Origin of the sequence: Streptomyces sp. NPDC050988, assembly GCF_044456225.1 — a bacterium.
Taxonomy (GTDB): domain Bacteria; phylum Actinomycetota; class Actinomycetes; order Streptomycetales; family Streptomycetaceae; genus Streptomyces.
In genome coordinates this window covers 115,344-169,175 of sequence record NZ_JBITFQ010000020.1, presented here as the reverse complement: position 1 = coordinate 169,175, position 53,832 = coordinate 115,344, and the positions used below count along the sequence as shown (strand labels likewise).

General features: G+C 68.5%; 39 protein-coding genes and 2 pseudogenes (1 of these 41 cut by a window edge). 26 read left to right on the top strand and 15 right to left on the bottom strand.

Annotated elements, in window-relative coordinates:
* Nucleotides 1–149: 149 nt before the first annotated feature.
* From ACIBEI_RS33305 to ACIBEI_RS33290, 4 genes are all read right to left on the bottom strand, one after another.
* Nucleotides 150–1,511 carry a carotenoid oxygenase family protein gene (locus tag ACIBEI_RS33305; protein WP_398893918.1) on the bottom strand — a complete coding sequence of 454 codons (1,362 nt, stop codon included), beginning with the start codon at nucleotides 1,509–1,511 and terminating at the stop codon, nucleotides 150–152.
* A 186-nt stretch (nucleotides 1,512–1,697) separates the two neighbouring features.
* Nucleotides 1,698–2,210: an SRPBCC family protein gene (locus ACIBEI_RS33300; RefSeq protein ID WP_398893916.1), complete on the bottom strand. Its 513-nt coding sequence runs from the start codon at nucleotides 2,208–2,210 to the stop codon at nucleotides 1,698–1,700.
* Nucleotides 2,211–2,244: 34 nt separating this feature from the next.
* On the bottom strand, nucleotides 2,245–3,711 hold the full coding sequence (locus ACIBEI_RS33295) for an MFS transporter (protein ID WP_398893915.1): 1,467 nt from the start codon (nucleotides 3,709–3,711) through the stop codon (nucleotides 2,245–2,247).
* Between the two features lie 159 nt (nucleotides 3,712–3,870).
* Entirely contained in the window at nucleotides 3,871–4,437 is a 567-nt protein-coding gene (locus ACIBEI_RS33290) for a TetR/AcrR family transcriptional regulator (RefSeq protein WP_398893913.1), read from the bottom strand.
* 196 nt (nucleotides 4,438–4,633) lie between these two features.
* Between ACIBEI_RS33290 and ACIBEI_RS33285 the strand changes: the two genes are divergently transcribed.
* The 7 genes from ACIBEI_RS33285 to ACIBEI_RS33255 all read left to right on the top strand — a co-directional run bounded on the left by ACIBEI_RS33285 (nucleotide 4,634) and on the right by ACIBEI_RS33255 (nucleotide 12,343).
* Nucleotides 4,634–5,527, top strand: coding sequence for a peptidoglycan-binding protein (locus ACIBEI_RS33285; protein WP_398893912.1), 894 nt, complete (start codon nucleotides 4,634–4,636; stop codon nucleotides 5,525–5,527).
* 197 nt (nucleotides 5,528–5,724) lie between these two features.
* Nucleotides 5,725–6,951 carry an alginate lyase family protein gene (locus tag ACIBEI_RS33280; RefSeq protein ID WP_398893911.1) on the top strand — a complete coding sequence of 409 codons (1,227 nt, stop codon included), beginning with the start codon at nucleotides 5,725–5,727 and terminating at the stop codon, nucleotides 6,949–6,951.
* 59 nt (nucleotides 6,952–7,010) lie between these two features.
* Nucleotides 7,011–7,703 carry an ABC transporter ATP-binding protein gene (locus ACIBEI_RS33275; protein ID WP_055615456.1) on the top strand — a complete coding sequence of 231 codons (693 nt, stop codon included), beginning with the start codon at nucleotides 7,011–7,013 and terminating at the stop codon, nucleotides 7,701–7,703.
* 199 nt (nucleotides 7,704–7,902) lie between these two features.
* Nucleotides 7,903–10,461, top strand: coding sequence for a DUF4118 domain-containing protein (locus tag ACIBEI_RS33270; RefSeq protein WP_398893909.1), 2,559 nt, complete (start codon nucleotides 7,903–7,905; stop codon nucleotides 10,459–10,461).
* A complete protein-coding gene (locus tag ACIBEI_RS33265; RefSeq protein ID WP_269650785.1) occupies nucleotides 10,458–11,141 on the top strand; it encodes a response regulator in 684 nt (227 codons plus the stop codon). Before ACIBEI_RS33270 ends, ACIBEI_RS33265 begins: the two co-directional genes overlap by 4 nt.
* 80 nt (nucleotides 11,142–11,221) lie before the next feature.
* Complete coding sequence (locus ACIBEI_RS33260; protein WP_359943564.1) at nucleotides 11,222–11,620, top strand: OB-fold nucleic acid binding domain-containing protein; 399 nt, start codon at nucleotides 11,222–11,224, stop codon at nucleotides 11,618–11,620.
* A 3-nt stretch (nucleotides 11,621–11,623) separates the two neighbouring features.
* The gene (locus tag ACIBEI_RS33255; protein WP_055615459.1) at nucleotides 11,624–12,343 is read left to right on the top strand and encodes a DUF3159 domain-containing protein; all 720 of its coding nucleotides are present in this window, start codon (nucleotides 11,624–11,626) and stop codon (nucleotides 12,341–12,343) included.
* Nucleotides 12,344–12,488: 145 nt separating this feature from the next.
* On the opposite strand, the gene ACIBEI_RS33250 is transcribed toward ACIBEI_RS33255, so the two are convergent.
* Both ACIBEI_RS33250 and ACIBEI_RS33245 read right to left on the bottom strand, forming a co-directional pair.
* The gene (locus ACIBEI_RS33250) at nucleotides 12,489–13,166 is read right to left on the bottom strand and encodes a TrkA family potassium uptake protein (protein WP_189841148.1); all 678 of its coding nucleotides are present in this window, start codon (nucleotides 13,164–13,166) and stop codon (nucleotides 12,489–12,491) included.
* On the bottom strand, nucleotides 13,166–13,837 hold the full coding sequence (locus ACIBEI_RS33245) for a TrkA family potassium uptake protein (protein WP_055615461.1): 672 nt from the start codon (nucleotides 13,835–13,837) through the stop codon (nucleotides 13,166–13,168). The genes ACIBEI_RS33250 and ACIBEI_RS33245 overlap by 1 nt, the downstream gene beginning before the upstream one ends.
* 437 nt (nucleotides 13,838–14,274) lie before the next feature.
* On the opposite strand from ACIBEI_RS33245, the gene ACIBEI_RS33240 reads away from it, so the two are divergent.
* From ACIBEI_RS33240 to ACIBEI_RS33220, 5 genes are all read left to right on the top strand, one after another.
* On the top strand, nucleotides 14,275–16,326 hold the full coding sequence (locus tag ACIBEI_RS33240; RefSeq protein ID WP_398893907.1) for an APC family permease: 2,052 nt from the start codon (nucleotides 14,275–14,277) through the stop codon (nucleotides 16,324–16,326).
* A 121-nt stretch (nucleotides 16,327–16,447) separates the two neighbouring features.
* A complete protein-coding gene (locus ACIBEI_RS33235; RefSeq protein ID WP_398893906.1) occupies nucleotides 16,448–17,779 on the top strand; it encodes a class I SAM-dependent RNA methyltransferase in 1,332 nt (443 codons plus the stop codon).
* Between the two features lie 298 nt (nucleotides 17,780–18,077).
* Entirely contained in the window at nucleotides 18,078–18,302 is a 225-nt protein-coding gene (locus ACIBEI_RS33230) for a hypothetical protein (protein ID WP_398893904.1), read from the top strand.
* Nucleotides 18,303–18,657: 355 nt separating this feature from the next.
* Nucleotides 18,658–22,983: a LamG-like jellyroll fold domain-containing protein gene (locus ACIBEI_RS33225; RefSeq protein WP_398893902.1), complete on the top strand. Its 4,326-nt coding sequence runs from the start codon at nucleotides 18,658–18,660 to the stop codon at nucleotides 22,981–22,983.
* A gap of 111 nt (nucleotides 22,984–23,094) precedes the next feature.
* Nucleotides 23,095–29,919 (top strand): ricin-type beta-trefoil lectin domain protein, encoded by a 6,825-nt coding sequence (locus ACIBEI_RS33220; RefSeq protein ID WP_398893901.1) that lies wholly within the window; start codon nucleotides 23,095–23,097, stop codon nucleotides 29,917–29,919.
* 1,182 nt (nucleotides 29,920–31,101) lie between these two features.
* On the opposite strand, the gene ACIBEI_RS33215 is transcribed toward ACIBEI_RS33220, so the two are convergent.
* Entirely contained in the window at nucleotides 31,102–31,362 is a 261-nt protein-coding gene (locus ACIBEI_RS33215; protein ID WP_398893900.1) for a hypothetical protein, read from the bottom strand.
* Nucleotides 31,363–32,501: 1,139 nt separating this feature from the next.
* On the opposite strand from ACIBEI_RS33215, the gene ACIBEI_RS33210 reads away from it, so the two are divergent.
* Nucleotides 32,502–32,675 carry a hypothetical protein gene (locus ACIBEI_RS33210; RefSeq protein WP_398893899.1) on the top strand — a complete coding sequence of 58 codons (174 nt, stop codon included), beginning with the start codon at nucleotides 32,502–32,504 and terminating at the stop codon, nucleotides 32,673–32,675.
* A gap of 192 nt (nucleotides 32,676–32,867) precedes the next feature.
* On the opposite strand, the gene ACIBEI_RS33205 is transcribed toward ACIBEI_RS33210, so the two are convergent.
* Nucleotides 32,868–33,050, bottom strand: a complete 183-nt coding sequence (locus ACIBEI_RS33205; RefSeq protein WP_398893898.1) for a hypothetical protein — start codon at nucleotides 33,048–33,050, stop codon at nucleotides 32,868–32,870.
* Between the two features lie 301 nt (nucleotides 33,051–33,351).
* Between ACIBEI_RS33205 and ACIBEI_RS33200 the strand changes: the two genes are divergently transcribed.
* The 10 genes from ACIBEI_RS33200 to ACIBEI_RS33155 all read left to right on the top strand — a co-directional run bounded on the left by ACIBEI_RS33200 (nucleotide 33,352) and on the right by ACIBEI_RS33155 (nucleotide 43,933).
* The gene (locus tag ACIBEI_RS33200; protein WP_398893897.1) at nucleotides 33,352–34,131 is read left to right on the top strand and encodes a LamB/YcsF family protein; all 780 of its coding nucleotides are present in this window, start codon (nucleotides 33,352–33,354) and stop codon (nucleotides 34,129–34,131) included.
* Nucleotides 34,128–34,871, top strand: coding sequence for an allophanate hydrolase subunit 1 (locus ACIBEI_RS33195; protein WP_398893896.1), 744 nt, complete (start codon nucleotides 34,128–34,130; stop codon nucleotides 34,869–34,871). The genes ACIBEI_RS33200 and ACIBEI_RS33195 overlap by 4 nt, the downstream gene beginning before the upstream one ends.
* On the top strand, nucleotides 34,864–35,835 hold the full coding sequence (locus tag ACIBEI_RS33190; RefSeq protein ID WP_398893895.1) for a biotin-dependent carboxyltransferase family protein: 972 nt from the start codon (nucleotides 34,864–34,866) through the stop codon (nucleotides 35,833–35,835). The genes ACIBEI_RS33195 and ACIBEI_RS33190 overlap by 8 nt, the downstream gene beginning before the upstream one ends.
* A gap of 88 nt (nucleotides 35,836–35,923) precedes the next feature.
* Nucleotides 35,924–37,153, top strand: a complete 1,230-nt coding sequence (locus ACIBEI_RS33185; protein WP_398893894.1) for an aminotransferase class I/II-fold pyridoxal phosphate-dependent enzyme — start codon at nucleotides 35,924–35,926, stop codon at nucleotides 37,151–37,153.
* A 209-nt stretch (nucleotides 37,154–37,362) separates the two neighbouring features.
* Complete coding sequence (locus tag ACIBEI_RS33180) at nucleotides 37,363–38,688, top strand: MFS transporter (RefSeq protein ID WP_398893893.1); 1,326 nt, start codon at nucleotides 37,363–37,365, stop codon at nucleotides 38,686–38,688.
* Between the two features lie 60 nt (nucleotides 38,689–38,748).
* The gene (locus ACIBEI_RS33175) at nucleotides 38,749–39,801 is read left to right on the top strand and encodes a M24 family metallopeptidase (RefSeq protein ID WP_398893892.1); all 1,053 of its coding nucleotides are present in this window, start codon (nucleotides 38,749–38,751) and stop codon (nucleotides 39,799–39,801) included.
* Between the two features lie 137 nt (nucleotides 39,802–39,938).
* Nucleotides 39,939–40,751, top strand: a complete 813-nt coding sequence (locus tag ACIBEI_RS33170) for an aldo/keto reductase (RefSeq protein WP_398893891.1) — start codon at nucleotides 39,939–39,941, stop codon at nucleotides 40,749–40,751.
* A gap of 96 nt (nucleotides 40,752–40,847) precedes the next feature.
* On the top strand, nucleotides 40,848–41,867 hold the full coding sequence (locus tag ACIBEI_RS33165) for a 2-hydroxyacid dehydrogenase (RefSeq protein WP_398893890.1): 1,020 nt from the start codon (nucleotides 40,848–40,850) through the stop codon (nucleotides 41,865–41,867).
* 41 nt (nucleotides 41,868–41,908) lie between these two features.
* Entirely contained in the window at nucleotides 41,909–42,586 is a 678-nt protein-coding gene (locus tag ACIBEI_RS33160) for a 4-carboxy-4-hydroxy-2-oxoadipate aldolase/oxaloacetate decarboxylase (RefSeq protein WP_398893889.1), read from the top strand.
* A 432-nt stretch (nucleotides 42,587–43,018) separates the two neighbouring features.
* Nucleotides 43,019–43,933: a LysR substrate-binding domain-containing protein gene (locus ACIBEI_RS33155; protein ID WP_398893888.1), complete on the top strand. Its 915-nt coding sequence runs from the start codon at nucleotides 43,019–43,021 to the stop codon at nucleotides 43,931–43,933.
* Nucleotides 43,934–44,216: 283 nt separating this feature from the next.
* Here the strand turns inward: ACIBEI_RS33155 and ACIBEI_RS33150 are convergent, their stop codons facing one another.
* The 5 genes and pseudogenes from ACIBEI_RS33150 to ACIBEI_RS33130 all read right to left on the bottom strand — a co-directional run.
* Complete coding sequence (locus ACIBEI_RS33150) at nucleotides 44,217–45,524, bottom strand: peptide synthetase (protein WP_398893887.1); 1,308 nt, start codon at nucleotides 45,522–45,524, stop codon at nucleotides 44,217–44,219.
* A gap of 46 nt (nucleotides 45,525–45,570) precedes the next feature.
* Nucleotides 45,571–47,238 (bottom strand): annotated as a pseudogene (locus ACIBEI_RS33145) (CocE/NonD family hydrolase).
* Nucleotides 47,239–47,394: 156 nt separating this feature from the next.
* Nucleotides 47,395–48,114: an ABC transporter permease gene (locus ACIBEI_RS33140; protein ID WP_398893886.1), complete on the bottom strand. Its 720-nt coding sequence runs from the start codon at nucleotides 48,112–48,114 to the stop codon at nucleotides 47,395–47,397.
* A gap of 77 nt (nucleotides 48,115–48,191) precedes the next feature.
* Complete coding sequence (locus ACIBEI_RS33135; protein ID WP_398893934.1) at nucleotides 48,192–48,641, bottom strand: hypothetical protein; 450 nt, start codon at nucleotides 48,639–48,641, stop codon at nucleotides 48,192–48,194.
* Between the two features lie 15 nt (nucleotides 48,642–48,656).
* Nucleotides 48,657–49,077, bottom strand: a pseudogene (locus tag ACIBEI_RS33130) (ATP-binding cassette domain-containing protein); the annotation flags it as partial.
* A gap of 297 nt (nucleotides 49,078–49,374) precedes the next feature.
* Here ACIBEI_RS33130 and ACIBEI_RS33125 point away from each other — a divergent pair.
* Both ACIBEI_RS33125 and ACIBEI_RS33120 read left to right on the top strand, forming a co-directional pair.
* Nucleotides 49,375–50,517, top strand: a complete 1,143-nt coding sequence (locus ACIBEI_RS33125; RefSeq protein ID WP_398893885.1) for a sensor histidine kinase — start codon at nucleotides 49,375–49,377, stop codon at nucleotides 50,515–50,517.
* Nucleotides 50,514–51,116 (top strand): DNA-binding response regulator, encoded by a 603-nt coding sequence (locus tag ACIBEI_RS33120; protein WP_398893884.1) that lies wholly within the window; start codon nucleotides 50,514–50,516, stop codon nucleotides 51,114–51,116. The genes ACIBEI_RS33125 and ACIBEI_RS33120 overlap by 4 nt, the downstream gene beginning before the upstream one ends.
* Before the next feature lie 55 nt (nucleotides 51,117–51,171).
* Here ACIBEI_RS33120 and ACIBEI_RS33115 read toward each other — a convergent pair whose 3' ends face one another.
* Together ACIBEI_RS33115 and ACIBEI_RS33110 are read right to left on the bottom strand one after the other, a co-directional pair.
* On the bottom strand, nucleotides 51,172–51,621 hold the full coding sequence (locus ACIBEI_RS33115; RefSeq protein WP_398893932.1) for an NPP1 family protein: 450 nt from the start codon (nucleotides 51,619–51,621) through the stop codon (nucleotides 51,172–51,174).
* 192 nt (nucleotides 51,622–51,813) lie between these two features.
* Nucleotides 51,814–52,269 carry a MarR family winged helix-turn-helix transcriptional regulator gene (locus ACIBEI_RS33110; RefSeq protein WP_398893883.1) on the bottom strand — a complete coding sequence of 152 codons (456 nt, stop codon included), beginning with the start codon at nucleotides 52,267–52,269 and terminating at the stop codon, nucleotides 51,814–51,816.
* A gap of 199 nt (nucleotides 52,270–52,468) precedes the next feature.
* Here ACIBEI_RS33110 and ACIBEI_RS33105 point away from each other — a divergent pair, with 199 nt between their 5' ends.
* Nucleotides 52,469–53,832, top strand: partial view of an MFS transporter gene (locus ACIBEI_RS33105; protein ID WP_398893882.1) — the 5' portion only. Its footprint extends 181 nt past the window's final position; the window shows 1,364 of its 1,545 coding nt (coding positions 1–1,364); the start codon lies at nucleotides 52,469–52,471; its stop codon lies off the right edge, out of view.

Here is a 53,832-nt window from a genome sequence, read left to right as displayed (position 1 = left end):
GCCCCCTGCCGCCCGGGAGGGGTCCGCCGGGCGGCGGAGCGGTCCACCCCGGCGGGGGGGGGCCCCCCCCCCGGGGGGGGGGGGGGGGCCCCCCCCCCCGGGGGGGGGGGGCCCCCCCACCGCCGTTTCGCCGTTTCCGGGACTTCCCGTCAGACGGCGTCCGGGATCCACGAGCCGTGGATCATCGCCGGTACGCGGCGCGGCAGATGGACCGTCGCGACCGGCGGCAGGGACAGGTCCGAGGCGTCCAGGACGAGCAGCCTGGAGGCGTTGGCGTTCAGATCGCTGACGACGGTGAGCAGATACCCGGCGTCCTCGCCGGAGGAGTCGGTGGTGGCGTCCGCCGGGACGAACACGGCCTCACTGGGCAGTTGGCCGTTGCCGAACGGCAGCAGCTGGCGGGTGCCGTCCCGGCGGTCGTACTTGACCAGCGTGTGGTTGCCGATGCCCAGGTCGTCCGGGAACGACAGCGCGTACTGGTAGCGGTGCTCGCGGCCGGTGAAGGCGTCGTTGATGGTGGGGAACTCGACGGTGAGGTCGTCGGTCTGCTCCTCCTTCACGCGGCCCGCCGCGAGGTCGACGGTCCAGCGTTTCGTCCTGGAACCGGAGTTGGGCTCCGCGCCGCGGTCCGGGGCGCCGACCCACCAGTTCCAGGAGCGCTGCCAGCCGGTACGGCCCACCGTCGGGCCCTCGACGACGATCCGGCCGTACGCGTCCTCGTAGGCATTGGCGAAGTGCATCCCGTACCCCTGGTCGACCTCGAACCAGCGGATGTGGGCCGCGCCTCCCGCGCCGCGCGGCATGACCCCGATACGGGACCGCTGGGCGTCGCTCCAGCCGTACGGGATGCCGGAGTGCTCGGCCGGGTCGAAGGTGACCGAGCCCTCCAGGAAGACGACGTGGTGCTCGGTGATGGCGAAGTCGTGCTTGAGCGCGGCGCTCGCGTCCGGGACCTCCTGGGTGTCGAGGACCTGGCCGTCGGGCGAGGCCACGTGGTGGATCAGATAGGGCGGGAACGGGGACGAGGAGAAGAAGTGCAGTTCGCCGGTGGCCGGGTCCTCCTTGGGGTGCGCGGTCATCGCCGAGGTCAGCTTGCCGCCGAAGTCGTACGCGCCCACGGTCTCCAGGTCGGCGGTCAGCTCGAAGGGGAGGTTCGCCTCGCAGAGCGCGAGGAGCCGTCCGCCGTGCTCGATGACGTGGGTGCCCGCGGTGCTGGCGGTCAGGTCGGGGCCCCGCTCGGTCATATAGGGGGCGCCTTCGAGCGCCGGGGTGTGCACCCAGCGGTTGCGGTACCACTCCGCGCGCCCCTCGCGCAGCCGTACGCCGTGCACCATGCCGCTGCCCTTGAACCAGTGGGTGGGGGTGATGCCGGGCTTCGGGTTGTGGCTGTTGCGGATCAGCCGGCCGGTCAGCTCGGGCGGCAGCGTCCCCTCGACGGTGAGTGTGGTGGCGGTGATCTCGTCGGTGACGGGGGTGTAGTGGCCGGTCAGATAGGGCTTCTCGACGCTCATGACGGTGACCTTTCTGGTGGGTTGTCGCTCGTGGATGGGAGCTTGTGGAGTGGCTTCTCGTGGAGTGGAGTGGAGTGGAGTGGAGTGGAGTGGAGGGGAGTGGAGTCGAGGGAGAGGGGGCGGGTGGCACCGGCGTACGCGGGCACCTCGCGTGCCGTACGGCGGCCGTACGGCGGCTGTACGGCCTCAGCCGCGGCGCTCGGCCTCGGACCGCAGGCGGTTCAGCCAGCTCTCCAGGGACTGGCGCAGCGCCTCGCGCATTTCCTCGGGGTGTTCCTCGACCGGGGCTCCGGCCCAGGACTCCTCGGTGCGGACCGTCACGGTCCGCACGCCGGTCGTCTCGCCGGACTCCTCGAAGGTCCAGACGTGGACGCCCTCGATGCCGTGTGCCGGGCCGCCCCAGACGATCCGCTCGCCTGGCACGACCTCGCGGACCGTGGATGTGATGTCGAGGCCGTGGGTGAGCCACCGGAAGGAGGCGCCCGGGGCGAGCGGGCCGTCGAAGTCGACCCTCTCGATGTCCGTGTTCCAGTCGGCCCACGACCCGATGTCCGTGTGCAGGGCCCATACGGCCGCCAGCGGGGCGTCAACGGTGATCGAGAGGCGTACGACGACGGGGGCGTCCTCGTCGACGGAGTGGCCGGGTGTGCTCTCGGCACTCATGGCGTGTTCGGCGTGTTCGGCGTGTCCGGCGTTCATGGCGGGATCTCCTTCTGTGGCGTCGGACGGGGGTTCAGCGGGTGGGGGCGGTGGCCGGGGCCTGCTCGGTCTGCGGCTGTGCCGCGAGGCGGCGGGACAGGAGGGGAGTCAGTGCGGCGCCGACGGCGAGTACGGCCGCCGAGACGAGGAAGGCGAGCCGGTAGCCCTCGGTGAGTGCCGCCGCGGGGGAGTGGTGGTGTGCGGCGGCGGCCGTACGGGAGGCGGCGAGCGTGCCGAGGACGGCCAGGCCCACGGCTCCGCCGATCTGCCGGGTGGTGTTGACCAGGCCGCTGGCCAGGCCCGAGTCGGCGGGCCGTACGCCGGTCACGGCGGCCCCGGTGAGCTGGACGAACGCGGTGCCGAGGCCGAGGCCGATCACGAGGATCGGGCCCAGCAGGTCGGCCGGGTAGCTGCCGTCCGCCGTGATCCGGGACAGCCACAGCAGTCCGGCGGCCTGGGTGAGCAGGCCCGCGGCGAGCGTGATGTGCGGGCCGAGCCGGCGGGCGAGCCGCGGGGCGAACCAGGAGCCGAGCATGTTCGCCGCCGCCAGGGGGAGTTGGGAGAGCCCCGTCTCCAACGGCCCCGCGCCGAGGACCTGTTGCTGATAGAGCGGCAGGAAGAAGAACAGGCCGACCCAGACGGCGCCGAGCAGCGTCATGACGAGGTTGGCCGGGGCGACCAGCCCCTCCGTCCACAGGCGCGGCGGCAGCAGCGGAGCGGGGTGGCGCCGCTCGACCAGGAGGAACAGCGCGAGCAGCACGGCCGCCGTGCCCAGGGAGCCGAGCACCCAGGGGTCGGTCCAGCCGGAGCGTCCGGCCGACGTGAGCCCGTACACCAGCGCGACCAGTCCGGCCGTGACCGTGAGGGTGCCGACGAGGTCGAGCCGGCTGGGAGCGCCGTCGTCGGGCGGTGAGGCGGGGACCAGCACCACGGTGCCGACGAGCACGACGGCCGCGCCGAGTCCGGACACGTGGAAGACCCACGGCCAGCCCAGGCCCTCGGTGAGCACCCCGCCGAGCAGGACTCCGGCGGCTCCGCCGGCGCCGGACACCGCGCCCCAGACCCCGATCGCCTTGGCGCGTCCGGGGCCCGGCGGGAAGAGCCGCATGACCAGGGAGAGCGCGGCGGGTGCCACGGCGGCTGCTCCGACGCCCTGTGCGGTGCGGGCGGTGATCAGCGCCCACGGGCCGGTGGCGAGGCCCGCGGCGACCGAGGCGGCGGCGAACAGCGCGAGGCCTGCGAGGAGGACGCGGCGCCGGCCGACGAGGTCGGCGGTCCGTCCGCCCAGCAGGAGCAGCGCTCCGAAGGCGAGGCCGTAGGAGTTCACGACCCAGGACATGCCGGTGTCCGAAAGACCGACGCCGTCACGGACCGAGGGCAGGGCGACGTTGACGATCGACGTGCTGAGCGCGACGGCGAACTGGGCGGCGGCGAGGACCGCGAGGGCGGCGCCGGGGCGGACCGCCCTTGCTCCCTTTGCGCCCTTTCGCGTGCTGGACATCGGGTTCCCTTTCTCGGGTGTTCCTGTGAGTTCTCGTGTTTCCTGTGAGTTCTTGGCTGCCATGAGTATGTGTGGTTGACCACTCACTCTTTGCTTCGAAGAAGAGGCGGGGCTGTCGGGGTGTGAGCGTGCCCCTTCGCCCCGCCGGTGGCGGGCCCGTCAGTAGTGCCGGATGCCCGCCGTGAGGGTGCGCGTCCACGGGGCGTCCACTTCCTGCGCCTCCATCGACACCACGAGATGGCAGAGCATGCCGACGGCGAAGAACTCCTGGACCTGCCGGTCGTCGCCCCCGGAGGCGCCGCGCACGTACTCCACCGTGCGGGCGTACCCCGCGCGGACGGCGTCCCGGATCGCGGGTACGGAGACCGCTGCCGCCTGGGCGTGCAGTTGAACGAGCAGCAGGTCGTTGTCGCTGATCAGGTGGGCGTAGGCGTTGCCCATCGATGAGAGCACCGCCTCCGGTGAACTGCCCTTCGCCTCGGCCGCGCCCCCTTCCAGGCTCTCGCGCACCCTGACGAAGCAGTGCTCGACGACCGCTGCGAACAGGGACTCCTTGTTCGGGAACAGCCGGTAGACGTACGCCTGGGAGATCCCGGCGGCCTTGGCCACCTCTGTGGTCGTCGTGCCGAAGTAGCCCCGCGAGGCGAAGGCGCCGATGGCGGTGCGGAGCACCGTCTCGCGGCGCTCATCGGCGGTGGACAGTTGGCGGCGTCGTTCCGTCTGCATGTGAGTACTTAACCACTCACACTTTTTCGCCGTCAAGGGCGGAGTCACTCGTCGCGCTGAAAAAATAGAGAAGCGTCCGAGCCGCGACCCGTGAGTGGCTACGCTGCGTCACCTAGGGCGGAGTCGGCGCTGAACCGTCAACTCGCCTGCCCCACCGACGACTTACCGACCACGTAACAGAGCACGGGAGCCAGGCATGGGTACGAACTGGATCGAGAAGGCCCAGCGCCTGGGCGACGGGAGCATCGGGGGCGCGATGGACCATCCGTCGATCCCGGGCCGCGTCGTCTGGCACACCACGGAGAGCGGTGCCGGCGACGACGCGTTCCGTTCCGTGTCGGCGTATCTGATCAGCGTCTCCGCCGAGCCGCACCTGCTGTACGACCCGACGACCGACCGGCTCGGCCAGTACGGGCCGCTGAACGCGAGCGCCCGCGCACTGCGCAACGACGGTTCGACGCGGACCAATCGCGTCGGGAAGGTCTGCATCCAGATCGAGGTGCTCGGGCGGGCGGGCAAGCCGTTCACCGCCACCTGGAAGCCGGGGCCCAACTACCGGGCCATGATGGCCGCGATCCGCTCCTGGAAGATCCCCGACACCTTCCCGGCCGGCCGGCTCGCGACCTCGGGCGCCGACGCGACCAACCGCCCCCGGACGATCTGGATGAGCAAGGGCGGCCACTACGGCCATGCCAACATCCCGGGCAACGACCACTGGGACCCGGGGAACATCGACAAGTCCGCGCTCTTCGAGGCGGCCCCGGTCGGGTCCCCCGGGGCGGGCGGCCCCACGCCGTCGAAGCCGGTCGTCGACCTCAGCAACGTCATCGCCGCCGCGCGCCGCGACCCGGGTCTGCCCCAGGGCGGCAAGACCCACAAGGCGGACGTCCTCGTCGTCGAAAAGGCCCTCGTAGCCGAGGGGTTGCTGCCCGCGCAGTGGGCCGACGGCTCGTTCGGCAGCAGGACGGTCGAGGCGTACGCGAGCCTCCAGCGCCGGTACGGCTTCAGCGGTGCCGACGCCAACGGCATCCCGGGTCAGACGACGCTGAAGAAGCTCGGCAAGGAGCACGGCTTCACGGTCAAGGCCTGAGTTTCAGCGAAACGGCCCGCGGGGTTCCGGACAACTTCCGGAGCCTCACGGGCCGTTGTCGTTCCCCGGTGCTCGCTCCTGAGCCTCTCCCGCTTCTTTTCTCCTGCCTTTTCTCTTGACGTGAAATTGGTCCGTACCTATGGTCACGGCCAACGCCTGTGTTCATAAAGGCATTCCGTGTTCACATACGAGAACGGATGTCCCCCACCATGCTGAACACCCCGGTACCTCCACGTCATCGCCGCAGATCCCGCTTCGCGCTCGTCGGGACCGTCGCCGCCCTCCTGGCGGGCGCACTGGCCTGGCCCGCCGCCGACCGCGCCGAGGCGGCTCCCGCCACCTTCACGCACCCCGGAGTCACCGTCTCCCGCGGCCAGTTGGACTTCGCACGGCAACAGGTCAACGCCGGCGCACAGCCCTGGAAGGGCGCGTACGACCAGATGCTGGCGAGCAAGTACGGCTCGCTCACGCGCACCCCCAAGCCCCGCGCCGTCGTCGAGTGCGGCTCGTACTCGAACCCCAACAACGGCTGCACCGACGAGCGCGAGGACGCGATCGCCGCGTACACCCAGGCCCTCGCCTGGTACATCACGCGGGACGTGCGCTACGCGCAGAAGGCGATCCAGCTGATGGACGCCTGGTCCGCGACGATCCAGGACCACACCAACAGCAACGCCCCGCTGCAGACCGGCTGGGCGGGTTCGTCCTGGCCCAAGGCCGCCGAGATCATCAAGCACACGTACGACGGCGGCTGGGCGAACTCGGGCCGCTTCGCGACCATGTTGCGCACCGTGTACCTCCCCGAGATCATCAACGGCTCGAACTCCAACGGCAACTGGGAGCTGTCGATGATGGAGGCCGCCGTCGGCATCTCCGTCTTCCTGGAGGACAAGGCGTCGTACGACAAGGCCATGGCGAAGTTCCGCACCCGTACGGCCGCGTTCGTGTATCTGTCCTCCGACGGCGCGCTGCCGAAGACCGTGCCGAGCCAGAACCTCGACACCGCGCAGAAGATCATCAACTACTGGCAGGGGCAGTCGACCTTCGTCAACGGGCTCACCCAGGAGACCTGCCGCGACCTCACGCACACCGGATACGGCATCTCCGCGATCTCGCACGTCGCCGAGACCAGCCGCATCCAGGGCCAGGACCTGTACGGCACCGACGTCGGCGAGCGGCTGCGGCACGCGCTCGGCTTCCAGGCCAAGTACCAGCTGGGCGAGGCGCCGCCGAGCTGGCTGTGCGGCGGGTCGCTGCACCTCGGGCTCGGGCCCATCACCGAGGTCGGCCACAACGCCCTGAGCAACCGTCTCGGCCATGCCATGACCAACACCGACCGGCTGACGCAGCAGAACCGGCCGTCGGGGAGCAACAACCTCTTCGTCGCCTGGGAGACACTCACGCACGGCGACAACCCGAACTGAGACGTTGCCCGACCGGGCGCCGGACGGTGATACTGGCGCCCGGTCCACGGGGGAGGGTCATGAGCCAGGTCGTCACCGAAACGATGGTGCGCGTCGAGAACGTCCACCGCTCGTACGGCAGCGGAGCAACCGCCGTACACGCCCTGCGCGGCGTCTCGTTCGACATACCGCGCGGTGAACTCGTCGCCCTCAAGGGGCGGTCGGGGTCCGGCAAGACCACACTGCTCAACCTCGTCGGCGGGCTCGACGAGCCGGACGACGGGCGGATCACCGTCGACGGGCTCGACCTCTCCGGACTCGGGGAGAACGGCCTGCTGGAGCTGCGGCGGGACCGTATCGGCTTCGTCTTCCAGTCCTTCGGTCTCATCCCGATCCTGACGGCCGCCGAGAACGTGGGCGTGCCGATGCGGCTGCGCCGGGCCGAGCCCCGCGAGCGCGAGGAGCGCGTCGAGCTGCTGCTCTCCCTGGTCGGGCTCGCCGACCACGCCGCGCAGCGGCCCGGCGAGCTCTCCGGCGGTCAGCAGCAGCGCGTGGCCATCGCCCGCGCCCTCGCGAACGAGCCGGCGCTCCTCATCGCCGACGAGCCCACCGGCCAGCTCGACGCCGAGACCGGTATCGCGGTGATGGAGCTGCTGCGGGCGGTCGTCCGCAGCGAGCGGGTCACCGCGCTCGTCGCCACCCATGACGCGGCCCTCCTCGACCTCGCCGACCGGGTCCTGGAGCTGAGCGACGGCGAGATCGTGGAGCACTGAGGCCGAGCCCCTGGAGCACTGACGCCGAGCCCGTGGAGCACTGAGGTTCACAGGCGCCCGCGGTGGCGCGTCAGGGTTCTGTCCGCGTCAGGGTTCTGTCAAAGACGTCCCGCACCCCACCCCTCACCCCATTTGTCAGGATTGTTGGCCGTAAGGTCGACGCAGCGTACGCAGTGCGTTTTGGGAAGACAATGGGGCCATGGGACGCGGCAAGCTTCGGATCTACCTCGGTGCGGCACCGGGCGTCGGCAAGACGTACGCGATGCTGTCCGAGGCACACCGGCGCGTCGAGCGGGGTACGGACTGCGTGGTGGCCTTCGTCGAGCACTACGACCGGCCGCGCACCGAGGTCATGCTGCACGGTCTGGAGCGGATCCTCCGCCGGGAGATCCCCTACCGGGACACCGTCTTCACCGAGATGGACGTCGACGCCGTCCTGGAGCGTGCCCCGGCCGTCGCCCTGGTGGACGAACTGGCCCACACGAATGTCCCCGGCTCACGGAACGCCAAGCGCTGGCAGGACGTCGAGGAACTCCTCGCCGCCGGGATCGACGTCGTCTCGACGGTCAACATCCAGCATCTGGAGTCGCTCGGTGACGTCGTCGAATCGATAACGGGAGTACGGCAGCGCGAGACCGTCCCGGACGAGGTGGTGCGCCGCGCCGATCAGATCGAGCTGGTCGACATGTCGCCCCAGGCGCTGCGCCGCCGGATGGCACACGGCAACATCTACAAGCCCGACAAGGTCGACGCGGCCCTCTCCAACTACTTCCGCCCCGGCAACCTCACCGCTCTGCGCGAACTGGCGCTCCTCTGGGTCGCCGACCGCGTCGACGAGTACCTCCAGCAGTACCGCGGCGAGCACGGCATCCGCTCCACCTGGCAGGCCCGCGAACGCATCGTCGTGGGCCTGACCGGCGGACCCGAGGGCCGTACGCTGATCCGCCGCGCCGCCCGGCTCGCGGAGAAGGGCGCAGGCGGCGAAGTACTCGCCGTCTACATCGCCCGCAGCGACGGCCTGACCTCGGCCTCGCCCAAGGAACTCGCCATCCAGCGCACCCTCGCCGAGGACCTCGGCGGCACCTTCCACCACGTCGTCGGCGACGACATCCCGTCCGCGCTGCTGGAGTTCGCCCGCGGGGTCAACGCCTCCCAGATCGTGCTGGGCTCCTCGCGGCGCAAGGCCTGGCAGTACGTGCTCGGCCCCGGCGTCGGCGCCACGGTCGCCCGGGAGTCGGGGCCCGACCTGGACGTGCACATCGTCACGCACGACGCGGCCGGCAAGGGGCGCGGACTGCCGGCCGCCCGCGGGTCGCGGCTCGGCCGGTCCCGGATCGTCGCGGGCTGGCTGGTCGGCGTCGTCGGCCCGGCCCTCCTCGCCCTGCTGCTGACCCATGGCGCCTCGAACCTCGGGCTCGCCAACGACATGCTGCTCTTCCTGACGCTGATCGTCGCGGCGGCCCTCCTCGGCGGGCTGCTCCCGGCGCTCGCCTCGGCGGCCCTCGGCTCGCTGCTGCTGAACTACTACTTCACCCCGCCACTGCACCGGTTGACCATCGCCGACCCCAAGAACATCGTCGCCATCGTGATCTTCGTGGGCGTCGCGGTGTCGGTGGCCTCCGTGGTGGACCTGGCCGCCCGTCGCACCCACCAGGCCGCCCGGCTGCGGGCCGAGTCCGAGATCCTCTCCTTCCTGGCAGGCAGCGTCCTGCGCGGCGAGACCAGCCTGGACGCCCTCCTGGAGCGGGTCCGCGAGACCTTCGGCATGGAGTCGGTCGCCCTGCTGGAACGGGACAGCGACGTCGACCCGTGGACCTGCGCGGGCAGCGTCGGCCTGCACCCGCCTACGCTCCCCGACGACGCGGACGTCGACATGCCGGTCGGCGACCACACCGCGCTCGCCCTCTCCGGCCGGGTCCTGCCCGCCGAGGACCGCCGGGTGCTCGCCGCCTTCGCCGCACAGGCCGTCGTCGTCCTGGACCGCAAACGCCTCCAGGAGGAGGCCGAGCAGGCCCGCGCACTCGCCGAGGGCAACCGCATCCGTACGGCGCTGCTGGCGGCCGTCAGCCATGACCTGCGCACGCCGCTGGCCGCCATCAAGGCCGCAGTGTCGTCCCTCAGGTCCGACGACGTCGCCTGGTCCGAGGAGGACGAGGCCGAACTCCTGGAGGGCATCGAGGCGGGCGCCGACCGGCTCGACCACCTGGTCGGCAACCTCCTCGACATGTCCCGCCTGCAGACCGGTACGGTCACGCCGCTGATCCGCGAGATCGACCTCGACGAGGTCGTCCCGATGGCGCTGGGCGGCGTACCGGAGGACAGCGTCGAGCTGGAGATCCCCGAGACGCTGCCCATGGTGGCCGTCGACCCGGGGCTGCTGGAGCGCTCCGTCGCCAACATCGTCGAGAACGCAGTCAAGTACAACCCCGCCGACGAGCGGGTCCTCGTCTCGGCCAGCGCGCTCGGCGACCGCGTGGAGGTCCGGGTCGTGGACCGCGGCCGCGGCGTCCCGGACGAGGCGAAGGACCGTATCTTCGCGCCCTTTCAGCGCTACGGGGACGTCCCGCGCGGCGCCGGTGTCGGCCTCGGCCTCGCGGTCGCCCGCGGCTTCGCCGAGGCCATGGGCGGCACCCTCGACGCCGAGGACACCCCCGGCGGCGGCCTCACCATGGTCCTCACCCTCAGAGCGGGCCCCGCCCACCCGGCACCACTCGGGGACGTCTCCGAACTCGTACAACCGGAAAGGCAGGCTTCATGACCCGCGTCCTCGTGGTCGACGACGAGCCGCAGATCACCCGAGCCCTCGTGATCAACCTCAAGGCACGCAAGTACGAGGTCGACGCGGCCCCCGACGGCGCCACCGCGCTCCAGCTCGCGGCCGCCCGGCACCCCGACGTCGTCGTGCTCGACCTGGGCCTGCCCGACATGGACGGCGTCGAGGTGATCAAGGGGCTGCGCGGCTGGACCCGTGTGCCGATCCTGGTGCTGTCAGCCCGGCACACCTCCGACGAGAAGGTCGAGGCCCTCGACGCGGGCGCCGACGACTACGTGACCAAGCCCTTCGGCATGGACGAGCTGCTCGCCCGTCTGCGGGCTGCCGTCCGCCGTGCCGAGCCCACCGGGGGAGGCGAGGACGACGTGATCGTCGAGACCGAGGACTTCACCGTCGACCTGGCCGCCAAGAAGGTCAACCGGGACGGCCGCGACGTGCGCCTCACCCCCACCGAGTGGCACCTCCTGGAGGTGCTGGTGCGCAACACGGGCCGTCTGGTCAGCCAGAAACAGCTGCTCCAGGAGGTCTGGGGCCCCTCCTACGGCACCGAGACGAACTATCTGCGGGTCTACATGGCCCAGTTGCGCCGCAAGCTGGAGACGGACCCGGCGCATCCCCGGCACTTCATTACGGAGCCCGGTATGGGGTATCGGTTCGAGAAGTGAGAGCGGTTCGGGTCGTACGCCGGTTCGAGTGGCGGCACCAGGGGTACGTAGTCGTCAGCGCCCCCCGGTACGCTTCAGATATGAGCGCTGTTCCTCGTTCCGAAAAGCCGGCGGGCCGGTTCCGGCGGATGCTCGACCGGCTCTCCTCCTCCCAGGAGGACCTGGAGTCGGAGGAGCTGCGCGAGGACACGGAGACCGCGGGCTGTACGCGTATCGGTGACTGCCGGGACCGACAGGTGGTCACCGTTACTGGTACCTTGCGCACGGTCACCCTCCGCCCGAGGGCCGGTGTCCCGGCCCTGGAGGCCGAGCTGTTCGACGGTTCGGCCGCCCTGGACGTGGTGTGGCTCGGCAGGCGCTCCATAGTGGGGATAGAACCGGGGCGCAAGCTGATCGCATCGGGCCGGATCTCGATGAGCCGGGGCCGCCGGGTGCTGTTCAATCCCAAATACGAACTCAGACCCCTCGGACGGGAGTAGCCGGTGACGTCGCTCGACAAGCCGACCGAAGACGCCCAGCGGGATTCGCGGGCGGTGACCGAGGCCGCGCTCTTCGAGGCGTTCGGCGGTCTGCGGGGCATGATCGAGACGGTCCTGCCGGGCCTGCTCTTCGTCACGATCTTCACGATCAACAAGGACCTGCACTCTGCCGCCATCGCGGCCCTCGGTGTCTCGATCCTGCTCGTCGTGGTCCGCCTGGTCATGAAGGACACCGTCAAGCACGCCTTCAGCGGCGTCTTCGGTGTGGCCTTCGGCGTGGTCTTCGCGATGATGACGGGCAACGCGAAGGACTTCTATCTGCCGGGCATGCTCTACACGCTCGGACTCGCCCTCGCCTACATCATCACCACGCTTGCGGGAGTTCCGCTGATCGGGCTCATTCTGGGGCCGGTCTTCAAGGAGAACCTCTCCTGGCGTACGCGCAATCCCGGGCGCAAGACGGCGTACGCGAAGGCCAGTTGGGCCTGGGGGCTCATCCTGCTCGCCAAGTGCGCGATCCTGTTCCCGCTGTACTGGTGGGCCGACACGACTCAGTTCGGCTGGGTCCTGATCGCGCTGAAGATCCCGCCCTTCCTGCTCGCGGTCTGGCTCACGTGGGTCTTCCTGGCGAAGGCTCCGCCGCCGATTGATGTGTTTGCGGAGATGGAGGCGGAGGAGCGGGCCGAGAAGGAGCGGGAAGCGGCGGCTCGGTCTGCGGATTAGGCACCCAGTGCCTGTGTGGGCCTCCCTGGGGGCTGCCGCCCCCAGACCCCCGCTTCGGCCTGAACGGCCTCGTCCTCAAACGCCGGACGGGCTGAAATAGGGCGCCCGGAGTTTTCCGGGCGCCCTATTTACGTGTTCCAGACCGTCAGCCCGCCGTCTCCTCGCGGCGTACCGACAGCAGGTCCTCCAGCTGTTCCTCGCGGGCCTGGGCCGCCACGAAGAGGAGTTCGTCGCCCGCTTCCAGGGAGTCCTCCCGGGTGGGCGTGAGGACCCGGGTGCCGCGGATGATGGTGACGAGGGACGTGTCCTCGGGCCATGCCACTTCGCCGACCTGGGTGCCGGCGAGGGCCGACTCCGGGGGCAGGGTCAGTTCGACGAGGTTGGCGTCGCCGTGGCTGAAGCGGAGCAGGCGGACCAGGTCACCGACGCTCACCGCCTCCTCGACCAGGGCCGACATCAGACGGGGGGTCGAGACGGCGACGTCCACGCCCCACGACTCGTTGAACAGCCATTCGTTCTTGGGGTTGTTGACGCGGGCGACGACCCGCGGGACCCCGTACTCCGTCTTGGCGAGGAGCGACACGACGAGGTTCACCTTGTCGTCGCCCGTCGCCGCGATGACCACGTTGCACCTCTGCAGCGCGGCCTCGTCCAGCGAAGTGATCTCGCAGGCGTCGGCAAGCAGCCACTCCGCCTGCGGGACGCGCTCGACCGAGATGGCGGTCGGCGCCTTGTCGATCAGCAGGACCTCGTGCCCGTTCTCCAGGAGCTCGCCCGCGATCGAGCGGCCCACCGCGCCGGCACCGGCAATGGCGACCCTCATCAGTGACCGCCTTCTTCCTCGGGGCCCTCGGCGAACGACGCCTCGACCTTCTCGACGTCGTCCGTACGCATCATCACGTGCACCAGGTCGCCCTCCTGCAGCACCGTCTGCGAGGTGGGCAGCACCGCCTCGCCCAGCCGGGTGAGGAAGGCCACGCGCACACCGGTCTCCTCCTGGAGCCGGCTGATCCGCTGGCCGACCCACGCCGTGGAGGCGTGCACCTCGGCGAGCTGCACCCCGCCCGTGGGGTCGCGCCACAGCGGCTCGGCGCCCGACGGGAGCAGTCGGCGCAGCATCTGGTCGGCGGTCCAGCGCACGGTGGCGACCGTCGGAATGCCCAGCCGCTGGTAGACCTCGGCACGGCGGGGGTCGTAGATACGCGCCGCTACGTTCTCGATGCCGAACATCTCCCGGGCCACCCGGGCGGCGATGATGTTCGAGTTGTCACCGCTGGAGACGGCGGCGAAGGCGCCGGCGTCCTCGATGCCCGCCTCGCGCAGGGTGTCCTGGTCGAAGCCGATGCCGGTGACACGACGGCCGCCGAACCCGGAGCCCAGTCGTCGGAAGGCGGTGGGGTCCTGGTCGATCACGGCGACCGTATGCCCCTGTTGCTCCAGGGTCTGGGCAAGAGCGGAACCCACTCTTCCGCAGCCCATGATGACGATGTGCACGACCGTCCTTCCGGTGTGAAAAGTTGCTGCTCAGGCTGACACGCGTAAGACAGCGTCTCAGACCGACGCCCAAGCTACACACGCGCGGTCCGCGGGGGGCACCCCCGTGCACGATCGCCCGCGGGATCCCGGCGATCAGCGGCGGCTGATGCTGCGCACGCTGACGAGAGTGAGGATCCCGAGGCCTACGAGTCCGGCGGCGGCGCCGATGAGTTCCGCGGTGGCGTGCATGGAACCTCCATGAAGTGGCAAGGGGCGGCAAAGTTTTGGCTTTTTTCATATAGGCATGCGGCTCCGCCCGGCGGTGGAATCCGCAACCGGGCCCGTACGGGATTTCACTCGGAGGGCAGACGAAGGACGGGCGCGCTGTCCTCCGAGCGACGCCAAGGGCGGGGGAGGGTGGGCGTGGCCGTGTTCGACCGCTTACGATCCTCTGCGTGTCCAAACTGACCGACGTGCCCAAACGGATCTTGATCGGGCGCGCACTGCGCAGTGACCGGCTCGGAGAGACACTCCTGCCGAAGCGCATCGCACTCCCCGTTTTCGCCTCCGACCCGCTCTCCTCCGTGGCGTACGCGCCGGGAGAAGTGCTGCTCGTCCTTTCCATCGCGGGCGTGTCGGCCTACCACTTCAGCCCCTGGATCGCCGTAGCGGTCGTCGTGCTGATGTTCACCGTCGTCGCCTCCTACCGGCAGAACGTGCACGCCTACCCCAGCGGCGGCGGCGACTACGAGGTGGCCAACACCAACCTCGGCCCCAAGGCCGGCCTCACCGTCGCCAGCGCGCTGCTCGTCGACTACGTCCTGACCGTCGCCGTGTCGATCTCGTCCGGCATCGAGAACCTCGGCTCCGCGATCCCGTTCGTCGTCGAGCACAAGGTGCTCTGCGCGATCGCCGTGATCGTGCTGCTCACGCTGATGAACCTGCGCGGGGTCAAGGAGTCCGGGAAGCTCTTCGCTATCCCGACGTACGTCTTCGTGGTGGGCGTCTTCCTGATGATCGCGTGGGGTGCCTTCCGCGGGCTCGTCCTCGACGACACCATGAAGGCGCCGACCGCCGACTTCGAGATCAAGGCCGAGCACCAGGGGCTCGCGGGCTTCGCCCTCGTCTTCCTGCTGCTGCGCGCCTTCTCCTCCGGCTGTGCCGCCCTCACGGGCGTCGAGGCGATCTCCAACGGCGTCCCCGCCTTCCGCAAGCCCAAGTCCAAGAACGCGGCGAGCACGCTCGCCGCCATGGGCCTGCTCGCCGTCACCATGTTCTGCGGCATCATCGGCCTGGCCATGGCGACCAACGTCCGCATGGCCGAGAACCCCGCGCACGACCTGCTGAAGAACGGTGTCGAGGTCGGCTCCGACTACGTTCAGAACCCGGTGATCTCCCAGGTCGCCGAGGCCGTGTTCGGTGACGGCAGCTTCCTGTTCATCGTGCTCGCCGCGGCCACCGCGCTCGTGCTCTTCCTCGCCGCGAACACCGCGTACAACGGATTCCCGCTGCTCGGCTCGATCCTCGCGCAGGACCGCTACCTGCCGCGCCAGCTGCACACGCGTGGCGACCGGCTCGCCTTCTCGAACGGCATCGTGCTGCTCGCCGGCGCGGCCATCCTGCTCGTCTGGGTCTACGGCGCCGACTCGACGCGGCTCATCCAGCTCTACATCGTCGGTGTGTTCGTGTCCTTCACGCTCAGCCAGACCGGCATGGTCCGGCACTGGAACCGCCACCTGGCCACCGAGAAGGACCAGGCCAAGCGCCGTCACATGGTCCGCTCCCGGGCGATCAACGCGTTCGGTGCCTTCTTCACCGGCCTGGTCCTGGTCGTCGTCCTCGTCACCAAGTTCACGCACGGCGCCTGGGTCGCGCTGCTCGGCATGGTGATCTTCTACGCCACGATGTCCGCGATCCGGAAGCACTACGACCGCGTCGCCGAGGAGATCGCCGCGCCCGAGGGCCCGTCCGACGACAGCGTGCGCCCCTCCCGGGTCCACTCCGTCGTGCTGATCTCGAAGATCCACCGGCCGACGCTGCGGGCCCTCGCGTACGCCAAACTGATGCGCTCCGACACCCTGGAGGCGCTCAGCGTCAATGTCGACCCGGCCGAGACGAAGGCCCTGCGCGAGGAGTGGGAGCGGCGCGGCATCGACGTACCGCTGAAGGTCCTCGACTCGCCGTACCGCGAGATCACGCGGCCGGTCATCGAGTACGTGAAGGGACTGCGCCGTGAGTCCCCGCGCGACGCGGTGTCGGTGATCATCCCCGAGTACGTGGTCGGCCACTGGTACGAGCAGCTGCTGCACAACCAGAGCGCGCTGCGGCTCAAGGGGCGGCTGCTGTTCACGCCGGGCGTGATGGTGACGTCCGTGCCGTACCAGCTGGAGTCGTCCGAGGTGGCCAAGAAGCGGGCCCGCAAGCGGCAGGACTGGAACGCGCCGGGTTCCGTGCGGCGTGGGCCTGCCGAGGACCGGCCGAAGGAGCCGACGTCCCCGAAGAGCTGAGAATCAGGGGGCAGGGCGCCAGGGGGCCTACGGGCTCGTGGTGAGCGGCCGGGCGGTGTCCACGTAGACTGGTGGGCTGTTGTCCGGCCGTTCCCCATTTCGCATCTGGAGTCACCCCGCCATGCAGGCAGAACCGAAGAAATCGCCGGCGGGGTCGCTCGTGGGTCAGGAGTACGAGGTCGAGATCGGCCCCGTCGCGCACGGCGGGCACTGCATCGCCCGTACGGACGCCGGCCAGGTCCTCTTCGTACGGCATGCGCTGCCCGGCGAGCGGGTCGTCGCGCGGGTGACGGAGGGCGAGGAGGACTCGCGCTTCCTGCGGGCGGACGCGGTGACCGTGCTGGAGGCGTCCAAGGACCGCGTCGAGGCGCCCTGTCCGTACGCCGGTCCGGGCCGCTGCGGTGGCTGCGACTGGCAGCACGCCAAGCCGGGCGCGCAGCGGCGGCTCAAGGGCGAGGTCATCGCCGAGCAGCTCCAGCGGCTCGCGGGCCTCACCCCGGAGGAGGCCGGCTGGGACGGCACGGTGATGCCGGCCGAGGGCGACAAGCTGCCCGCCGGTGAGGTCCCCGCCTGGCGTACGCGCGTGCAGTACGCGGTCGACGAGGACGGCAACGCCGGTCTGCGCCGCCACCGTTCGCACGAGGTCGAGCCGATCGAGCACTGCATGATCGCCGCGCCCGGGGTCTCCGAGCTGGGCATCGAGGAGCGCGACTGGTCCGGCATGGAGTCGGTCGAGGCGATCGCGGCGACCGGTTCGCAGGACCGCATGGTGATCCTCGAACCGCGGCCCGGCGCGCGCCTCCCCCTCGTCGAACTCGACAAGCCCGTCTCCGTGATGCGCGTCGAGGAACACGACGGCGGTATCCACCGCGTCCACGGCCGCGCCTTCGTCCGCGAGCGCGCCGACGGCCGTACGCACCGGGTCGGCAGCGGCGGCTTCTGGCAGGTCCACCCGATGGCGGCCGACACCCTGGTCAAGGCCGTCATGCAGGGCCTGCTCCCGCGCAAGGGCGACATGGCCCTCGACCTCTACTGCGGCGTCGGCCTCTTCGCCGGCGCGCTGGCCGACCGCCTCGGCGACAAGGGCGCGGTCCTCGGCATCGAGTCCGGCAAGCGCGCGGTGGAGGACGCCAAGCACAACCTCGCCGCGTTCGACCGCGTCCGCATCGAACAGGGCAAGGTCGAGACGGTCCTCCCGCGCACCGGCATCACCGAGGTCGACCTCATCGTCCTCGACCCGCCCCGCGCCGGCGCCGGCAAGAAGACGGTCCAGCACCTGGCTTCGCTGGGGGCGCGCAAGATCGCGTACGTGGCCTGCGACCCGGCGGCGCTGGCGCGGGACCTGGCGTACTTCCGGGAGGGCGGGTACCGGGTGCGGACGCTGCGGGCGTTCGATCTGTTTCCGATGACGGCGCACGTGGAGTGCATCGCGATTCTTGAGCCGGTCCGATAGGCGTCTGGCCTGGCCTTTCCTGATTTCGCTCCGTCCGATCGATCTGTTTTCCCCTGCATATGGCGTGAAGCGAGTTACGCGTTCGCCAGTGACCTCTGACCTGCGGCTCCATGGGGGAGTGTGGGGTCGGCCGTTGAGTTCCGATCCCTGCCGGTGTCGCCTCGGCAGCGGACTGGTTCGACGCCCAAATGACGCTCGTTCTGATGGGTCAGCACCTGCAAGTTGGCGTGGAGCGCTGCTCGGAGATATGCCTGCACACTTCTCGTAGGAACTCTCTAGGTCTGTCTTGATCTTGGTGTTGGTCACCACGACCGGGGGCATCGGGACCGACAAGGCCAGCATCAGCGGCTCGCACTATTCGCTGTACTTCGAGGACGGCCACCTTGGCCAGGACGACGTTGCCGAAGTTGGAGTGACTGTCTGGGCTGCAGCACGACTGCCGGGGTACTACATGAGCCGCGTGGTCATTCTCGGGCACGATCACCGGCGTCGGTTCGATGGGCGCAAGCCGCCGCATTCTTGAAGATCGGTGCCGAGGCGGGACTTATGGCGGGCCCGCCGGTGAAGTTCGGATCCGGAGCACGACTCCGGGAGTCCTCCGACGCGCTGCTCGACTGGTTCCACCTGGAGGTCGTGCTCAGCGCGAGTGGCGTGCGCACCACCTGTTCGGGCAGAGGCGGCATGAAGCACAAACCCGATCGCCGACTCGACGAACCCTCTCGGTCGCAGCAGTAGATCAAGGTGAGAATACGCCAATCCTGAATAGCGCCAAACTAGGACACCCATGCTTGTGTGACGTAAGTGACCCTTGACGACGCCGTGTTAGCGGCATTGACTCTGCGCACTTGTGCGATTTCTGTGACGCTGAGGTGGGGTTCATGCAACGGGGGCAGGACGTTCGTAGGGCTGCTGTAAAGGGGTTGGGGTGGCATCGATCAACGCCCCGTGTCGTGGCCCTCGCGGTCGTTGCCGCCCTGACTGTGGGGGTCCTTGCGGACACGGCCGGTCCGGTCGCTGCCCAGACTCGGAGCGTAGGGGCGGATGCCGTGCCAGCCGACGATGAGAGGTCTGCTCCGGTCACCACCGACGAGGCGCTCGCACAGGCGAAACGTTCGGGCAAGTACGTCGAGGTCGGATCGCTGCGCGGTGAGAGTACGGACGTGTTTGCCACGCCTGACGGTGATTTGGAGGCTCGGGAGTTTCTGCGGCCGGTACGGGCCCGCGTCAGGGGCGAATGGAGACCGATAGACACGAGCCTGTCAAAAGTATCGGGGGGAATGGTTGCTACGCAGGCGACCACCGTAGGTCTGGAGTTCTCCGCCGGCGGTGCAGCTGCACCGTTGGTGCGGATGGTGAAGGGGGGGCGTGAGCTTGAACTGTCCTGGCCCGGAGAACTGCCTGCGCCGGAACTGAGCGGCGGCACGGCCACATACCGCGATGTTCTTCCCGATGTGGACCTCCGAATGGGTGCACAGGAAGATGGGTTCACCCAACTGCTGGTGGTTAAGTCGGCGGAGGCAGCGACCAGTAGTGAGCTTTCCGAACTGCGGCTCAAGCTCACCGCGGACGGAATGAAGGTTCGTGAGACCGCTGAGGGTGGCCTGGAGGCGGTCGACCAAGGCGCGAACGGGACAGTGTTCGAAGCGCCCAAGCCGATGATGTGGGACTCCAGCGCGGCTGCCGAAGGCGGCCAGGGTGCCAAGGGCGTTCAGCCCAGGGCGGCAGTTGCTGGCGACACTACTCCGGCGGATGCGGTCGAGGAGCCTGCGGCAGGTGAGTCGGGGAAGCTGGCGCCTGTCGGTGTGGACGTGCCGACGGACGGCAAGGAGTTGGTGCTCATCCCCGATGTGGAGGTGTTGAAGGGGAAGGACACTACCTATCCGGTGTTCATCGACCCGCAGTGGTACTCGCCGAGGGCAACGGCGTGGACGATGGCGTCGGAGTACTGGGCGTCCTCGCCGCAGTGGAAGTTCAACGGCGAGTCGAACGCCGGTATGGGGTATTGCGGGTGGGCGTACTGCAAGCCGAATGACACCAAGCGGCTGTTCTATCGGATTCCGGTGTCGAAGTTCGCGGGCAAGAGTATCCTGCGGGCCGAGTTCGTGGTGCGGAATGTGTGGTCCGCTTCTTGTGAGGCGCGCGGTGTCCAGTTGTGGCGGACGAAGGACATCTCGTCGTCGACCACGTGGAATTCGCAGAAAGCCTCTGGATTTTGGATCGACCACCTCAAGACCGAGTCGTTTGCGCATGGCTACGAGGGCTGTGGGGCCAAGGACGCGGAGTTCGATGTCAAGTCGGCCGTTCAGCAGGCCGCAAACGGCAAGTGGTCGACGATGACGTTCGGCATGCAGGCCTCGAGTGAGAGCGATGCCAACGGCTGGAAGCGGTTCTCGGACAAGGCCTTTCTGCGGGTCAAGTACAACCGGCCTCCTCCGCAGATCAAGATGTCCCAGCTGAGCATGGAATACGGCGGCACGTGCAAGAAGCCCGACAGTGCGGCGCGGAGCCGCTCCTTGGGGACGATCTACGCCGACGACATCACTGACCCGGACGGTGACAACGTCGCCATACAGTTCCAGGCCAAGTGGGATGCTGGGGACGGCAAGGGGTTGATCGTTCGCTGGAAGCCGTCTGTGAGCGGATCGAAGAAGTCCGGCTCGGGATTCTCCATAGGGCTGCCTTCCTCTGTACCGGAGAACAAGCAGATTCATTGGTACGCGCGGTCATACGACGGGGCGCAGTATTCGCCGTGGTCGTATGCGGGCGATGCGACCGGTTGCTACTTCTATTACGACACCAAGGCGCCCAAACCGCCGACGATCTCGTCGACGGAATACCCTGCATCCGACTCTGGCAATCCCGATGATCCGTGGTACGACGGGATAGGCAAGTACGGGGCGTTCACGATCGCGGCCAACGACACCCAGGTGACCAAGTACTGGTACGGCATCAATGTCGACCCGTCATCGAGCAATGCGATCACGACCGCGAGTGGGGCGGCCAAAACCCTCAAGGTCCTGCCGCCCAAGGTCGGCATCAATACCTTGTACGTGAAGTCCTTCGACGCTGCGGGAAACGCCTCAGCACCGGTCAGCTACCGCTTCCGTGTGAAAGCGGGGCAGCCGGAACGGGCGACGTGGCAGATGGACGAAGACGCGGGTGCGATTGAGGCGAAGGGGTCGACACCGCCCCGGACTGCCGCCCTGCACGGTGGCGTGACGCCGAATGTGCCCGGTACTCGGGGAACGGCTGTGGCGTTCAACGGCACGGACGGCTACGCGTCGACCGATCTGTCGGTGGTGAACACCAGCGGGGGGTTCGCGGTGTCGGCATGGGTGAAGCTGTCGAAGATGCCCGATGGTGCCGCGGTGATTGCCACCCAGCCCGGCACCCACGCTCCTGGCTTCGAGCTGTACTACTCCAAGGCGTACGACCGGTGGGTGTTCAACCAGTACAAGGCCGACATGGCGGATGCGGGCATCGCCCGGGTGATGGCTGCTCAGCCGGGCGGCGTGACGGTCGACAAGTGGACACACCTGGTCGGCTCTTACAGTTCCGGACGGGACGTGTTGGAGCTGTTCGTCGACGGCAGGCTGGTCGGCCAGACGCCCTACAGCACGCCCTGGGAAGCACGGCGCGGCCTCCAGATCGGCGCTGCCTCCTACAGCGGCGCCCCCAGCGCTTTCCTCCCTGGCGCGGTTGACGCTCTGCACCTGTTCGACAAGCCGCTGGCCCAGGACGAGGTGGACAAACTATTCACCCAGCAGACCGTGGGCGACCCGGGCCGCCCCGCCGTCGCGATCTTCGACCTGGACGAGCCGGCTGACGCCACCGAGGTCACCGGGCACGGTGGTGTGCTGCCCGCCAAATACAACGGCGGCGTGACCACCGGCGTCCCCGGTGTGGCGGGCAAGGCCGCCAAGTTCAACGGCACCGATGGCTACGCGAAGATCGGACAGACCAGCGGGCCGCACGTGAACACCTCGCGAAGCTTCACCGTCTCGGCTTGGGCGAAGCTGGACAAGAAGCCGGATGGCGCGGCGATCATTACTGCTCAGGCGGGCACCCACGCTCCTGGCTTCGAGCTGTATTACTCCAAGGCGTACGACCGGTGGGCGTTCAACCAGTACTCCTCCGATGCGGCTGACGCCATCCCCGTACGTGCCATGCAGCCGGAGGGCACCACAGCGCGCGCGGGGGAGTGGGTACACCTGGTCGGTGTCCACGACACGATCGCCAACACACTGACGCTGTATGTGAACGGAACGAAAGCCGGGTCGACGGAGCTGTCCGGAGCTTTCTACGCGGACCAGTCCATGTACATCGGAGCCGACAACTACGGCGGCCAGATCAGGAGTTACTTCCCGGGCACCATCGACGATGTGCGGCTGCTGGACCGTCCGGTTTCCGCCGACGAGGTCAAGCAGATGCTCAAGCAGCGCCCGCTGGTCAAGGGGCGGTGGAAGTTCGAGGACGTCAGCGATACCGCCACGACGCCGGACGACACGGCCGAGGGCAACACGATGGCACTGCGCGGCGGCGCCAAGGCCGGTCCCGGTTTCATCGATCTGGGAGGCGTGGAACTCGACGGCGTCGACGACTACGGCGACACGAACCGGATACCGGTGGACACCACCGGCAGTTTCTCAGTGACGGCATGGGCCCAGGCAGCGGCCACCCCTGGAGACGAAGTCGCGCTCGTCAGCGCGGACGGCACCCGCACCAGCGCGTTCGCCGTGCGGTACGCGCCTGATCCAGTCGATCCAGAAGGGCTGGGCAGGTGGCGGCTGAGTCTGCCCGCCCAGGACTCCGACGCGGCCGCCGTGAGCGAGGCGGACAACGGGAACTTCAATGACGTCCGTGACTGGAATCACCTTGCCGTGGTCTACGACGGACTCGCCAAGGAAATCCGGCTGTACGTCAACGGCAACATCGAAGAGGTCGCCTGCGCGGACAGCGACGGTGACGCAGCGCCGGACCAGGCCGGCTGCACGGACCTGGTCCCGTGGGCGGAGAACGCGCTCTCCTTCAAGGCCGCGGGTGCGCTGCAGGTCGGCCGTGCCAAGCAGGCCGGAGCCTTCGGCGAGTACTTCCCCGGGCTGGTCGATGACGTGTGGGCATTCGAAGGTCCCCTGACGGACGCGCAGATCGAAAAGCTGGCCGCCAGCTGGTTCGACGTGCCCACCCAAGTACCCGGCAGCTGATCACTCCCTCCCGGGGCGTGCCCCGGGAGGAGATCCGGCACGCACCTGAGACTTCCCTGCCGCGGTGAAGCGGCACTGACCTTGGTCGATCCTGTGAGGAACGAGAAGCAGATGAATCCCAGATCGGGCAGGAACATCCGCACGCTGAGACGCCGGGTCGCCCTGGCGACCTCCGCGGTGATGGTGGGCACGCTGCTACAGGCGATAGCCCCCACTGTTGTGGCAGCGGACGACGGCAACGGGCGCCCCGCAATGCCCAAGGCGGAGAAGCCTGTCGAAGGCTCCACCGTCTCCAAGAGCACGCCGCGGAAGACGACGAAGGGCCCTCGCACCCCCAAGCCGGCACCGAAGACACGGTGGCCGAAGGCCGCATCCGAGATCGTCGCACTTCCCGAAGCTCCGTCCGCCGATTCTTCCCGCCGGGTCAAGGCCGGCGGCCTGCCTCTGTCTCTGCAGCCACCGTCCAAGACCAAACGGGAAGACAACGCCGCCGGTGAGGTCAAAGCCCGGCTCCTCGACCAAAGGACAGCCGAGAAAGCGGATCTCAACGGGCTTCTGTTCACCCTTCAGGCGGAAAAGAGCGCGACCGCCGGCAGGGTGAGTGCGACCCTCGACTACTCAGCCTTCACCGAATCCTTCGGCGGCTCGTACGGCTCCCGCCTGACCTTGGTCGAGCTGCCGCAGTGTGTCCTGACGGCCCCGCAGAAGAAGCGCTGTCAGACCAGCAAGCCCGTCAAGACCACCAACAACACCGAGAAACAGACCCTCACCGCCACCAGTGTCCAGTTGAGCGAGAGCGCGCCCACCGTGCTGGCCGCAGTCGCGGCGGATGTTGGCGGGAAGGGCGATTACACGGCCACCCCGCTGTCGGCATCCTCCACCTGGAAGACAAACCTCAACACCGGTGATTTCAGCTGGTCCTACGACATGCCGGTACCTGCCGTACCGGGCGGGCTGAAGCCTCAGGTCGGCCTCTCCTACTCGTCCGGCGGGATCGACGGCAGAACTGGCGGCACCAACAACCAGTCCTCCTGGGTCGGCGACGGCTTCGACCTGTGGCCCGGCTTCATCGAACGCCGCTACAAGCCCTGCGCCGACGACGGAGTGGTGGGCGACGGAGGCCGCAAGCCGGGAGACCTCTGCTGGGCGTATGACAACGCCTACCTCACCTTCAACGGCAAGGGCGGCGAACTCGTCTCCGCTGGCAAGGACGCCTGGCGGCTGAAGAAGGACGACGGCACCAAGATCGCCCGGATCGACGGTTCCTCCGACAACGTACGCGGCAACGGCGCCCGCAACGACGAATACTGGAGAGTCACCACTCCGGACGGCACTCGTTACTACTTCGGCTACCACCGACTGCCCGGCTGGAGCGACGGCAAGGAAACCACGGGATCCACCTGGACCGCGCCCGTTTTCGGTGACGACGCGGAGGAGCCATGCCACGTTGGCACCTTCGCGGACTCTTGGTGCCAACAGGCCTGGCGCTGGAACCTGGACTATGCCGTCGACACCCACGGCAATGCCGTCTCCTACTTCTACAACCAGGAGAAGAACTCCTACGGCCGCAACCAGGAAGCCGCCAATGACACTCGCTACACCCGCGGTGGATACCTGGACCGCATCGAATACGGCCTCAAGTCGTCCTCGATGTACAGCAGCAAGGCTTTGGCCAAGGTCACCTTCGGCAACTCCGAACGCTGCCTGCCCAACGCCAGCACCGACTGCGCATCCATCGGCACGGACGCCTTCTATTGGTACGACACGCCTTGGGATCTGAACTGCGCCGAAGCAACCGACTGCGACGACGGCAAGTTCGCCCCGACGTTCTGGACTCGCAAGCGGCTGACCTCAGTCACCACCCAGGTGCTCAACTCCGCCGGCGGCTACGACAACATCGACTCCTGGAAGCTGGCCCACCGCTGGGGCATGGCCGACACCGACTACCAGCTACTCCTCGACTCCATCCAGCGCACCGGCCAGTCGGCCGAACCTGCCATTACTGTTCCGAAGACCACCTTTGCGTACACTCAGCTCGAGAACCGCCTAGACAAGACTGGCGACGGCTTCGCCCCGTTCATCAAAGAGCGGCTGTCCACCGTGGACGACGAATCCGGTGGGCAGATCTCCGTCGACTACTCGGCACCGGTCTGCGACTGGAACGCGCTCCCCACCCCGGAGACCAACACGACCCGCTGCTTCCCGCAGTACATCGGCGGCAGTTTCAGCGACGACCCTGAGCGGCAGTGGTTCAACAAGTACGTGGTCGACTCGACCACCGCCCACGACCGCACGGGCCGTGCCCCGGACCAGGTCACCGCGTACGACTACCGGGGCGACGCGGCCTGGCACTACGACGACGATGACGGCCTGACCAAGGAGAAGTTCAAGACCTGGTCACAGTGGCGCGGCTACGGGCACGTCCGGGTCAAGACCGGCGGCCTGGGCGGCGACTCGGCGATGTTGTCACAGGGCGACACCTTCTTTCTGCGAGGCATGGACGGAGACCGCAAGGCCACCTCTGGCGGTACCAAGTCCGTCAGCGTTGAGCTCAGCAGCGGTGAGGGCGACCCCATCACCGACCATGAAGCGGCAGCCGGCTTCGTCTACAAGACCGTCAGCTACTCCGCACCGGACGGCAAGATCCTCGCAAAGACCGTGAACCGCCCCTGGTACCACCAGACGGCGAAGAAGACGCGGGACTGGGGCACCGTCACCGCCAACTTCACTGGCACCGCCCACACCAAGACCTGGGCTTCCCTGGACCAGGGCGCCGGATCCGCATGGCGTATTACGTCTGCCAGCACCGAGTACGACACCGTTGCCGGTCGTCCCACCCAGGTCGACGACTACAGAGACAACGCGACAGCCAAGGACAACCGGTGCACCCGCACTACCTACGCCACCAACACCGGCGACAACATCCTCACACTGCCCTCACGGACAGAAACCGTTGGTGTCGGATGCGACACGACACCCGACCGCTCCAAGGACGTCGTCTCCGACACCCGTACGTCCTACGACGGACTTGCCTATGACGCGGCCCCGGCCAAAGGCGACGCAACTGCCACAGCCGTCCTCAAGGAGCACAACGGTACGACCGCCACCTACCTTGAGTCAGGAGCGACCTACGACGGCTACGGGCGGCCGCTGACCACCACCGACCTGACTGCCAACGTGACCGCGACGGTTGGCGGCAGCCCTGCGCGCACTGCCCGCAACGACGGTCGTGTCAGCACCCTGACCTACAGCCCCACGACAGGCTTCGCAAGCTCCGTCACCGAGGTCACCCCGCCCGCCCTTGCCCAGGATGCGTCAACCGCGCAGAAGACCGTCACCATGCTGGACGGCAAGCGGGGGCAGGCCGCGGAGGTCACCGACACCAACGGGAACAAGACCAAACTCGCCTACGACGCGCTGGGCCGCAGTACAAAGGTGTGGACGGCCGACCGCTCCACGACGAGCAACAGCCTGCCCAACTTCCAGTTCGACTACCAGGTCACCGAGGGCAAACCGGTCGCTGTCACCAGCCGCACCCTCAGCGCGGGAGGCGGTCGCCAAGTCGCCGCCTACACGCTCTACGACGGCTTTCTGCGCCAACGCCAGACCCAGTCGCCCGGGCCGGACAACGGCCTGCTGCTGACCGACAACTTCTATGACGTACGTGGCCAACTCAGCAGGGAGTTCGCCACGTACTACACCAAGGACGCCACCCCCGGCGAACTGTTCAAGCCCGACAACGCGCTGAGTGTCGAAACTCAGATCCGCCACGCGTACGACGGGCTCGGCCGGGAGACTGAAACCAAGACACTCGCCGGAAACGGCGACGGCGGCACCGTCCTCGGCGTCACCAGGACGATCTACGGCGGCGACCGCACGACGGTCATCCCTCCGGAGGGCGGCACCGCCACCACCACCCTGGTGGACGCCCGCGGCCAGACCACCGAACTGCGCCAACACCACCAGCGCACCGCCGAGGCCACCTACGACAAGACGTCATACACCCACACCAAGCAGGGGGCACTGGAGAAGCTGACCGACCCCGCGGGCAACACCTGGAGCTACGCCTACGACCAACTCGGCCGCCAGATCACGGCGGACGACCCGGACAAGGGCATCACCCGCAGCACCTACGACGACCGCGGCCAGCTCACCACCACCAAGGACGCCCGCAACACCCTCCTCACCCACATCTACGACGGACTCGGCCGACAGACGGAACTGCGCCAGGACAGCAGCGCCGGTCCGCTCCGCGCCAAATGGGTCTACGACACGGTCAACGACGGCAAAGGACAGCTCGCCGAGGCCACCCGCTATGACGGCAACAACGCCTACAGCTACAAGGTCACCCAGTACGACCGGCTCTACCGGCCCGTGCGCTCGGCCGTGACCATCCCGACCGCGGAGACCGGCCTGGCCGGGACGTACCAGACGGGCGTCTCCTACAAGCCGTCCGGCGTGATGGCCGGCGTGACCTACTCGGCAGCCGGAGCCCTCCCCGGCGGCAGCTACAGCTACACCTACGACGAGGACACTCTTCGTCCCCTGGCGATGCTCGGTGACGGCTACAGCACCAAGACCAGCTACAGCCTTACCGGCAAGCCGTTGCAGTACGAACTCGGCAATACCAGCGACGGCAAGAAGACCTGGGTCAACAATGCCTACGAGACCGGAACCCAGCGCCTGGCGAACATCCACGTCAATCGCCAGGACATCGCTGGCGTCGACAAGGACACCTCCTACCGCTACGACCAGAGCGGCAACGTCCTCTCCGCCGCCGACGTCTCCCGGTCCGGCACGGACAACCAGTGCTACACCTACGACTACCTGCGCCGTCTGACCGAAGCGTGGACTGAGGGCGACACGAGCTGCGCGGCCGCACCGACCAGCCAGGGGACAGGCGGGCCGGCTGCGTACTGGCACAGCTACACCTACGACAAGACCGGCAACCGCCTCACCCAGACGCAGCACGACCCCACGGGCGACACCAGCAAGGACGAGAAGAGCACCTACACCTACCCGCTCGCGGGACAGCGCCGACCGCACGCGCTGACATCCAGCGCCACCACGACCGGAAGCGTCACATCCCAGGACAGCTACACCTACGACGAGGCCGGCAACACCCGCACCCGTGTCCTGGGAGGCGACACCCAGACCCTCACCTGGGACGCCGAGGGCCACCTCGCCAAGGTCGCCGGTACCGCAGCCGGTCCGATCAAGGGCCTGGCCGGCAAGTGCGTCGACGTCGAGAGCAGCCAGACTGCGGACGGCACTCCGATCCAGCTCTACGAATGCAACGGCTCAGAGGCCCAGCAGTGGGAACGCACCGGGGACATCCTCAAGGCGCTGGGCAAGTGCGCCACCGGCAACGGCACGAAGGTCCAGCTGTCCACCTGTGACGGCGGCGAGGACCAGAGGTTCATCGAGCGTGCGGATGACGCATCCCTCTATCACCCGGCCACCGACAAGTGTCTTGACGTCCCGTCCTCCAATCAGGACAACGGCACCGACCTGCAGCTCTACGCGTGCAACAGCAGCGAGGCCCAACAGTGGAGCCCGAGCACCAGCGACACCACCCGCTACACCTACGACGCTGACGGCAACCGGCTGATCGCGCGTACTCCCACCGAGACCACCCTCTACCTCGGGCACACCGAGATCACCGTGCCGAAGGGATCCAGCACCAAGGAAGCCACCCGCTACGTCGGCCTCGGCGGCGGTCACCAGGCCGTCCAGGACAACGACGGCAGCGTCTCCTTCACCCTCGCAGACCACCAGGGCACGGGCCAGCTAGCCATCAGCGCGGACGCTCAGAAACTCAACCTGCGTCGCACGCTGCCCTTCGGCGGCATTCGCGGAAACGCTCCGGCCGCCTGGCCCGGTACCAAGTCCTTCGTCGGCGGCACGAACGATGTCTCAACCGGCCTCACTCACCTGGGCGCCCGCGAGTACGACCCGGGCATCGGGCGCTTCATCTCGGTCGACCCGCTCATGGACCTGGCGAACCCGCAGCAGCTCAACGGCTATAGCTACGCCGACAACACCCCGATCTCGTCGAGTGACCCCAGCGGTCTCATGGCCTGCGCCTCACCCATTGAGTGCGGCGGCGGCGCCCAGTACGGCAACAACACCCCCTCCAAGAACAGTGGCGGCAAGCCCCTCAACCATCCCAGCTGGGGCTGCAACGGCTGCGACGGCGACAGCTACAACAACGGCTGGTGGACCACCAGCGGATGGAGCTCCGCCCCAACGGGCCCCTCGCTGATCCCCGGTTACACGATGGTTTTCCCCGACGTGCACGTCCCTGCCGACTGGGACCGGGCGCAGGACTTCAAGAGTGAGCTCAACCAAGACCTCCAGACCTACGACTTCCCTGACCGGCCCGATTCCGGGATCGAGGGCGTCGCCTCAAACATCACGGACCCTGAGGACGCGGAGCAACTGGCAAACGCCCAGCATATGCTGGCAATCGCCAAGTTCCATGCCTGCGGTCGTATCGGCAACAGCTGTCCCAAGGGGCTTTCATCCTTCGGCGCGGCGATTGCTGCTGGAGGCGGCGTCGCCTTTGCAGCCGGAGGTGTAGGAGCTGGAGGGATTCGCGGAGGCGGCAAACCGAAGGGTGTCGCCGGCTATGACGCAGATTTTGCAATGGGGCAGCTCACCAGAAATGGCAACGCCAAGGCGTCTCGACTGGAGGAGTTTGGGAACTCAAACGGTTGGGCCCGCAGTCAGACGGAGAATGGTCCCATCAAGTTCCGTGACACGAACGGGACTATCCGGCTCACCATCAAGAAGGGAACTGGTAGAGCTCCGGGAAGTAGTGACCCACACGTCGAGATGAGGAATGCCCGCGGAGAACGGATCGACTCATTCGGAAATCCCGTCACGCGAAAAAGCCCAGGAAATCACACACCTATCGAATGGGATTTGGGATGATGGACTACAGGGAAGTAAGTTGGCTAGCCATTTACCACCTGGAAGAAAGCTATGTCCTCGATATTCAGGCTCGCCCGGGATTCTTTTCCTGTCAAATGGACCTTGCCCTGAACGTCGACCATCCGCTGTATGGGGCCGCTTCGCCCGGTGAGAGGAATTGCTACCGACGAGGAAGTCTGGAGTTCTCACAAGTGGTCGACTTGCATTGGCTTGATCAGGGGACCCCACCGGCAAAGGATGCAACCGGAGAGCTGGACTACGGGAGCATCGACTCTTTTAAGGTGGAGGATAGTCTGTACGTGCTGACAGGCGACTTTGGGCGAATCTCTGTCACTGCTTCCGACCTCTCGATTCGGTTGCACGACTGAGGAAGGCGGCTCTTGACGCTCTAGACGCCTATGGGAGCATCCATCGAATCGGTGCCCGGCGGAGGCTCCCATGCGTTCAACGCTGAGGTTGAAAGGGGTAGGGATGGCAGAGCTATGGGGGCTCCGGGCCCATTCCGGTCTCGGCTATGAAGCCGTCGAGAGCCTGGAGTCGGCGTTGGGTGCCGCATAAGCGGTTCTTCACAGTGGAACGCTGACGCAGAACTCGTCCTCCCCGGTAGGGGGCAGTGGAGCGCCACGGTGATGTTGGATTCCTTCAAGGGTGTTGTCGATTCAGGTGGGCCTGAAGCGGTTTTGCAACTCTTGAGTAACGACTGAAACACCGTAGATGCTCCTGCAAGGCGAAAGGGGATACCTCTTTCTTAGGTGATGGAGAAAGGGGTATTTTGGTTTTTGACGGCAGCGGCAGCGGACGACGGCTGCGGTGACGCCATGTGGACGTGGCTGAGCAGCTCTTTGATGACGACGAGGTCGACTTCCTGTTCCAGGAGCAGGGCGGCTGTCGAGTGCCGGAGATTGTGGAAGCGCATCGTCCAGGTCCAGGTCTTCCCAGTGGAGGCCCAGGAGTTCGTCTGCGGGGTCCGGTGCGCAGGGCGAGTTCGAACAGGGCATGCAACCGGTCGTCGCCAGCCGACCGGAGGAACAGCTGGGCCTCGGCGGTGCTGATGGTGGGGGGCTGGAAGCGCCGGGGGAGGGGCGTGGTGGTCTTGACATTCCGGGCGACGTTGCGCGTCACTTTGTCCCCGTGGACGCGTGTTCGGGGCGGACTCGAGAACCGCGTGGACGTACGTCACGGTCAGCGGCCACATCGCTTCCCATAGCACTGGCCGATGGTGCAGCAGGATCGCCGTGTCACGTCGCCGCGCAGGGCGAGCAAGTGCAGCGCGATGAGGCGCCCGACGACCGACAGATCCACCATGGGGGCGATCAGCGGTGTGATCGGGCGGGGGACACCGAGCCGCAGGGTAAGCGCCCAGATGTTGCTGAAGGAGAGGACGTAGGCCAGGGCCGCCATGACCACGGTCACTGTGCTTCGAGTGAACCGCTCCTTCGCCACGTCCTCAACCTCCCTCCCGATACCGATCTTTCACTGCTGCTTGGTGAGCGCGGCCGGGGTGTCGTCGTCCGGCTGGCCGAGTGGAGAAGAGGTTCAGGTTTTAAACGGGCCGGCCGTCAGGTGCGAAGTGGCGTCCGCGACGCGGGTGGCGTCGGTGACGGAGACGTAGGGGTGCGGATGCGGGTGTATCCCGGGCGGCCCTGCATCGCCGTCATTGCGCCGCCGACGTAGGCGGGGTCCTGCAGGGTGACCGGACGGGCGAGAACATTGGTGGCTGACGCCGTGCCGGCAGACCTGACCGAAGTGATGGAGTGAAGAAACCGCTCCGGCCAATCGTGACGCTCGATTGACGCTCCAGGCGCCTGAAGCCCCCTCAGGTAGCGTAGAAAAGGGCCGTTGACCTGCTGATATGTCACGTCCCTCACTTGGTGACATCTTTCTGATGACGCACCATGTTGAGTGCGTGGCGATCCTTGAACCGGCCGCAAAGGGCTCCTGACCTGCGGTTTTGTTCGTGCGCATTATGTGCGGTGTGGGCGTTGCGGGCGATATCCTGACGCTGAAATGACGCTCGTGACGCTCATTTCATGCTCGTGCCGCTTGATGGGGGCCGGGAAGTCCCAGAAAGGTCCCGGGGGACTCCCACGGCTGACGGAGGCCCTTTCGGTTTCTTTTCGACGTAGTGCAGCGCGGCTGTGCGCTGGAGGCCGGCCTTGTTCCTCCGCGGCGATGGGCGGCCCACCTCCGCTCGCGCGGAGAGTATGTCTGCCGGCTTGCCTGGGTGTGCCGGTTCAGCTTCGCCGTGCGGCGTCGCGCTGCGGCGCCGGAACCCTCCCGTGCACGCATTCCGCGGGCTGTCTGGGCACTCGGCTGAGGCTCGTAGCCCAGGACGATGCCGTTGGCGCCGTCGATGCGCACATCGAGGCGCGCGTGCCCGTCGGCGGTCTGCGCCTCGATGTCGGCGTGGAAGCCGTGATCTTCCGAGTCCTTCGCCACTCGTTCCTTGCGGGCGAGGTGCTCGTCGGACTCGTGGCTGATGGGGCTCTCCCCGGGCCTCCGGTAGTGGGAGGCAAGCCATAGGCCGTCACGCTGGACGAGGTACATCGGGACGCGCCGGCTGCGGAGGTCCCGGCAGTACGGTGAGCGCCCGGGTGTGGTGCTTCACGATCGAGAAGGGGCAGGCCGGCGCGGAGGCTGTCCAGGCCGTCGAGATCGGGCAGGGCCCTTTGCCTGTCTCCTTGGCTGCCATGGTCAACATCAACGCCCTCGCTTGTGACCGGCGCAAGACCGTCGACCAGCGCGTGCGTGCGTGATTACGTGGAGTGGTCACTCATACCGTGACCTTTGTTCATCCACTGCTTGAGTGATCATTTTCTGCCTTGGCTTCGCTGTATCCGCGCTGCTCCCTTCACCACTCCGGCTCCACTCGACGGCATGCGGGCGAGTGAGCCGACGTAGGGCGGGGGATCCGCTTTCGACGTGCGAAGGCCGCCCGTACGGGTGCCTCAGGCTGATCTTGACCGCAGCCAGTGCGGCAGTTGGTGTCCCCCGTCGCTCTTGTCCGCGGTACGGGAACCGAGCGTGACCACATCTGCCAGGAGGGGTGAGTGCGGCTCCGGCATCTGTTCGACCACCAGGGTCTCCACGCCGCCGCCGAGTACGGCGGGGTGGTTCTGGCTTTCGCCCAAGAGGCCTCCGCCCGCGCCCGCCCCCTGATCGAAAGGTCGGCTCCGCCGTCGAGATCCAGGGCCGGGGGTCTCGTGCATCGAGATCCAGCACCGGGTCTCGTGCGTCCTGGCGCGCCGGGCAGCCGTTCGCGCGGACCCATCAAGAACGGCTATGCGGCCATGGGGCTTTGTGATGTGCCCTTCTTCCTCGCCCCCGCCGGATCTAGCGTCTGACCTGGACGCGATCCCTCACCGGGCCCGCTGACACGAGCGCCGGACGTGGTTCGACGCCGTCCCGTTCCGGCAGGAAAGGAGCCTCGCTGTGCCTGTCGTCGATCTGGTCGCCGATCTCGGAGAGAGTTTCGGGGCCTACACCATGGGCAACGACGCCGAGCTGTTGAACTTGCTGACGTCCGCGAACGTCGCGTGCGGATTCCACGCGGGGGACCCTCGGGTGATGGACGCGACCGTACGCGCCTGTGTGGAGCGCGGTGTCGGCGTCGGCGCGCACCCGAGCTTCCCCGATCTGGTGGGCTTCGGGCGCCGGGCGATGGACCTGACCCCCGACGAGGTGCGCACCGACGTGCTGTACCAGGTCGGGGCGCTGTCCGCGTTCACCCGCGCGCACGGCACCCGCATCGGGCACCTCGCACCGCACGGACGCCTCGGCAACCTGGTGGTCACCCGGCGGGACTACGCCGAGGCCGTCGCCGACGCGGTCGAGGCGTTCGACCCGTCCCTGGTGATCCTGATGCAGGAGGGCGAGATGGCCGCCGTGGCGCGCGAACGCAGCCTGCGGATGGCCATGGTGGGCATCGCCGACCGGGCCTACGAGGACGACGGCACGCTCGTGTCACGCTCCGAGCCCGGAGCCGTGCTGCACGATCCGGAGGAGGTCACCCGCCGGACCGTCCGGATGGTGACCGAAGGGGTGATCACCAGCCGGAACGGAACGGACCTGCCGGTGCGGACGGACTGCGTGCAGCTACACGGCGACGGTCCCGCGGCACTGCAGCTCGCGACGCGCATCCGTGCCGAACTGCAGGCCGCCGGTGTGCAGTTCGCGCCGCTGCACGAGGTGCTTGGCGTGCAGGTCGCATGAGGAGCGAGCAGACAGCGACCGCGGTCGCCATCTCGCCGTGCGGAGACTCCGCGTTGCGCGTCACGGTCGACGGCACCGACACCGACCGGGTGTGGACGGCCGTGCACCGGCTCGCGGGATGGCTCAACCACGGCTTGATCCACCCCACGGTGACGGCCGTGCCGACCTACGACGCGGTGCTCGTGGAATTCGACCCCTACTGCACAACGGGTGAGGCGATCGCGTCTCACATCCGCTCCTGGGACACCACGGCCCGTCAGGGTGAGGAGACCGGCGGAGGTGTCATCGACGTGCCGGTGCTGTTCGGTGGCGCGGCGGGCCCCGACCTTGAGTGGGTCGCCGATGTGGTCGGCAAGCCGGTGCCGAAGGTCATCGACCTCGTGTGCGCGAAGGAACACCTCATCCGCTGCCTGGGCGGCCCGGCCGCGTCGGCCATGATGGACGGACCCGACTTCGACGTCCCGATTCCCCGGCTGGCGACCCCCCGGCTGCGGGTGCCGCCCGGCGCGGTCTCCGTCGCGGGCCGGCAGGCGGTCATCGGCCCTGTCGCCGCGCCGAGCGGCTGGCGGCAGATAGGCCGCACCCCGCTGGACATTCTGCGGACCGACGCGGATACCGGCACCAACGCCGACACCGTCGTCCCCTACCGGCCGGGGGACAGGGTGCGGTTCCTGCCGATCGACGAGGCCACCTACACCGACCTGCTCGGCACACCGATGGGTTACCGGCACGATGACTGACCGCCCCGACCTGTACGTCGAGTCCGCGACGGCGTGCGTGGTCACCGACCTCGGCCGTGTCCAGGGCCCCTCGCGTGGCCTCGCGGTCAACGGCGCGCTCGACCAGTTCGCCGCCCGCGCCGCGAACGCCCTGGTCGGCAACGCGCCCACGGACCCGCTCATCGAGGCCACCGGCTTCGGTGTCACCCTCCGTCCCAGCCACGACGTCCTCATGTCCGTCACCGGCGCGCCCGCCGAACCCACCGTCGACGGTCGGGCCTACCCGGCCTGGTCACCGCTGCCCGTGCGCGCGGGCGAGACGGTGCGGGTCGGTATCTCGGACGCGGGGCTGCGCGCCTACGTCGCCGTGCACGGGTCGTTCGACGTTCCCCGGCTGATGGGAAGCTGCGCACCGGACTCGATGATCGGGTTCGGAACGCACGTCACGTCCGGAACCTCCCTGTCCCTGTTCCGCTCCCACCCACCGCTGGTCAACCGGCGCTTCGGCGCCACCGTGTTCGACTTCGGCATCCCCCGCGACGTCGGCCGTACCTCCGCGGTCCTGGACGTGATCGACGGGCCCGACGCCGCCGAATTCGGCCCGGGGCTCAAGCGGTTGTACGACTCCCCGTACCTGGTCACCCCACGCATCAACCACGTCGGGCTGCGCGTGGCCGGGCACGTGCCGCAGCGTTCGGTCGCGGGGGAGGTGCTGTCGCGCGGCGTGCCGGTCGGGGCGATCGAGGCCCCGACGGGTGACGAGCTGCTCATCCTGATGCGTGGCCGTGGGATCACCGCGGGATACCCGGTGCTCGCGGTGCTCACCTCCTGCGCCCTGGACAACGCGGCGCAGCTCAGACCCGGGCAGGAGATCCGCTTCCGCCGGACGACCGCTGCCGTCGCCACCTCCGCCTACCTGGAGCGGCGCCGGCTCCTCGACCGGGTGGCGCTGCGCGCGCGTACCGCCTTCGCGGCACTTCTCTGACCTCGCGCACAACGGCCCCTCGCACAACGGCCTCTCGCACAACGACCTTTCGCACAACGACCTTTCGTACCACCGAAGGAGAAAAGGGATGACCCTTTCCGAAACGCTCCGGGCGCCCGCGCCGGCCGAGCGGATGTCGCGTGTCAAGGAGTCGCCGAGTTCCCGGGTCGCGGACCGGGTGCGCGCATTTCAGGCGGCGGGCCGCAAGGTCCTCCCGCTCACGATCGGCGAGCCCGATTTCGATACGCCGGACCATGTGAAGGAAGCGGCGATCGCGGCGATCCGCGCGGGCGAGACGAAATACACATCGGCGAACGGCACGCCCGCGTTGCAGCGGGCGATCACCTCTCGTCTGCTGCGGAAGACCGGGCAGTCCTACGCCACCGACGAGATCTGCGTGGGCGGCGGTGCCAAGCAACTCATCTTCCTGGCGTTCGTGGCCACGCTGAACGAGGGCGACGAGGTGATCGTCCCGGCACCGTACTGGGTGTCCTATCCGGACATGGTCACGGTGAACGGAGGGCGCCCCGTGGTCGTCGCCACCGCGGCCGAGGACGGGTACAAGCTCACCCCGGGCCACCTGCGCGAGGCCATCACCGACCGGACGAAATGGGTCGTACTGAACACGCCCAACAATCCGACCGGTGCCGTCTACAGCGAGGAGGAACTGCACGCGCTCGCCGACGTCCTGCGCGCGCACCCGCACGTATCGATGCTCTGCGACGAGATCTACGACGAAATCAACTTCGGCGCACGGTCGGTGCCCAGCGCCGTGACCGTCGCTCCCGACCTGCGGGAACGCATCTTTCTCGTCAACGGTGTGTCCAAGGCGTACGCCATGACCGGGTGGCGGATCGGCTACGCCGCCGGCGCGGCCCGGCTGTGCGGGGCGATCGGCACGCTCCAGTCGCAGAGTTCGTCGTGCCCGTCGTCGGTGAGCCAGGCGGCGGCGGTCGCCGCGCTGGACGGCGGCCGGGAGTTCATCGACCGCACGGTGCGCATCTACGCCGGACGACGGGACCTGCTCGTGTCCGGGCTCGACGCGATCGACGGGTTGCGTCCGACGGTCCCCGACGGCGGCTTCTACGTGTGGACCGACTCCTCCGCGCTGATGGGGGCCGTGACCCCCTCGGGGTCGACGCTGGCATCCGACACCGATCTCTCGGAGCACTTCCTGGAAACCTCCGGCGTGGTGGTGATCACGGGGGACTCCTACGGCTGCCCAGGTCATTTCCGGGCGAGTTTCGCATTGTCCTCCGACGCCATTCGGGAAGCCGTCGCGGGGCTCGCGCATTCGATATCTCTGCTGCGCCGCTGAAATGCCCTTCCGCTATGCAGCGGCTTTTCGGGCCGGCAGGAATAAGTTTCCGTTATGGCGGTATAAGGATATGCGCTGAGTTTGCAGCTGGATATACTCACCGGAAATACCGAGGAAATAATGACGGGCCAGAATTCCTCATACCGGTGACCTGCCGCACCGGGAAGACGCGACCAGCGTGCCGACTCCTGTTGTGAAAGGTAGTGCCCGTGAACAGCAAGGTCTCTGTCGTTCCACCACCTACGCAGACACCCCCGGCCACCACGAGGGCGACGAACGTGTCCATCGCCGGTGGCCTCGTCGGTGTCTTCATCGAGCTGTACGACAACGCCGTCTACGGCTTCGTGGCGGGGACCCTCGCGGTGGTGTTCTTCCCCAGCGACGCTCCCGCCACGAGTGTCATGCTGACCTTCCTGGCCTTCGCCATCCCGTTCTTCTTCCGCCCGGTGGGCGCTGCGGTCGCCGGGTCGTGGGGCGACCGGGTGGGCCGCAAAAAGGTGCTGCTGACACTCATCACCCTGATGAGCCTGTCCACCGCCCTGGTCGGCTTCCTGCCGAGCTACGGCACGGCAGGTGTCTGGGCACCGATCGGCCTGGTACTGCTGCGTTTCGTCCAGGGATTCGCGATGGGCGGCGAGCCCGGCAACGGCAACTCGTTCCTCGCCGAACACGCCGGGGACGGACGCCGGGGGCGGGTGGTCAGCTACGCCAACGCCGCCACCTTCGTCGCCATGCTGCTCGGCACCCTCTTCGCCGCCCTGCTCACCGCGGTGCTCAGCACCTCGTCCATGGAGGCGTGGGGCTGGCGGCTGCCGTTCCTCCTCGCCCTCCCGCTGGGCGTGGTGGGCCTGCTCGTCCGGCGACTGGCCGACGAGTCGCCGGAGTTCGCCGAGGCCGAGGCGAAGGGCGAGGTGACCGGCAGCCCCCTGAAGGAGGCGTTCGCCTCCCCGGAGATACGGCGTGCGATGGGAGTGGCCATCGTGCTGCCGCTGCTCAACAGCTCGGGTTACTTCGTCCTCTTCATCTACATGCCGACGTACATGAAGGAGGAGATGCACTTCTCGAGCCTGCAGGGCCTGCTCGTCACGGCCATCATGCTGGCCGTGGGCATTTTCGCGGTGCTCTATGCCGGACGGCTGTCCGACCGGGTGGGCCGCAAGAAGCTGCTCAGCACCTCGGCGTTCGTCATGGTCGTCATCGGCTTCCCCTGCTACTGGCTGCTGACGCTGGGTTCCTTCGCCACGGCGGTGGTCGGCGCCGTGCTCATGTCCGTGTGTTTCGCCGGCACCAACGGCGTGATGCAGGTGACGCTCGCGGAACTGTTCCCCACCCGCGTGCGCAGCGTGGCCTACGGCGTCGGCTACAACCTCGGCACCGCGATCTTCGGCGGCGCCGCCCCCCTGCTCATCTCGGCGCTCATCGTCTCGACCGGCAGCACCTGGATACCGGCGATCTATCTCGTCCTCACCTCCGCCGTCGCAGGGTTCACCGCGCTGCGCATCCGCGAGACGGCCTTCGAACCACTCAAGCGCTGAACCGCACACTCGGCCGGACACACGCTGCCGAACACACGTTTTCGAAAGGACGGTGGTCCCGTGGCGACAGCGGCCACGAGCCAGGCCGGACCCGGACTCGACGGGCTCCGCGGACAACTGGACAAGGCAGGCTGCACGGCCCTGTTGCTGACCTCGCCCGGAGGGCGCCGGTACGCCCTGGGCTCGGCGCCCGGCCTCTGTGACGGGACCGTCGTCCTGCTCACCACCGACGGCACGGTGGCGAGCGCGGTCGGTGACCTCTCCGCCGCGATCACCGCCGCGCTGCGTGCGACCGGCGTCGCGGACGGGGTGGTGGGCGTGGACGCCGATCTGCCGGGGGAGGTGTTCGGGCGGGCGAACGACGCGGGCGTACGGTGGCGCCCCGCGGCCGACCTGGTCTTCGCCGAACTCGCCTGCTGCGAGCCCGAGGAACTGCCCGCGTTCACCGCCGCCGCCGGTCTTGCCGCTGTCGGCTACACGGCGGTCATGGACCACCTGCGCGTCGGCATGGACGTACGGGAGCTGTCGGGCAACGTGGACCGCTCGATCCGCCGGGCCGGCGGCCTGTTGGGGTGGTACGACCAGTCCGGAGAGATCGGCGGGATCGGGGCGAACGGGGCGGCCGGCTCGGATCTGGTGACCGTCCGCGGCCATGACCCCGGTACCGCTCGGCTGACCGCCACGTCCCCGGTCCGCTACGTCCTGCACCCTCTGCTGGAGGGGGTCGCGGGGTACGCCGCGGCGACCGCCGTGCTCAGCAAGGCCGACGGCCCGCTGCGTGCCGCCGGCGACACGGGTGCCGCCGCGACCGCCGCACTGCTGGCGGCGCTGCGACCGGGCGCCCCGCTCCGCGAGGGCTACGCGGCGTTCGACCGCGAGGCCGGCGAGCACAGGGCGGCCTGCCGGATCGTCGCGTTGCGCGGTGGCGGGGCGTCGCTGCCGCTGGCACCCGACAGCACGGTGATCGCCGAGCCCGGCATGGTGCTCGGCGTGCGGACCGAGGTCGTGGCACCCGGCCGGGGCGCGATCGAACTCGCGGAGACCGTCGTGGTGACCGCCTCGGGCGCCGACCCACAGGCACGGACACCGCTGCGGCTCGTCGAACTGTACTGACCCACCGACCTGCCACGGCCGTACGCCAGTACGACCCTGCGACGCCACGGCCGTGCGCCAGCAGTACGACCTGCGACGCCAGGGCCGTACGACGGCGCGGCCGTGTGAACCCTGCGAACCGTCTGAGGAGAACCGCCATGGAAACCACCCTCCCGTCCGGAGCGGGCCGGGTGCCCACGGCCGACGCGGGCGGCCACGCCATGCCGCTCATCGGCTTCGGCACCCATCCGATGCGTGGCGACCAGGCCACCGAGGCCGTGCTGACCGCGTTCTCGGTCGGCTATCGGCTCGTCGACACCGCCACCCGCTACCGCAACGAGGCCGCCGTCGGAGCGGCCCTCGCGGCCACCGACCTGCCCCGGTCCGATCTGTTCGTGACCACCAAGATGCCGCCCGACCAGGTCGGCAGGGAACGGCTCACGCTGGAGCGAAGCCTTGCCGCGCTGGGCTGCGACTACGTCGACCTGTGGCTGATCCACTGGCCGCCCGGGGGATACCCGGGCGTCACCAGTTGGCGCGAGTTCCTCCGCGCCCGCGACGAGGGCCTGGTACGGGCCATCGGTGTGAGCAACTACTCGGTCGAGCTCATCGACGCGCTGCACCAGGAGACAGGGGTGTACCCGGCCGTCAACCAGGTGCAGTGGGGGCCGGGCGACAACGACCCCGACTTCGCCGAGGCGATGCGCCGGCGCGGCGTGGTGCTCAGCGCCCACAGCCCGCTGCGCAGTACCGATCTGGATCACCCGGTGCTCGTGGACATCGCGCGGCGGCACGGCCGTTCGGCGCGCGACATCGTCCTGGCCTGGAACCTGCACCACGAGGTCGCGGTGACCGTGAAGTCCGCGCACCGCGAACGCATGGAGCGGAACCTGTCCGCGGTCGACGTCACGCTGTCCCCGGCGGACACAGCGGCGATCGACGGCCTCTCGACCGTGTGGGCGGCGCAATAGTGAATATCGCGGCAGCCCAATGGGTTCGCCGCCGACTCGCTTTTACGGAAAACAGCTCGCCGATTTCCGAGAGAGGCCGAAGTGGTTTATCAAGTCGTGGTCACGCGTGGTTATGCCCAGCCGGACGGAAGCACCGTCTTCGGTGATATCGGGCTCTCCCGGCTGACCGACGCCGGACTGGCGTGGCGCGTCCTCGACGAGGAGGTCGAGGAGCTCCGGGCCGATCAGCTGGAAGGGGCGGACGCGGTTCTCGTACTGGGGCACGAGCGGGTCTCCGCGGAGTCGATACCGGCATCGGGACGGCTGCGGCACGTCGCGCGGTTCGGCGCCGGCTTCGACGCCGTGGACATCGACGCCTGCGCCCGGCGCGGTGTGCTGGTCACCAACGCCCCCGACGCGGTACGGCGGCCGGTGGCCGACTCCGTGGTCGCCCTGCTGTATGCCCTGTCGCACCACTTGGTCGTCAAGGACCGGCTGGTACGGGAGGGACGGTGGGCGGAGCGCGCGGCGTGGCGTGGCTCCGGGCTGACCGGCGCGACGGTGGGCATCGTCGGGCTCGGCGGCATCGGCCTTGAGACCGCGCGCCGGGTGCGTGCGCAGGGGCTGCGCGTGCTGGGGTACAACCGCAGCGACCGTGGCCGGGAGGCGGCGGGCATCGGCATCGAACTCCGCCCGCTGGACGAGGTGTTGGCGCAGAGCGACTACGTGGTCGTCGCCGTCGCGGCGAATCCCGGTACGCGCCACCTCATCGGGGAGCGCGAACTCTCGCTCATGCGGCCGACCGCCCGGGTCATCAACGTCTCGCGCGGTGTGGTGGTCGACGAGGAGGCGCTGACCGCACGGCTGTCGGACGGCCGGCTGGCCGGCGCGGGCCTGGACGTGTTCACCGAGGAGCCGCTGAAGACGGACAGCCCGCTGATCGCGATGGACAACGTGGTCCTCGCCCCGCACTCCCTGTGCTGGACGGACCGGTACACCGCCGCGGTCTCGGCGAGCGTGATGGCGTCGCTCATCGCGGTGAGCCGTGGCGAACAGCCTCACGAGACGGTCAACGCGCCGTTCCCGCCCGGCACGGATGTCCGCCGACCTCAAGTCCCCAGTCTCGATGAGTCCTGAGTCTCGATGAGTCCTGAGTCCCGATGAAGGGAAACCCTGCCGTGATCCACGTACGCACCAAGATCGACCGTCCGTCCGCAGAGGTGGTCGCCGCGCTCGGCCGGTTCTCCGCCGCGACCATCCACGAGGCGCAGGGTCGCAAGGGCGCGTTGGCGCACCGGCTGAAGCCCGTGGACACCGCCATGTCGTTCTGCGGACCGGCCTTCACGGTCGAGGCGCAGGCGGGCGACAACATCATGGTCCAGGTTGCGATCTCGTACGCTGAGCCCGGTGACGTCGTGATCGTCGCCGGCTCGGAGTTCGAGCAGGCCGGTTCCTTCGGCGACGTCCTCGCCACCGCCTGTCAGAGCAAGGGGCTGGCCGCGTTCGTCACCGACTCCGGGGTGCGCGACAGCGCGGACCTGCGGAAGCTGGGATTTCCTGTCTTCTCCGGTTCGATATGCATCGAGGGAACGGTCAAGGAGACCATCGGCCTGGTGAACCGCCCGATCTCCATCGGCGGACAGATCGTCCGGCCCGGCGACATCCTGCGCGGCGACGCCGACGGCATCGTCGTGATCGACCCGCTGGAGGCCGAGGAAGTCGTCCGCCTGTGCCGGCGGCGCGAGGATCACGAGGCGGGGATCCGGGAGGAGCACCGCCGTGGCGACAGGCCGCTGATCGAGGTGCACGGGCTCACCGAGAAGCTGAAGGCCAAGGGTCTGGTCGTCGAGGAATGAGGGAACCCGCTGTCACCGTCGCCCGACCTCGACGCCCGACTCGGCCGTGTACGAAGTCGTCTCGCCGGGACATGGCATCGGACCGGCACCCGTCCGAACGTCGCCCCATGATCCGGGCGGCCCGCCCGGCGGAGCTGTCCGAGGTGCACCCCCATTCCGCTGGTGACCATCGAGGGGTACGTTTGCCCGCGTAGTTTCGGACATGCGGTTCCTCTCTCCGGCACCGGCGGGTGTCGGCTCCCACAGCGGCCTTCCGGTCCGCGGCCCGCATGTCGGCGACGGTCCCGACGCCGTGACCGGCCACGTCGGACGCGGCTGAGCACGGCGAGAACCGCCCACCCAGGAGAAGAGCGCCGAGTCCTTCACGGCAGCCGTCCCCGTCACGCCCGACGCGAGCGTGACTCCCAGACGACGACTCCGAGGAGGAGCGCGATGGACACCCGCAGACTCGGTTACTTCGTCAGGGTGGTCGACATCGGCAACATCACCCGGGCCGCGGACTCCCTGCACATCACGCAATCGGCGCTCAGCCAGCACATATCGGCGTTGGAGCACGACTTCAAGACCCGCCTGCTCGAACGCACCGGCCGCGGCGTTGAGGTCACGGCGCCCGGGCGCTCCCTCTACCGCTACGCGCAGGGCATCCTCCGCCTCGAGAAGGCCGCGCGGATCGACCTGAGCACCGACAGCGACACCCCGGCCGGTCTGGTGACAGTCGGCCTGGCCTCGTACAGCATGGCGCCGGGCCTGGCCGTTCCGCTGCTACGGGCCGTGCGCCAGCGGTACCCGAACATACAGCTGCAGCTGATCCAGAACCTGACGGTGGTGATGAGCCAGGCCGTGCTGCTCGGCCAGGTGGACATGGCGCTCATCTACGACCCCGGTCATGTGAAAGGGGTCGTCTTCCAGCACGCCCTGGAGGAGGAGTTCCATCTGATCACCAGCGCCAGGACACCGCCCGTCACGAGCGGCGGCGGCACCATCACACTCAAAGAGGCGAGCCGCCTGGGCTTCATCATGCCGAGCGAACTGCACACCGTCCGGCGCATCACCGAGGCCGCCTTCCACACCGCGGGACTGCACTGCTCGGTGGTCGCCGAGATCGAGCCGGACAAGGTGCTCCGGGACGCCGTGGTGAATGGGCTCGGTGCCACGGTGCTACCGCTCACGGCCGTCAGGGCCAACTTCGGCCCCGACGAGGTGCGCGTCTACCGCTTCGCCGACGCGCGGTTGCGTACCTCGATGTCCTTGTGCACCCCCGAGACGCAGTCGCTCTCGCACGCCGCCGCGTTGGTGGCGGACCTTCTGCGCACGCTGATACTGGACCAGTCGGTCGCCGGCCCATGACGCTCTTTTGACGCACGAGCCCCTCCAGAAGGCACGGAAAGGGATGGCGAATAGCCTCTGACCTGTGCGTATACCTGGACGGCTCTCATTGGACGGCTCTCATTGGACGGCTCCCATTGGACGTCTTCCCGATGACGGCGCACGTGAAGTGCATCGCGATTCTTGAGCCGGTTGCGAAGGGATCCTGACCTGTGGTTTGTGCGTGCGCAGCCTGGTACTTGGCGGCCACCAACCTGCCCCGGCCCGGATCACCCCGCGAGGCACACAGCCGCCGCCCACAGCGCTACAGGAAGTGATCAACACCGTTGGTGCGGGCAGGCGTCTGAACCTCTGTGTCCCGCTCTGACCGGCCACCGCTGGGTGACTCGGCGCAGGCTTCGGCCAGTACGGCGCCCATCTCTGGGACGAGCTCGGCGACAGGGGTGTGGGTCAGTTCTGTCATCCGTAGCTGCCCGCCGACAGTGACGACACCAAGGACGTGCTCGCCTCGCAGCTGAGTGATCTGCGCAGGGCCCCACAGAGCGGAGAGCGCGCTCAGGTTCTGCCGACTCGGGTGTGCGACCCCGAGGTTGGTGATCTGGATGTCGGCCGCGGTGGCGGCGGTCATCATTGCCTCGGCGTCGGTGTGGCTCGCCGGGGGATGTTCTGCGAGAGCCGTGGATCCGCCCTTGAGCGCCTGCGGTGTGCGCTGACGGGAGAGCGATTCGCGGGTGCGACGAGCGAGCGCCCAGAAGTCGTTTACGTCGTGCGCGACGCTCCCCGTCCGGGCGCCCGCGAACCGGACGACCACTTCGTCGGGCAGGTCGACCGAGCGGCGCAGATCCACCGGGCTCAGCACCCGCACGAACTCCCGCCCACGTCGGTGAAGTACCACCGTGGCAGCGGCGCAGAGCGCGGCATGCACCGAAGCGCGCTCCCATCGACAGCGGCGGACAAGCCGTGCGGTCAGTCCCTGATCCTGGGCAAGAGCATCGACGTGCGGCCTGCGCCCGGAGAAGGGCATGAGCTCGCCGATGGCGCTCATGCGCTCGTCGTCCTCCGAAGGCGTGCTGGTCGCGGCGTTGCCGGCATCCGCCGCTGCGCCGACGCGGGCGAGGAGTTCCTCCTGCGCTTCCGGCACCCTGCTCGGCGCCAACTCCTCACCGTCCAGGGCCGCCACCAGGTCCAGCAGAGCCCGCAGACCGCCGACACCGTCGGCGATCTGGTGAGCGAACGTGAGCACTACGGCGCACCCCGACTCCTGTGGGACGAGCACGGCACGTGCCAGGGGTCCTGGTGTCGGGGGGATCGGCCGCGTCTGTTCGACGGCGACGACGGACTGCCACGGGGTGCCGTCGGCGGCTGTCTCGTAAGGGATCGCGCCTTCGGACGCCCGGAACACGGCCTCGGGAACGGCGCGGTCAACCGCCACCGCGAGCAACGGATGCCGATCCTGCAGCGCCGCCAGCGCTGAAGCCAACGTGCTCGCCCGCACTCGGCGGTCCAGCTCCGCGACCAGCGAGAACTGGACGGGGTTGCGGTGCGTGTAGAAGTCGATGGTTCGCTCGAACGCGCCCAGCGGTCGAACGATGCGACCTTGACTCATGGTCATCCTCGCGTTTTCCTTTCGGATGCTTGAGGGGAAGCGCGACCGCGGATCAGCGGCGGGCGCGAGCCGGAGGCACGGTGAACGTCGCGGGTCCGGCGGGCAGTCGCACCGTGTACTGGCTCAGATAGGTGTCCAGGTACGGTGAGCGCTCGCCGCCGGTGGCGACGTCGTCGGCCGGGTCGTCCAGGGCCAGTTCGAGCCGCGCGTCCTTGACCCCGACCTTCTGCCCGGACGGTGTGTCGAGCCAGTCGCCGGTCTGCACGGAGCCGATCTCCACGGCCAGGACGTGTCCGGCCGCCAGGGTCCAGTCGGTCGACTTGAGGTCGAGGGTCAGCCGGTCGGAGTCCAGCCGGGAGACCTGCTCGTCGAACATGACGGCGGTGCCGTCCATTTGGCCACGTCGTACAGCTTGACCATCACGTTTCCCTCTCCCTCGGCGGTCATGGAGACCTGGGGGTCCCGGTGACCCGTGTGGCCTGCTTGATCGGCTCGGACCACACGAAGTAGCTGGAGCCGACCCCGCCGGCCTTCTGGCGCTTCACCTGAGCCTCGGCCAGTCCCTTCGGGGCGATCGGCACGCTCTGGGAGGCGTTCTCCAAGTCCCGCTTGCCGGACGGCTTCGCGGCCTTCGGCGGCGCCGCCCTGCCGGACGGGCCAGTGCCCGCCTCGCGGAGGTGCCGCCGTCGTCCACGTACGAGCCGCGCTCGGGGCCTTTGTGGTTGGCGAGGAACTCCCGCATCCCCTCGGGCTTGGTGTTGTCCTCGATGAAGCCCTGGGTGAAGAACAGCGGGGTGTCGGTGCCCTTGGCCCTGCTCGCCGCATCGCGAGAGGTCCAGTACGCGTTGTTCTTGTCGGTGATGCGGTACCCGGCCAAGTTCTCCGTGAGGCACTCCGGATGGCTTTGCTCGTACCGGGAGTTGGCCAGGTAGCGCGCGTCGTCGTCCGGCATCTGTGGGAGCGAGGCGATGGCGTTGTAGGTGGTGGCGGTGGTGACGACACGCGAATGGGGCACGCCATTGGAGTGGATGAGCCGGTGGTTGTCCCACACGGGCTCCTGGGCGACGACGGCCTTGAGCGCGTCCTGGTCCAGGTTGTTGCCTATCAGGCCGGTGAGCGCGTCGAACGACTTGCCGTACATCCCCACCGCGCCCGTGGACCACGGCCGGCTCGCGCTCCAGTCGATCGCGGCCTTGACGTCGGCCTGGTCACCGGGGCCGCCGAAGTCGAGGCAGCCGGTGGAACCGCCGAAACCGCGCGTGTCCACCATGACGAAGGCATAGCCCTGGTCGAACAGGTCGGTGCCCTCGATGAAGTCCTGGAAGCGGTTCGAGGGACCGGTGTGCTTCCAGTCCTCGGGGGCGACCGCCCCGGAGTGCCCGAAGTAGGCGCTGGCCGACAGGATGACCGGCGCCCGCTTGCCCTTGGGTAACTTCTCCGGCAGCAGGACGTCGGCGTGCAGCTCGGTACCGGAGCCGTTCGAGGACGGGAAGTAGTGCTGCGTCCAGACCGAGCCCTCCGGCACGCGGTCGTTCTCCTCATGCGTGACGCCGTCAGTGGCGGTGGCGGTGGCGGTAACCCCCGAAGGCTTCTGCGCCGTGGCGGTGGGCTCGGACACCTTGCCCGACGCGGCTGCGGCGGGACCGGTGAGAGTGCCGGTCAGGGCCAGGGCCGTGACCGGTGCGGAAGGGGTCCAGGCGACCGGGCTGACCTTCTTCATTTGCTCCTCCAGAGTTGGATGCGGGGCAGAGCCGGATGCGGGACAGAGCCGGGTGCGGACAGAGATGGCTGCGGCGCGAGACGGGGGTGCCGACCGGGCAGGGCCCCGACCCGCCGTCTCAGGACGGTCAGGGACAGCCGCAGACACCCGCGGTTGTCAGCGGCGCGGTTCCCAGCGGAAGAAGCGGGAGGCCAGCGCGACGGCGACGACGACCCAGCTCAGGGTGGGCAGCAGCAGAGGCAGCGAATCCGATACGGGAACGCCGCCGTTCCAGGCGTTGAGGACCAGTTCGGTGGCCGAGCCGCCGGGGAGCAGCCGCTTGAGCAGGGTGAGTTCCTCGGTGCCGGTGATGCCCACCCAGCTGGTGACGGCGATGGTGCCGAGGCTGATGGGCAGCGTGGTCACCTGGGCGTGCTCGGGGGAGTTCGTCAGCCCCGCCGTGGCTAGTCCCAGGCCGAGCATCATGATCAGTGTCGAGAGGACCGCCACCGCCAGGAGGGGGACATTGGTCGGCCCGCCGGCGACCGCGGCCAGCACGATGAGGATCGCGGTCACCTGGACCAGTGCGAGGACGGTGACCGGAATCATCAGCCCGGAGAGAATGCCGGCGTCGCTCGCCGGGGTGGAGCGCAGCCGTTTGAGGAAGAGGTTCTGACGGCGCGAGGCCAGAGTGGTCACCGTGGTGGTGTAGAGCCCGAACGCGCCCACGGAGAACATCACCACCGCCGCGATGTATCCGAGACTGCCCAGGTCCGCAAAGACCTCGTGCTGGTGGATGAAGTACGCGCTGACCGCTGCGGGCATGACGAAACTGGTGACCAGAACCAGCCGGTTCCGGAAGATCTGGATCAGCTCGCCAAGAGCGATTGAGAGCATGGTGAAGGTCCTCTTCTCGGGAAGGTCCGGGAGTGTTCTCGGGAGTCCGGGAGTCCGGGAGTGGGGCCGGCCGCCGGCTAGTCGCTGCCGATGGAGCGGAAGACGTCGTCGAGCCGAGTCGGTCCGGCTTGGAGTTCCCGCAGCTCCACCGCGTTGTCGTGCGCCCAGCCGAGCAGGGTGTAGAGGTCCTTCGGCAGGTCGAAGGTCTGGATGAGGAACGTCCCGTCGATCTCGCGCGTGGCCTGCAGCGGCAGCGCCGGTGCGGGAGCCGGCAGGGAGAAGCGGACAGCGGCCGGCAGGGTCCGCGTCAGCTCGGCGACGGTTCCTTCCTGGTGGAAGGTGCCCTTGTGCATGAGCCCGACGCGATCGGCGCGCTGCTGAGCCTCTTCCAGGTAGTGCGTGGTGAGCACGACGGTGGATCCGTCCTCGCGCAGCTTGTCCACGGCGTCCCACAGAGCGTCCCGGGACTGGATGTCCAGGCCGGTGGTGGGCTCGTCCAGGAAGATCAGATCAGGCTTCCCGTACACGGCGGTGGCGAAGTCCAGACGTCGTTTCTCACCGCCGGAGAGCTGGGACACCTGAGTGCGTGGCCTTGTGCGTGAGGTCGACGATGCTGAGGACGCGTTCGACCCTGTCCCTGCGCTGGGAGAGCTTTCCCATCAGCCGGACCGATTCCCTCACCGTCAAATCCGGGGAGAACCCGCTCTCCTGCAGCATGATGCCCATCCTGGGCCGCACGGCGCGCCGGTCGCGCGGGCTCTGCCCGAAGACCCGCACGGTGCCCGAGGTGGCCGCACGGTGTCCTTCGACCGTCTCCAGGGTCGAGGTCTTACCGGCCCCGTTCGTGCCGAGCAGTGCGTAGAGTTCCCCCTTCCCCACCTGGAAGGACAGGTCTTTCACGGCGTGGAAGTCGCCGTAGCTGAGGTTGAGGTGTTCGACGTCGATGACTGGTGTCGTGGTCATGCATCGATCTCAGCCGTCGTCACGCTCGCCCGGCAGTGGCGTGGTGTCACCACTGCGCCATGACATTCCTCGGGGCGAACCCATGACGTGGTGTCACTGGTGCCACCCACGGAGCCGGAAGAATACTGCGGGGCAGACTCTGCTGTTCGACCCCGGAGAGCCGTACATGGACACCAGCCCGTTGCGCGTACCGCCGGCGTCCGGTACGGCCGTCTTCCTTCTGGTGTGCGCGGTCTGTGGCCATCCTGCTGCTCGGCGTGAGGACTCAGCGGTGAGGCCGAAGCGGGGGAACACATGATGTCCGAGCACCGTGCGGGAACGCGGGAACGGATGCGCAGACTGAACGTCACCACGATGGTCGTGGCGACCGCTTCCGCAGGCACGCTGCTGGTGGCGGTCGACGCCCGGACGTGGTGGCACGCCGTCATCCTGAGCCTGGGCGTGGGTGCGGCGCTGGTGGCTTCCATACGGTGGACAGCGGACGGCATGCCCCGGGTCGTACTCCCGTGCCTGGTCGTCACGGCCGTGGTGTGGCTCGCCGGGGTGTTGGTGGTGGGCGGCAATACGGCGTTCTACGGCATCTCCGTCGTGGGCGCCCTGTACGCCCCCAAGCTGCCGGGCCACCGCGTCCTGGCCGCCGTCGGGCTGATCGTCTTCGTCGCCATGGTGGGCACGGCCAGGCTGTTGGTGTCACCGGCGGATGTGCCCGACACCCTGATCCGCTACGTCCTCCTTCCGGCGGGTGTCACGGTGGTGGTGACGGGCAGCATGTACGCCGGCCAGGTCTTCTACGACCTCGTGGAGGAGCTGGAGCAATCACGGGACCGCGAAGCGGAGCTGGCCGTCATCCGGGAACGCATACGCTTCGCCAGCGATCTGCACGATATCCAGGGCCACACCCTGCATGTGGTGAAGCTGAAGATCACGCTGGCCGAGAAGCTGGTGCGCAGCGACATCGGGCGGGCGGAGGAGGAACTACGGGAGGTGCGCGCCCTGGTCGGCGACACCATCACCCAGACCAAGGAACTCGCCTACGCACAGCGGCGGATCAACCTGTCCGTGGAGCTGGAGAACGCGAAGAACCTCTTCGAAGCCGCGGGCATCCGCGTGCGCGTCAATCGTGAGGCTCACGTCGACGAGAAGGTCAACGGGCTGCTCGGCCAGGTCCTCCGCGAGACGACGACCAACATCCTGCGCCATGCGCAAGCCACGCGGGTGCGGATCACTCTCGAGGAGTCAGGCATCACCATCGTCAACGACGGTGCCCCTGAGGCACCCCTTCCAGAGCTCAGCGGACTGGCCACCCTCAAGGAACGAATGAGCGACAACGGAGGTGAACTCACGGTGGAGCAGAAGAACGGGCGCTTCCACACGGCTGTCGCCTTTCCCTCCCTCCGCGCGGCGACGCCGCCCTCCGCGGCGCGGGAGGACGACCGATGACCACCGTCGTGCTCGCCGACGACGAGGCCCTTCTCCGTAAAGCGCTGGCAGCGCTGCTGACTCTCGAAGGCGAGATCACCGTGCTCGCCGAAGCGCAGGATGGCGAATCGGCCGTCCGGGCCACCCTGCGACACCTGCCCGACGTGCTCGTCATCGACCTGGAGATGCCCGGTGTGGACGGACTCGGCGCCGTCGCCGAGATCCGCCGTGCGCGGCCGGACCAGGTGATCCTCATGCTGACCCGTCATGCCAGGCCAGGGGTACTCCGCAAAGCCCTGAAACTCGGAGTCCAGGGCTTCGTCAGCAAGTCGGCAGAACCCGCGCACATCACGTCGGTCATCAACACTCTGCACGAGGGCAAGCGCTGGATCGACCCGGACGTCTCCGCGCTCGCCGTCCTGGCCGACTGCCCACTCACCGACCGGGAGATCGACGTCCTGCGAGAGACCGGCGACGGGTACTCCGTCGCCGACATCGCCGTCCGCCTCCGCCTGGCGGAAGGCACCGTACGCAACTACCTCTCGAACGCCATGCAGAAGACCCAGACACGGACCCGGCACGAAGCGGCGCGCTACGCGCGTGAACACGACTGGTTGTAGAGGCGGCACCGGAGTGCCGGCCCTCGTGGGCTCCTCCCCCTTACACGTTGGGGTCCTACTCGTCGGGGTCGAACGCGATCCCGGCGGGCTCGGCCTTCGTGAGGTGGGCGGCGAAGTCGGCGTCCTCGAGGCCGAAGTCGGCGCTGCCGAAGTCGTACGCGCTCAACTTGTCGCGCGGGCCCGCGGGGTAGCCGTTCCAGCCGACCAGGGCCGGGTACTGCCATCTGTGGTGGTCGTTCCCCGGCGGTTCGTCGGCCGAGTGCGCGGCGCGGAGGGCGTGCGTGCCAGCGTTCACGGTTCCGTCGGGTCCGATCGCGGGAGTGGGGCAGCAGCCGTCGGTGTCGTAGCCGCAGGCCGGCTGGTACGTCTTCTCCTGGTCATCCGCGTTGGCGGGCAGGGCCGTTGGGGGAGCGGGGAGCACGCTGCCGGGAAGGGCGACGACCAGCGCGACGGCGCTGACGAGGGTGAGCGAGACCCTTGCGGATGCACGAACTCTTCTGCACAGCGTCCTCCTGTGTGGCCGCGGTGCGGGGGCGGGCGGAGAAGTGACGGCGCCGGAAGCGGAGTTGGGCGCGAGGTGACGCCGTTGGGGATCGGTGGGCCGGGGTCGTGGCTGGGCGTCCTTCGGGGCGCTGGACGCGTCGCGCGGCCCTCATGGGGCCCTGCGGTACGCCCCGCGTCCTCCTGGGCCCTGTTCTCAACTCCGCGGCCAGGGACGCCCGTCGTGGCGCTCGACGTCGCGGTTCAGGCGGCTGAGCAGGGCCGCGAACTCGGTGACCTCCTCGGGGGTCCAGTCGGCCAGCACCTTCTCCAGCCCCCGGATGTTCTCGGCGCGGTCGGCGGTCAGGCGTCGTTCGCCCTCGGCGGTGATGGCGAACTTGCGGGCGACGCCGCCGTCCGGGTCGGGGATGCGCTCGACGACGCCGGCGCGGAGCATGGCGGCGGTCTGCCGGTTGAGGGTGGAGACGTCCAGGCCGAAGGCGGCGCTGAGCCGGCCGATGGACATCGGCCCCTCCGCCCGGATGCGGCTGAGCAGGAGATAGGCGCTGCGGTCGAGCCGCCCGTGCAGGCCCCGTGCGTGCGGGGTGAGCAGGTGGATGTGCCGCCCGAGCAGCATGGCCTCGAACTCGATCAGGGGTGTCGGCTTGTCCATGCGGGGTTCCTCGGCTCCTGGATCGGCGTTCTGGGCCCGCTGGGGCGGGCGTCCCCTGGTCCCGTACAGCACTGCACTGCACTGCACTGCATGGCTCGGCACGGCATGGCGTGGTGCCGCGTCGCCTCGCATTGCGGTGCGTGGGCCGTGGGCGCGAATGTGCATGATGCACTAGGCGTGTACGATGCACATTCTATGCATGCCGCATTCCTGCCGTGCAGTGCGTCGCGCCCGCCGTGATCCGGAAGCGCAAGAGGGAGAGTCCCCCGTGGAAAGTCCTGACAGTCCCAAGGCCGAGTCCCGCTCAGGCGGTGTCGTCGGCATCCTCGCCTTCGCGGGCATCGTGGCCGCGCTCACGCAGACCCTGGTCGTGCCGTTGATCGGGGACCTGCCGAAACTGCTGGACACCAGCGCCTCGAACGCCTCGTGGGTGATCACCGCAACGCTGCTGGCCGCAGCGGTGGCGACGCCCGTCGCGGGACGCCTCGGAGACATGTACGGCAAGCGGCGCATGCTCCTGGCCTCGCTGATACCGCTCGTCGTCGGCTCGATCGTCTGTGCCCTGTCCTCCTCGGTGATTCCGATGATCACCGGACGCGGTCTGCAGGGCCTCGGCATGGGCGTGGTGCCCCTGGGCATCAGCCTCCTGCGCGACGTGGTGCCGAAGGAGAAGCTGGGCTCGTCCATCGCGATCATGAGCGCGTCCATGGGTGTGGGCGGTGCGCTCGGTCTGCCGTTCTCCGCGGCGATCGCCGAGAACACCAGCTGGCGCGTGCTGTTCTGGGTCGTCGCCGCCCTGGCCCTCGCGGTCGGCACCCTGATCCGGTTCGTCGTGCCCGTCGGCCGGGCGAACGCCGCCGCGGGCAACAGCTTCGACCTGCTGGGCGCGGCCGGTCTGGGCGTCGGGCTCGTCTGTCTGCTCCTCGGCGTCTCCAAGGGCGCCGACTGGGGCTGGGGAAGCGGCACCACCCTCGGACTGCTCGGCGCCTCGGTCGTCGTCCTGCTGGCCTGGGGCTGGTGGGAGCTGCGGACGCGTGAGCCGCTGGTCGACCTCCGGGTGACCGCCCGCCCGCAGGTGCTGATGACGAACATCGCCTCGATCCTGGTCGGCTTCTCGATGTACGCCCAGTCGCTGGTCGTGCCCCAACTGCTCCAGCTGCCCGAGGCCACCGGCTACGGCCTCGGCCAGTCGATGCTGGCCATGGGTCTGTGGATGGCCCCCGCGGGCCTGATGATGATGGTGATGTCGCCGATCGGCGCCAAGCTCTCGGCCGCCCGCGGTCCCAAGGTCACCCTGACCGTCGGAGCCCTGATCATCTCCCTCGGCTACGGCATCTCCCTGCCGATGATCGGCACCGACTCGCCCCTGGGCCTGCTCGCCGTGACCATCGTCGCCAACACGGGCGTCGGCTTCGCGTACGGCGCGATGCCGGCCCTCATCATGAGCGCGGTGCCTCAGTCGGAGACCGCCTCCGCCAACAGCTTCAACACGCTGATGCGCTCGATCGGCAGCTCCGTGTCGGCCGCCGTGATGGCGGTGGTCCTGGCCCAAATGACCATGGA

What these genes read in the sequence shown, in the direction of transcription:
- ACIBEI_RS33295 (WP_398893915.1), bottom strand. Translation starts at nt 3,711, where the DNA reads ATGTCCAGCACGCGAAAGGGCGCAAAGGGAGCAAGGGCGGTCCGCCCC.
- ACIBEI_RS33170 (WP_398893891.1), top strand. Translation starts at nt 39,939, where the DNA reads ATGGAAACCACCCTCCCGTCCGGAGCGGGCCGGGTGCCCACGGCCGAC.
- ACIBEI_RS33305 (WP_398893918.1), bottom strand. Translation starts at nt 1,511, where the DNA reads ATGAGCGTCGAGAAGCCCTATCTGACCGGCCACTACACCCCCGTCACC.
- ACIBEI_RS33285 (WP_398893912.1), top strand. Translation starts at nt 4,634, where the DNA reads ATGGGTACGAACTGGATCGAGAAGGCCCAGCGCCTGGGCGACGGGAGC.
- ACIBEI_RS33195 (WP_398893896.1), top strand. Translation starts at nt 34,128, where the DNA reads ATGAGGAGCGAGCAGACAGCGACCGCGGTCGCCATCTCGCCGTGCGGA.
- ACIBEI_RS33140 (WP_398893886.1), bottom strand. Translation starts at nt 48,114, where the DNA reads ATGCTCTCAATCGCTCTTGGCGAGCTGATCCAGATCTTCCGGAACCGG.
- ACIBEI_RS33235 (WP_398893906.1), top strand. Translation starts at nt 16,448, where the DNA reads ATGCAGGCAGAACCGAAGAAATCGCCGGCGGGGTCGCTCGTGGGTCAG.
- ACIBEI_RS33125 (WP_398893885.1), top strand. Translation starts at nt 49,375, where the DNA reads ATGTCCGAGCACCGTGCGGGAACGCGGGAACGGATGCGCAGACTGAAC.
- ACIBEI_RS33250 (WP_189841148.1), bottom strand. Translation starts at nt 13,166, where the DNA reads ATGAGGGTCGCCATTGCCGGTGCCGGCGCGGTGGGCCGCTCGATCGCG.
- ACIBEI_RS33155 (WP_398893888.1), top strand. Translation starts at nt 43,019, where the DNA reads ATGGACACCCGCAGACTCGGTTACTTCGTCAGGGTGGTCGACATCGGC.
- ACIBEI_RS33300 (WP_398893916.1), bottom strand. Translation starts at nt 2,210, where the DNA reads ATGAACGCCGGACACGCCGAACACGCCGAACACGCCATGAGTGCCGAG.
- ACIBEI_RS33185 (WP_398893894.1), top strand. Translation starts at nt 35,924, where the DNA reads ATGACCCTTTCCGAAACGCTCCGGGCGCCCGCGCCGGCCGAGCGGATG.
- ACIBEI_RS33220 (WP_398893901.1), top strand. Translation starts at nt 23,095, where the DNA reads ATGAATCCCAGATCGGGCAGGAACATCCGCACGCTGAGACGCCGGGTC.
- ACIBEI_RS33120 (WP_398893884.1), top strand. Translation starts at nt 50,514, where the DNA reads ATGACCACCGTCGTGCTCGCCGACGACGAGGCCCTTCTCCGTAAAGCG.
- ACIBEI_RS33290 (WP_398893913.1), bottom strand. Translation starts at nt 4,437, where the DNA reads ATGCAGACGGAACGACGCCGCCAACTGTCCACCGCCGATGAGCGCCGC.
- ACIBEI_RS33270 (WP_398893909.1), top strand. Translation starts at nt 7,903, where the DNA reads ATGGGACGCGGCAAGCTTCGGATCTACCTCGGTGCGGCACCGGGCGTC.
- ACIBEI_RS33265 (WP_269650785.1), top strand. Translation starts at nt 10,458, where the DNA reads ATGACCCGCGTCCTCGTGGTCGACGACGAGCCGCAGATCACCCGAGCC.
- ACIBEI_RS33260 (WP_359943564.1), top strand. Translation starts at nt 11,222, where the DNA reads ATGAGCGCTGTTCCTCGTTCCGAAAAGCCGGCGGGCCGGTTCCGGCGG.
- ACIBEI_RS33280 (WP_398893911.1), top strand. Translation starts at nt 5,725, where the DNA reads ATGTCCCCCACCATGCTGAACACCCCGGTACCTCCACGTCATCGCCGC.
- ACIBEI_RS33150 (WP_398893887.1), bottom strand. Translation starts at nt 45,524, where the DNA reads ATGACCATGAGTCAAGGTCGCATCGTTCGACCGCTGGGCGCGTTCGAG.
- ACIBEI_RS33275 (WP_055615456.1), top strand. Translation starts at nt 7,011, where the DNA reads ATGAGCCAGGTCGTCACCGAAACGATGGTGCGCGTCGAGAACGTCCAC.
- ACIBEI_RS33190 (WP_398893895.1), top strand. Translation starts at nt 34,864, where the DNA reads ATGACTGACCGCCCCGACCTGTACGTCGAGTCCGCGACGGCGTGCGTG.
- ACIBEI_RS33225 (WP_398893902.1), top strand. Translation starts at nt 18,658, where the DNA reads ATGCAACGGGGGCAGGACGTTCGTAGGGCTGCTGTAAAGGGGTTGGGG.
- ACIBEI_RS33110 (WP_398893883.1), bottom strand. Translation starts at nt 52,269, where the DNA reads ATGGACAAGCCGACACCCCTGATCGAGTTCGAGGCCATGCTGCTCGGG.